Raw genomic sequence first — 57,671 nt, forward strand, 5'->3', positions numbered from 1 at the left:
CATAAACATGGAACCATTTGTCATTCATACCGGGATCGCTGCCCCGCTCGACCGGGTTAACGTAGACACCGATGCGATCATTCCCAAACAATTTCTCAAACGGATCGAACGGACAGGATTTGGCCAGTTCTTGTTTTACGAATGGCGCTTTACACCAGAGGGTGAGCCGATCGATTCTTTCGTGCTGAACCTTCCCCGCTACGCCGGGTCAACCGTTCTTTTGGCCCGCAACAACTTCGGCTGCGGCTCTTCCCGCGAACACGCCCCTTGGGCACTGTTGGACTACGGGTTCCGGGCGATCATCGCGCCTTCGTTTGCCGACATCTTTTACAACAACTGCTTCAAGAACGGCATCCTGCCAATCAAACTGTCGGAAGAGCAGGTGGAAGAGCTGTTCAAACGGGCCGGCCAGTACGACAACTACCAGCTGACGATCGACCTTGAGAAACAACTGGTTGTCGATCAATACGGCTTATCCTACCCGTTTGAGGTAGATTCCTATCGCCGCTACTGCCTGTTAAACGGCCTCGACGATATCGGCCTGACGCTGCAGCACGAGGACAAAATCACCGCCTACGAAGCCAAACGGCAGCTTGTCTAGCGTTTCCGGCAAAGCAATGGATAGAGGACAGAAAGCATCTGTTCCTCTATCCATTTTTTTGCGCATCTCAGTGACGCAGCTCCTCTGCCCTCCTAACCTGTTGGCTTATCGGAGAACATGATGTATCATGCATGGTAAACAGGAAGAATCGCCAAGGGGGAGAGTTGAGTGAATGTACAAGAGTACCTCAAGCGTATCGGCGCTGCCAGTGAAAGCCTGCAGGCCGACTATGAGTCACTTCGATGGATTCAAAGGCGTCATATGCTGTCTGTCCCGTTTGAAAACCTGGATATCGTAAACTCCCGGCCTATCAAGTTACGCCTTGAAGCTCTCTTTGAAAAAATCGCGGTGATGCATCGGGGAGGGTATTGTTATGAATTGAACGGGCTTTTTGGCTGGCTGCTTCAGAACCTCGTTTTTTCTGTCTCGCTCATCTCCGGACGGGTACTTCGCGATGACGGGACTTACGGACCCGAATTTGACCACATGGCGCTTTTGGTACACTTGGAAAAAGAGTACCTCGTCGATGTCGGTTTTGGCGATTCGGTCCGCAGCCCGCTTCCGCTGTCAGGTGACGTAGTTACGGATATCAGCGGTTCCTACCGGATTCGTGTCGGGTCAAATGAAGACACCTTTTATTTCCAAAAAATGACCAAGGGTGATTGGCTTACCGAATTTACTTTCACGAAAACACCTCGGAAACTAACGGAGTTTGATGAAATGAACCGGTATCAACAGACTTCCCCGGACTCTCATTTTACGAAGAAGCTGATCTGTTCGCTTGCCACAGCTGATGGTCGAATCACGGTTTCCGGCGACTCGCTGATTGAGACGATCGGCACGGCAAAGACAAAGCGGACCATTGTGTCTGTCAAAGAGAGAAATGATATTTTGCGGCAGCGATTTGGCATCGACGCCACGAGATAAGACCAGCTGTTCAGACTGTCGCGACCAGCCCGGCTTTGTCCCCGATGCGAATCGTTCCGGTTTTTACTGGGCATACACACCGAAACAGGCCTGGTGTTCCTTTGCAAGCGTCTTTAACAGGGAGGGGTCGATTGTGCCATCATCAGGATTGATGTTTACCATGCTGCATCGTTTGCACTTCTTGTAGACTTCCACTTCCGCGCCGCCGATGCGCATTCGCCGTCCGATCCAGTCCTCTTCTGCAAACGGAACGGCCTCACCCTGCGCAGCCTTTCATCGCCCCAAGCGTATACCCGCCCTTCCGGTGTCATTACTTGGATGTCTGGAAAAGTCGTCTCGTCACCGCTGCTCGTGCAGACAGGCTGATACTCGATCAGTTGGGGGACATGCTTTGCCGTCAGGTGCCTGACAGGGCTTTTCTCGTCGATGAAAGCGTGACTGCGGTCGCCGTAAAGCCCGAACCGGAACACCTGGGCTTCTTGCAGCTTTTCCCCGCGAAACGACTTGACCGGATAGCGATAGATGGCACTGATGCTGCCGAGCTGATTCTCCATTTTGCAAATCTCCTTTTTTGGTCTTTCCAAACATTATAGATCTACCGCCGGGCAAAAAAATACCCCGGATGGGCTCCAGGGCAGCCTGTTTTGCTTATGCGGTTTCGGTGTTGCTTGCCCGCTCCAATCCAAAGGCGGCGATGGCCTGTTCCCGCAATCTGTACTTCTGGATTTTGCCGGATGCGGTCATCGGGTAATCGGTGACGAACTGGATGTAGTGGGGGATTTTGTACCGGCCGATTTTCCCCTCGCAATACGCCTTGACCTCTTCTTCCGTCAGCACCTCGCCATCCTTTACCTTGATGCAGGCCAGCACTTGTTCGCCGAACTTTTCATCGGGGACGCCCACTACCTGGACATCGAGGATTTTGGGATGGGTGTAGAGAAACTCTTCTATCTCTCTCGGGTAAATGTTCTCTCCGCCGCGAATGATCATATCCTTCAATCGGCCGGTAATGCGGAAATACCCCTCTTCGTCGATGGTTGCCAAGTCACCGGTATGCAGCCAGCCGTCGGCGTCGATCGCCTGATCGGTCTCGTCAGGCATGTTGTAATAGCCCTTCATCACCAGGTAACCGCGTGTACAAAGTTCTCCCTGCTGTCCGCAAGGAAGCGTGGCTCCGGTCACCGGGTCGACCACTTTCACTTCCACACCGTCATGGGCCCGGCCGACGGTAGAGACACGCCGTTCAATGCTGTCGTCCGGCCGGGTCTGGGTGATCACGGGGGACGACTCGGTCTGTCCGTATGCGATCGTGATTTCGCGAATGCCCATCGTGTCTACGACCTTCTTCATCACCTCGATCGGACACGGCGAGCCCGCCATGATCCCCGTTCGCAGCGTAGAGAGGTCGAAGGAGGCAAAATCGGGATGGTTCAGTTCCGCGATGAACATCGTCGGAACGCCGTATAAAGCCGTGCACTTCTCGCTTTCCACGGCGGACAGCACGACGCCGGGATCGAAGCTGATAATCGGCACCATCGTAGCACCTGTCGCCACGCATCCCAACGTCCCCATCACGCACCCGAAGCAGTGGAAAAACGGGACGGGAATACAAAGGCGGTCATCAGGCCCCAAATTCTGGCAGCCGGCTACCAGAATGGCATTGTTGACGATGTTGTTGTGGGAGAGCATCACGCCCTTGGGAAAGCCGGTCGTACCCGATGTGTACTGCATGTTGATCACATCGTCCGGCTGCAGCGAGCGCTGTCTGTCGATCCGTTCCGCTTCGCTTACAGCCAGTCCGCTCTCCAAAAGGTCACTCCACAGGAACATGCCGGGCTGCCGTTCATCGCCGATGTAAATGACGTTTTTCAAGTGAGGAAGACGGGCCGAACGGAGTTGTCCCGGTTCACAATGATCGAGCTCCGGGCAAATTTCCCGAATCATTTCCAGGTAGCTGGCCCCGCGGAATCCTTCGATCAAGAGCAAGGTTGTCGATTCTGATTGGCGAAGCAAGTACTCCAGCTCGTGAACCCGGTAGCTGGTATTTACCGTGACCAATACCCCGCCCATTTTGGCCGTAGCAAATTGGGCCGTTACCCATTCCGGCACATTTGACGCCCAGATCGCGATGTTCTCCCCTGCCTGAATCCCCAGGGAAATGAATCCTTTGGCAACCTGGTTGCACAACTGCTGAAATTCGGAGTAGCTGTACCGCAGATTCCGTTCCACGTAGACAACGGCCTCTTTCTCCGGGTACCGCTCCGCCGTTTCATCGAGCAAGTCGCCGAACGTAATGGATCGCAATGTGTTCAAACCCGTTCAACCCCTTCACATCATTTTTCCAGATTACTCAGACTATTTTTCGCGAAAAATGAAGAAAATCCTGCTGCCGGGTGTGAAAGAAAACAGGCTCCGCCAAAAATACGGCGGAACCTGATGTTGCCGTTACATCGGCGTTGCGCCCTATTCGATATTGAGAATCTTTTCGGCGGAAACCCTGTAGGGCAAGTGGTTGCTGTAGGTGAGATCCACCCGCAGCACATGCTCCCCTTTTGGCAGCTTTTTCAACTTGAAATCAGGGGTATGCAGCATTTTTAACAATTGGCCGTCCAGGTATACATGCGCATGCCCTTGTCCGTGAACGGGATTGCCTTCGCCCTCGGTAAATTCAAAATGATTCGTAAGCATTTTGACTTCGGCTTCTGTCCCAGTTACATTTACGTCCAGTGTAATGGTCGGTTTGGGGCCGGTTTCTTCCGGTATCATATTGCCTGAGGCCGGTATGTTGTCGTCCTCTTTGCTGTACGAACTGGACACGTCCAAGGGATCGCGCAGAAGCAGTACGAGGGCCGCGATCAGCACGAACAAGAACACGGATACCCCAATAATCAAGCTGCGAAGTTTAATAATGAATACCTTCATTCATCGACTCTCCCTTTCTTGCCTATTTGTACATGCATACGCAGCAGGCAGGGGAGATAGAATAACTGTCCACAAAAAAACCCACCCGGCTACAGCTAGCACTACGCCAGGCGGGGCGCCATATCACGATCTGATTCACGATCATTTTATCCATCTGAGGATATGTGTCATTTAAATGGGAGCATATTCTGCTTACGAAAATGGAGTGGAAGGGTGTACCCTGCTCGCTTTCCTGGGATTTTTCATGGAACATCTGCAATAAAAGGGTGAATCGCTTCTCAATCCGCCTCCATGCGACACTCCTGTGAAACTGCTAGATTTCGGTCTTTTGAAGATGAGGAGCGATATCGGCAACGACCAATACATCCATGTGGCGCCCGTAACGCAGAATCGTTCCAATGACGGATTTCTTCCAGATTCTTTCCCAAAACTTCCGTTTCGATTGCCCGACAATGATCTGGGTGCTATGATGCTCATTGGCCTTATTCAATAGGATCTGCGGAACTTGCCTTTGACCGGTTGCAAACTGGAGTACAAATGTTCCCCCCAGCCGTTCAACCAGTTCTCGCAGGGAATCGATGCGCTTCTTCAGATCCTCGGAAATCATCGGACGGTTATGCACATACGTCACAATCCACGCAGCTTTTAAGCGATAAGCGATACGAAACCCTCTCCGGATCAATTTTTCCGCAGTGGAACTGGTCGTGACTCCGATGAAGATCATCTCGCGTCTGCGCCACGGTCCGCGAAGCGAACCGTTTCTTTCCCAGGCTTCCAGGCGCTCATCCACATCATCTGCAATTTCACGCAGCGCCAGTTCCCTTAAAGCAATCAGATTCACGGTCTTGAAAAAGTTTTCGAGGGCCTGATCCACTTTCTCCAAGGCGTAAATCTTTCCTTCTCTCATTCGCTTTTGCAGCGACTTCGGATCCACGTCGATCAATTCCACCTCGTCCGCCATGTGCAACACATGATCCGGAACCGTTTCGCGGACACGTACTCCGGTGATTTGCTCCACTGCATCGTTCAGGCTTTCCAAATGTTGCACGTTCATCGTGGATATGACGGAAATCCCCGCTTGCAAAATTTCAACGATATCTTCATATCTTTTTTTATTTTTGCTGCCAGGCACATTCGTATGGGCAAGTTCGTCCACGAGAGCCACTTCGGGGTTCCGGCGAAGAATCGCTTGGACATCCATTTCTTCCAAATGCGTACCGCGGTATTCGATGATCGCTCGGGGAATCGTTTGCAGTGAACCGATCTGCTCCACGGTCTCCTGTCGCCCGTGCGTTTCCACAAGTGCGATGACCACATCGATCCCCCGATGTAATAAATCGTTTCCCTCGCGTAACATCGCATACGTTTTTCCGACTCCGGGCGCCGCGCCAATATAGACCTTAAAGCGGCCCCGTCGGATTTCTCCGATTTTGTGTTCTATTTCTGGCCCACTTAACCTGCGGTATGAGTCCGCCGCTTGTATTGACCGCGGCATTTGGGCCGGAAGTATGCGTTCCCCTTCCTTCTCCGACCGATCCGCCACAAAATAGACATCTACATGCTTGGCTTTTTTAAGAATACCGTTGACAACAGAGCCTTTCAAAAACTCCTGCCACCATGTTTGTTTGGAATGGCCGAGTACGATTCTTGTCACATTATGTTCTATCGCATAGCGAACCAACAAATGGGGAAGCCGTCTTCTGCTGGTTAGCGGGAGTTCTTCAAATTTCGCCCCAATTTTCTCAACCAGCTTCGCTATCGTCCGCTTAAACATGGCGGCTTCTTTGGATAGGGCTTTTTTGGGGCGGACAAACGTGACAACCAGCAAGTCGCCGCCCAGCCGTTTGGCCATTTGCTGGCCGCGGCGGATATAAATCGATCCATTCCAGTGATATTGCGTCGAAACAAGGATGCGTTCCGCCGTACCGGATGGGCCGACAAGTCCCATCTCTTTCCGGTGCTTGACCAGCGAATCGTTGACATCATCCGCCATAAGCCGCAAGGCGAGTTCGCGCAGCTTCTCCAAATTTCCCCGTTTAAAGATCGAAGATTTCAGTTCGTGATTCACATGTCCCTCTTCCAAGCGCTTCAACATGGTTTCCGGGGTGACATCAATCAGCTTGATCTCATCCGCCATCTCCAGCGTATTGGCTGGTACCGTCTCTTCCACCTCTATACCAGTCCATTTTTGAACGAGATCGGTCGCCCCCTCCAGTTCGTAAACATTAATCGTTGTCATAACGCTGATCCCGCGGCTAAGCAAGTATTGGATGTCATCGAGGCGAGTCGGAAACCTGGCCTCCTTGCGATTGCGATGAGCGAGTCCGTCCACCAATACCACTTCCGGATTGCGCTTGATCAATGTATCGAGATTCAAATCCTGGCGTTCGATGCCATCCTTGAACCAACGAATACACGGCACTTGTTCGAGGTCGCCGATTTGTTCTACCGTTCCGGGAGGGAGATTTGCAGCGATCACACCAATGACCACATCGATTCCCTGCTCCTTCAGTTGCCGGCCTTCCCGGAGCATGTGATATGTTTTCCCGGAACCGCTCACCGCGCCGATATAAATATTCAATCGTCCGCGATGCAGCCTGGAAATCGACAACAAAATTTCTTCCGGCGTTTTCCGTTTGAAATTGACCATGATCCGCCTCCTTCACCCCTCCGTCAAAATAACGCGGCAACCCCGCCTATGGGAACATAGGCAGGGCTTTTGGGAACGACTACTTTTTCAAGAGTTCATCCAGCGCGATATTTAATTTCAGCACGTTGACTCTCGGTTCCCCGAAAATCCCCAGACCGCGTCCTTCCACATGGTCGTCGACCAACTGCTCCAACCGATCGGCGGACAAGCCGGTTACCTTGCTGATTCTTGGGATTTGAACTTTCGCCGATTCCGGTGTAATGTGGGGATCCAACCCGGAACCGGAGTTTGTTAGCAGCGCGATCGGCACTCGGCTAATCGGAACATCCGGGTTGTTTTTCTTCCATTCCGCGATGGACTCCTGCATTCTCTTTAACAAGTCCGGGTTGGAAGGCGCAAAGTTCTCCGAACCTGAACCGGCTCCGTCATAGCCAATACTGGAAACCCGGCCATGAAAATGCTTCAGCTCGGAAAATGATTGCCCGATCTGTTCGGAACCGATAATTTGTCCACTGCTGTCTTTGATTAAACTTCCATTGGCATTTTCCGGGAATAATAGCTGCGCCAGTACCGTACAGGCTAACGGATAGGCAATCCCGCACAGTACGATAAAAAGGACGCTGAGCCGGACGATAGTAAACAGAAAAGAGGTTCTTGATTCCTTTGAATGATCCTCTGTATGATCCATGTTTTCGTTCCTTTCTTTCTTGAATTCTTGTATAAGCGCTATATCCACAGATGAACGAACAAGTCAATGAGCTTGATTCCAACGAACGGCACGATCACGCCGCCCAGTCCGTAAATGAACAGATTCCGCCTCAGCAATTGACTCGAGCTCATCGGCTTGTAGGCGACGCCTTTTATGGCCAATGGTATCAGCAGCGGTATGATGATAGCATTGAAAATGAGTGCGGACAGGATGGCCGACATCGGGGAACCGAGTCCCATGATATTTAGCACGCTCATTTCCGGAATCGCCAGCATGAACATCGCCGGAATGATCGCAAAGTATTTGGCGATGTCGTTGGCGATACTGAAAGTAGTCAACGCGCCGCGCGTCATCAGCAGTTGCTTGCCGATGGCAACCACTTCGATGATTTTGGACGGATCGGAGTCCAGGTCGACCATGTTGGCGGCCTCTTTCGCCGCAATTGTGCCGCTGTTCATCGCCAATCCCACGTCCGCTTGTGCCAGTGCGGGAGCGTCGTTGGTTCCATCTCCGGTCATGGCAACGAGCTTCCCTTCCGCTTGCTCCCTTCGGATGACGGCAATTTTGTCTTCCGGCTTGCTTTCGGCGATGAATTCGTCCACGCCGGCTTCGCGGGCGATGGTGGCGGCGGTCATTGGATTGTCTCCCGTGCACATGATTGTCTTAATGCCCATTTTTCGAAGCTGTTCAAACCGTTCCCGCATGCCCGGTTTCACTGTATCTTTCAGATAGATCAATCCAACAATCCGGTTATCGACAGCCACAGCCAACGGAGTCCCGCCTTCGGATGCAATCGCGTTTCCCTTTTCGTCCACATCGGGAGGGATCGTTCCTCCCTGCGCCGCGACCCACTTTTTTACCGAATCGACAGCGCCCTTGCGCACTTTGCGTCCATCTTTCAAGTCGACTCCGCTCATTCGCGTTTCCGCCTTGAATTCGACAAACTCGCTGTGTTCCGCGATGGACGGGTCATAGGACAACCCTTGCTTCTTGATTAATTCCAATATGGAACGTCCCTCGGGCGTATCATCTTTAACGGAACTGATGGCCGCCCATTCCGCAACCGTACCCGCTTGTTCGGAACCGACCGGGATAAACTCGCTGGCCATGCGGTTCCCGAACGTAATCGTACCGGTTTTATCGAGGATCATCGTATTGATATCGCCCGATGCCTCGACAGCCTTTCCCGACATCGCCAGCACGTTAAACTTGGTGACCCGATCCATGCCGGCGATCCCGATGGCAGACAATAAACCGCCGATTGTCGTTGGAATGAGGCAGACCAATAAAGCGACCAGAACCGGTATGTCCAGTTGAATTCCCGCGTAATTCGCGAGAGGCGCCAAGGTCACGACAACGATCAGGAAAATGAGCGTTAAACTGGTTAACAAGGTATTGAGTGCCATTTCATTCGGTGTTTTTTGCCGCTTGGCTCCTTCCACTAACGAAATCATGCGGTCGATAAACGATTCACCCGGTTCGCTTGTAATGCGTACGGTAATCTGATCACTAACGACTCGTGTTCCTCCGGTAACCGAACTGAAATCGCCTCCCGCTTCCTTGATGACTGGCGCGGATTCGCCGGTAATCGCAGACTCGTCGACGGAGGCCAACCCTTCGATCACTTCCCCGTCCCCCGGGATCATTTCCCCTTGTGAGACGATGACGATATCTCCCTTGCGTAGTTCCGTGGATGGAACAACCATGATGTTGTTTCCGACGACTTTGTTTGCGGTAATCTCTTTTTTGGTCTTTTTCAACGAGTTTGCTTGCGCTTTTCCGCGTCCTTCCGCCAGCGCTTCGGCAAAATTGGCGAACAGGACGGTAAACAGCAAGATGAGAAACACGGTCAAATTTAGACCTGTGCGTCCTTGTGTACCGAAATATCCCGGCAGCAGGGTCATCAGTAAAACGACGAATGTTCCCACTTCCACAACAAACATCACCGGATTTTTCATCATTGTGACCGGATTCAGTTTGATAAAGCTATCTTTAACCGCCTGTATCACCATATCCCTGGATAACAATTTTTTTCGTTGCGGTTTCATCTCTCTTCACCTCTCCTATGATCAAAGCGTCAAATGTTCCGCAATGGGCCCTAATACAAGAGCCGGCAAGAAGGTCAATGCCCCGATCATGAGGACAGTTCCTACCAAAATCCCTGCGAACATTTTGTTGTCCGTGCGGAATGTCCCGATCGTTTCCGGCACCCACTGCTTCCGCACAAAAGAGCCGGCGACACCGAGCAGCGCGATGATGGAAATGTACCGCCCGAACAACATGACGAGACCTGTAGTGATATTCCAGAAGGACGTATTATCTCTCAGCCCTTCAAAACCTGAACCGTTGTTGGCCGCGGAAGACGTATATTCATACAGCACCTGTGAAATGCCGTGGAATCCGGGATTGCTGATCGCACCTTTGCCCAGATCCGTCATGAAAGCGATCGCCGTAGGAACGAGAATGATCAGCGGATGGGCCAAAATGGCAATGGCCACCAGCTTCATTTCGCGGACTTCGATTTTTCGTCCCAAAAACTCCGGCGTACGGCCTACCATCAGTCCCGATAAAAATACAGCCAAAATGGCATACATTAACATGTTTACCAGACCGACTCCGTTGCCACCAAACACGCAGTTCAGCATCATTTGGGCAAGCGGCACCAAACCGCCGAGCGGAGTTAAGGTATCATGCATGTTGTTGACGCTTCCCGTCGTCGCCGCCGTGGTTACGGTAGTGAAGAGCGCCGATTGGGCCACCCCGAACCGGACTTCTTTTCCCTCCATGCTGCCCTGCGATGCATCGATCCCTAAAGCGTTTATTGCCGGATTGCCTCTCATTTCGGAGCTGTAAATCAGCGACAAAGATGCGACAAACAGAATGAGCATCGCGCTGAAAATGATCCAGCCCTGTTTCTGATTTTTGGCAAATCGTCCAAAGGTATAGGTCAGGGCCGCCGGGATGCACCACATCGACAACATCTCGATCACGTTGGTTAACGGGTTCGGGTTCTCGAACGGATGCGACGAGTTGGCTCCGAAAAATCCGCCGCCATTTGTTCCCAAGTGCTTGATTGAGACGAGCGAAGCGACCGGGCCCATCGCAATCTGCTGGGATTCGCCTTCCAATGTCGTGGCTTGAATCGTCGGGTGCAACGTTTGCGGCACTTGCAAAGCCACCAATGCCAGTGCAACGATGAACGACATCGGAATGAGCAAGCGGGTATGCGCCTTGACAAAGTCGACGAAAAAATTGCCGAGTGTGTTGCCTTTGCTCGTTAACCCGCGAATAAAGGCGATGGCTACGACAATCCCCGTTGCTGCCGAGGTGAACATCATCATGATGATCACCGCCATTTGCGAAAAGTAGGACAGCCCCGATTCGCCGCTGTAATGCTGCAAGTTCGTATTGGTCATAAAACTGATCACGGTGTTGAAGGAAAGCGACGGTTCCATATTGTCCGTCCCGTTCGGGTTGAACGGCAATACGTTTTGCATACGTAGGATGATATAACTGACCATAACCAATACAACATTCGTTAAAATCAAACTCAGCGCGTATGTTTTCCAGGTCATTTCCGTGCGGTTTTTCAGGCCGGCCAGCCCATAGATGGCTTTCTCGACCGGTCCAAACAGCTTATTCGTACGGTTGTCCTGGTTGGAAAAAATATGATAGATATACGTTCCCAAGGGCTTGACGGTCAAGATCAACAGCAGGATGACCGCCGCCATTTGCACAATGCCCATTGTTTTGCCTCCTCAAACGTTTTGATCTGCAGGCACCACTTCAAAATTTCTCCGGATTGACTAATACATAAACCAAATACAAGAAAACAAAAACGATACAAGCGTATAGGAGTATCATGGACTCTCTCTCCCTATTCGTTGAATTTGTTGACCGTATGCCCGCACCAGGCTAAAAAAGCGCAAAATAACCCGTATGTTCCGGCAAGCAGCAAAATCATCCCTACATCTGTCATCGCTGTTCCTCCTATATAACGAAATCTAGCCTGAGCAAAAACTCTTCGCTTCGCATGTATATACGTGTATCACCCAACTTCACCAATCGTTATCGTTCCTCTTCTTGTCTATTATTGGTTAACGTTACATAGGCAATCCTTTTTCTTTTGAACCGTTTCAAAAAATGTTCTCCAGCTTTGTTCGGTGCGGACACGACCATACATTCCTGTATGAACTCATGTTGTTTCATTTTCATCTTCTCCTTGAAAACGATTTTCAAGAGAAGGCAACAAAAAAGAAGCCATGCGAAGAGGAACTCTTCTCGTGGCTTCCTGGGCACAGGTAAAAAACGTGTCCAAACACGATCATCGTTGCCTCTCTCGGTACGCTTACGAGGTTAGCTGACGGATTCGGGCGTGAGAGTCGCCCTACCTGCAAGGAAGTGCTTTACTTCCCCAAAGGATTCACCCCATGTGCCGCATAGACGGCACGATTTGGTTCCCCCGCTTCCGTTTTTCACGGGACTCAGCGATAAAGACGGTATTACTACTCTGAACAACCGCAGCAGCATTCACCCTGCAGTTGAATGCAACATTACTAGTCTCATCATCCTCTCCCCCGTAAACAATCGCCATAAGGATTGTTTACTTCAACACTTCCGAGGTTAGCTGACGGATTCGGGCGGTGAGAGTCGCCCTACCTCAAGACAAGAACCCATGGTATTCAAGTCTTACGGATTCACCCCTGACCATCCGAATTCGACTCTCACATCGAACATGGATCATCGTTTGGTTCCCCCGGTTCCTTAAATAGGAATTCAGCGATTCAATTTGGAAAAATTGAATCTTGAATTGTATCTTACGCCTGCGAATCAGGAATGTAAAGCATTGCAAAATGGAAATATAGATGAATTACTTGTGCTTTTGAAATATAATGTCACTTATTTTCATGATTTCCTTTGACTATCTCACTATTTCTCGCTTTTTCATCTATCAAAAATAAGAAAACCCGAGCGAAGCCCGGGCCTTTTGATGTGCGAACATTGTGGTTGGGAAGAGAAACTAGCGATAATTGATAAATTGTACCTCGATTGGCAAATCCGCTTGATTAATTGCCGCAATCACTTTTTGTAAATCGTCTCTGCTTTTACCCGTAACGCGAATTTGGTCATCCTGTATTTGGCTTTTCACTTTCAATCCTGTCTCTTTGATGATTGTGTTGATTTTCTTGGCGTTCTCCTTGTCGATTCCTTGTACCAGCTTCGCCCGCTGTCTGACAGTGCCGCCGGCAGCCGGTTCCAACTTGGAGTATTCCAAATTTTTTACAGAGACACCCCGCTTGATCAGCTTGCCGAGCAGAACATCTTTTACTTGACCGAGCTTAAACTCATCATCGGATACGAGGACGATTTCTTCTTTCTCTAGTGAAATGCTGCTTTTACTCCCTTTAAAGTCAAAGCGGTTCTCTATCTCTTTCAAAGCGATGTGAATGGCGTTGGTCACCTCTGACAGGTCCACCTGTGAAACAATGTCAAATGAACTTTCTTTACTCATCCCGCGTCTCCCTTTCATTTGATGCTGCTGTATGATACTACCATTTTACCACAGTTGAATCGAGAGCGTGCATGGTAACCCTCAAACAACGAGTTGAGAACTGGAACCAGGAAAAGGGGGACCAGTGCGCCACAGCCATCGTTTGATCTCGTCTCCGACCTTAGACAAAAAAAGACAACTTCCGTGCGTTACTCCAGTGACCAGTGCGGCTTCGGCTCCTTCATGCTGACGATCAGTCCCAGTGCCAGCATGTTCGTGACCAGTGAACTGCCGCCGTAGCTGACAAACGGCAGCGGCAATCCTGTGATCGGGGAAAGACCGATGTTCATGCCGATGTTGACAAAGATCTGAAAGGCCCACATCGTCACCATGCCGCTGATAAAAAAGGCGGCAAACGGATCGGGGGTAGTCATTGCCCACTGTACCAACCAATAAAAGAGCAGCAGGTATAACAGCAGCAAAACACTGGCACCGATAAATCCCCATTGTTGAGCAATGACCGCAAAAATAAAATCGGTATGCTGTTCGGGCAAGCGTCCCCCTGCCATCGGCAGCAGCCGGAAGAGATTGGTCCCGCTCAATTGACCGCTGCCCACTACTTTTCTCGCTTTGATATACTGATACCCGCTGCCTAGCGGATCGGCTTCCGGGTGCAAAAAGGAGGTGAGCCGCTCGAATTGATGGGGCCGGACCACCTCGTAAAAGATTTGGGGTGAAATGCTGTGCAGCGAGTACAGTCCGATCGCCAGCAACATGCCGCACAACAGCGCCCCGGCATGGATCCAGCGGGACAGCTTGGTCAGCACAAAAAAACACCCCAGCATTGACAAGTAGACAAGCGCCATCCCCAAATCGGGTTGAAGCATCAGGGCGGCCATCGGAATCAGCAAAACCAACAAGACCTGAAGCAGCGGCCATGAACGGTCAAACACCCCTTGCTGCTGTTCATACAACCGGGCCAGCAGGAAGAGCGTCGTGATGCGGGCCAGTTCAGAAGGCTGTACGCTGACAAAGCCGAGGTCGATCCAACTGAGTGCCCCATTCACTTTTTTCCCCAGAAAAAAGACGCTGAGCAAGAAAGCGATGCCCAGCACGTAAAGCCAGAGGGAATACTGCGACAACCGGTGGTAATCGCAGCTGCGCAAAAACAGCAGCAGCCCGCCCCCCATCAACGCCCAAATCAGCTGTTTGACGACGTACTTCTGGCTTGTGTAGTCCCGGGTCGCTGTGTAAATGGCGACCAGGCTAACGGTCAAAAGGCACAGCAAGGTAATATAGATGAGCGCTTCCCGCTGTTTGGTGTCCGGCAAGGCAAACTCCTCCTGGCTTCCCGTATTCCCAGGTAGTTTGCCCCAATCCTGCCTGTTTTTTCACGTATCGCGAGAAGGTTTTTACTTTGCGCTGAACTGCACATCGCCCATTTTAGTCTGCAAGGCAACGACTGGTCCCCCGGTTCCGATCGTACCGGTCACCTCGTTGTCCGATACCTTTGTAAGAGCATACCGGCAGCATCTGCTGCAGCATCTCCAGCAAACGTTTTGAGGTGAACCTGTGCCGATGACGGGGCAGTCAAGCTCGACAGCACAATATCCCCGGCAGATGACTCGACTTGGATGTCTTTCTCGATCCCGTTCATCACGATCGCGACATCACCCGCGCTATTTTTGACGGACAATCCCGCGGCAATCTTTTGGGCAGACAGATCGCCTGCCTTCTGCACGACATCCAGCGCATCGCCGGAAAATCCGTTGATGTCAATGTCGCCGGCGAGACTGGATACCGCTGCCTGTCTTGCCTTGACTCCCTTAAGGGAAATGTCACCCGCTTTCGAGTCGATTTTGAGCTCTTCAAACGTTTTTTCCGGCAGCGCAACCTCGATTTTTGCCCCTGGCGAGAATCCGATCTGCAGAGAATTCTGCAGCATCTTTGCCGTAACCCGGACCACTCCGTTGGATGTTTCGGCAGCCAACTCGTATTGCTCTTTGCGCTTCTCGTCTCCGAACAATTTCACTTCAATCTGATCGGTGGCACCCGGTAAGATCTCGATATCGGCAGCGTCCGAAACCACTTCCAGCCGTTGAATCCCGGCAGCGTCCTGATTTGCTTCGGCCAACAACTGCCGCTCAAGCGGATGAATCGCCGGAAAGCCCTCAATCGAAATCACAACGACGCTTCCCAACACCCCGATTGCCAAACCGATAAGCGCCACGATAGTCACTTTTTTCAACAGTTGATCCATTTTATCTCCCCCTGATGATGCGAACGTTCACCTGCAGGTATTTGAGAAACAAGCGGTAGATCCACTTCGTTAGGTAGATCATCCCGACACCCAGCAAAAGGCCGAGACTGCAGGTCGTCATCACCAAAAAAATCGGCCCGATCCCGGTAAGCGAACCGTTCAGCATGTATTCACCGACGAGCGCAAACGGTGAGATGATCAGCGCCAGTGCCGCCGCGTAGAGCGCGACCAGAATTCCAACAACAGCCACCAGTGGCCCGGCTACGACCAGCAGATTGAAAAAATCCCATCCCGACCGTGGCAAGGACCGCGCGGGTGACATTCCCCATCGAGACATGCTCCTTCGCCTTGCCGATGTAGTAGTTCGCGATCAATTCCTTTGCGATCGCTTTGGGCTGGCCCAGCGCCTTGCATACTTCCTCCTCGCTTTTTCCCGCTTCCATGGCAATCGCAAAATGCTCCTCGTAGTCATATAAAATATCGCGCCGCTCGGCTTCGGGAAGTACTTTGAGCAAAGCTTCCAGCGTCCCGATGTATTCAGCCCTCTTCACTGCCAATACCCTCCTCGATTAATTGGTCTACTCCCCGGGAAAATGTCTTCCACTCCGCCACCAGCGCGGACACATACGCTCTTCCCCGCTCCGTAAGCTGGTAGTACTTGCGCGGCGGCCCTTCGGTCGACTCCACCAGGTAGGTAGAAAAGTACCCCTCCTGGGTTAAGCGGCGTAGCAGCGGATAGACACTCCCCTCAGCGATCTCGAACTTCTCCGAGATGCTGTTGACCAACTCGTAGCCATACCTGTCTTTTCGTACCGTCAGGGCGAGCACACACAGTTCCAGCACCCCTTTCTTGAACTGGACATTCAAGCACCCATCACCTCTATGTTAAGTGTTGTTATTAAGTACTGTTCATTACGAGGTACTGTGCAATGACATATTCTTGAAGCAAGAAAATCATACCATCCGGTACTGTATATTGCAAGGTACCAAACAAAGCTTTTTTCAAGTGGTTTCGTAAAATTGGTTGGAAGCCGCTCACTACTGAATCATTCGTTGCAATAAAACGGCGTTGGGCGCTGATCCACCCAACGCCGCACTGTCGGCAATTTTAGTCCCTTTTCGGAAGTATCAAGCTCCAGCCAACTCCTCCATCTGCTCCAGCAGTTCTTTAAACACGGCCAATGCCTCGCTGATCGGTTCGGAGGAGGTCATGTCTACTCCCGCCCGTTTCAGCAGCTCGAGCGGGTAGTCAGAACCGCCGCTCTTGAGAAAACCGAGGTAGCGCTCAACCGCGGGCTGCCCCTCCTCGAGGATTTGCCTGGACAGCGAAGTTGCGGCAGAGAAGCCCGTAGCGTACTTGTATACGTAAAAGTTGTTGTAAAAATGGGGAATCCTTGCCCATTCCAAATCAATCTGCTCATCGACAACCATGTCCGGGCCGTAGTACTCCACATTGAGCTGACGGTACAGCTGATTCAGCGAGTCGGCTGTCAACGCCTCGCCTGCTTCCACTTTGGCGTGAATCGCCTTTTCAAACTCGGCAAACATCGTCTGGCGGTAAAGCGTGCCGCGGAATTGCTCCATGTAGTAGTTGATCAGGTACATGCGCGTCGCTTTATCGCTGGTCGTCGCCAGCAGGTGATGCATCAACAGCGCTTCATTGCATGTCGAAGCCACTTCGGCGACAAAAATGCGGTAGTCGGCATACGTGTATGGCTGGTTGGTATTGGAAAAGTAGCTGTGCAGGGCGTGGCCCATTTCGTGTGCCAGGGTAAACATGTTGTTGAGGTTGTCCTGGTAATTCATCAAGACGTACGGATGCGCCGTATACGTGCCCCAGGAATACGCACCGCTGGTTTTTCCTTGATTTTCATAGACGTCGATCCAGCCGGAATGGAAGCCTTTTTTCAGCACCTGCAGGTACTCGTCGCCAAGCGGATGGAGTGCCTCGGTAACGGTATCCACTGCCTGTTGGTAGGGGATCTCCATCTCCACCTCGTGGACGATCGGAACGTATAAATCGTACATATGTAATTCATCGACACCGAGCAATTTTTTGCGCAGGGCAACATAGCGATGCATCAGCGGGAGGTGTTCCCGTACGGTCGCAATCAGGTTGTCGTATACGGAGATATCGATGTTGTCGGAAAACAGCGCGGCCTGCAGGGCGGAGTCAAACTTGTGCGACCGGGCGTAGAAGACGTCCCGCTTCACTGCAGCCGTCAAGGTGGCGGCAATCGTGTTGCGATGCTGTCCGTATGTCGCGTACAGCGCGTTAAACGCATCCTGGCGAACGCGCCGATCCCTGCTTTCCATAAATTGGATAAACCTTCCTTTTGTCAGTTCCACCTCTTCCCCGTGTTCATCCTTGATCATCGGGAATTTGATATCGGCGTTGTTCAACATGTTGAAGATCGTGGAAGGCGCATTCGCCAGTTCACTCGCTTCCGCCAACAACGCCTCTTCGGCGGCAGACAGCGTATGGGGTTTGTAGCGCGTGATCTCTTCCAAAAGAAAACGGTAGTGCTCGAGGCCGGGCTCACTCTCGATCATCTGGGAGAGCCGGTCCTCGGGGATGGCCAGAATCTCCGGCTGTATGAATGCCAATGCTCCGTATACCTGGGTGCTCAGCCCGGTCGCGCGGTCTGTCAGCGCCTGATAGGTCGCATTGGCATTATCTTCGTCGCGCCGCATGCGGGCGTACACGTAAACCTGGTCCATCGTTTTGGTCAACTCGTCCTGCAGGGTGAGTGCTTCCAATAGATGCTTGCCCGACTCAGACAAGGTTCCCTCTTTTTGCTTGATCTGTCCAATCAGTTCTTTCACTTTTGCTGTATCCTTTTCCCAATCCGCGTCAGACGCATACATGTCTTCCAGCTTCCACTTGTATTCGGCAGGAATTTCGCTCCGTTTCGGGAGCGCCTTGCTCTTGTTCATGTCGTTCACTCCTTCGGTTTACGATGAGATCTCAGCAACAAACAGCCATACACCCATTATCGGATAGGAGCCGCCCGTTCTATTCGAGCTTTGCCGCGCAGGCTCTTTTTAAACGTAAACCATTATCTTCCTGCCGTCAATGCCTGCCGGGTCCGATTCCAGCATGATTCCGCCATCTTGGCAGCGGGACCGCCCGTCCTGCGGTTTGCCTGCCGGGACAGTGCGAGCCCGCCGCCGATCCAAGCCTTCCGAAAAACACCTGTCGCTCAGTCATTTTGCTTCATGTCGATATGCTTCCCATTCTTTTTTCAAGGACAGGACAGCGTGGTACAGTTGGGTCCGCTCCCTGGCAGCCTCCTCCTCAAATCGCTTCTGGCGCTGCTCCCACTTGCTGATTTCCCTCTGCAGCTGGTCGAGCTCATCTTCCAGCTGTTCGACCCTCTCCTGCAGTTCTTTGTTTATCACAGAGGTGTCATGCCCCGTCGCTTTCGCGGCAAAGCTCTCCTGGCCGACTCCTTTTTCCAGGGGAAACATTCCGTGGAAAGGGACCGAATCATACGGCTGCCTGCTTCGCTTTTGTCTGTTCATAGACGCTTCCTCCTCTCCTCTTATCGTATGAAAAAAACTGGGCGGGGGTACTCGCGGCAAAAAGAAACAGCCGCCTGAGCGTTCAATGCGGCTGTTTATGGTCCCGTTTTTGCGGCTGGCGGCGAAAGCGCAAACTGTAATTGCGGGCCTCTTCCGCGCTTTTAATCTGCTGTCGCTGCCATTCCAGCAAAATGCGGTCTATGTATCGGATGTAAAGCTTGCCGACGGATATCGCTTCCCGCATGGCGGCCAGAATCAATTCTTCGGAGTACTTGTCTTCCTCTACCCAGATATGGAGGGTTTCTATCTCGATCGGCGAGAGCGGCCGTCCAAAGGCTTGCTCAAACTGCGAATAAAGCCCCGTTCCGTATTCCTTCGCCGGCACCAGGTTCAAACCCGTGCCGAGGCCCAGCACCGACTCGCTAAGCACCTTCTGCTCTTCCTGGAGGCAGTGGTACAAACGGCGGTACAGCGGCTCCAGGTTGTAGCTTTCGTAGCGCATGCCGCTCTGCGGATCGACATCCTCGTCGATGGTGATATACTCCTCTTTCAACAGCTTCTGCAGGAGTTGAATCAGCCGCAAACCGGACATTGAGACGCGCTCCTCTAACTGCTGCAAAGTAGGAAAGCGGTTCCCTTCCTGCTGAAATGACAGGAGGTGGATGATCAGCATCATCTCCTCATCTGAAAGAGACATTCGCTTGTATTTCTTCATCAATAAGTTAGAAACGGAGGTAGAACCTTCCTGCAGCAATTGAAGAATATGTCGATCCATGTCGTAACCTTCACCCCAATTTCTATTATAGCAAGTCCCGGCTGGAAAGCACAGTGAAAAAGCGACACCCCGTTGCCGATAACAACAGGGTGCCAAGGAATTCGTTATGGGTACAGCCGGTAGAGCATGCGCGGGAACGGAATCGTTTCCCGAACGTGGTCCAGGCCGCAGATCCACGCAACCGTCCGCTCCAGCCCGAGACCGAAGCCCGAGTGCGGCACGGTGCCGTACGTCCGCAGATCCATGTACCACTTGTACGCTTCTTCCGACAGCTGGTGTTCCTGAAAACGCTGCTCAAGCAGTTTGGGATCGTCAATCCGCTGACTGCCGCCGATAATTTCTCCGTATCCTTCCGGTGCGATCAGATCGGCGCACAGGACAACTTCCGGCCGCTCGGGATCAGGCTTCATATAAAACGCCTTGATCTCGGTGGGATACTTCGTAATGAACACCGGCTTGTCGTAATGCTCTGCGATCGCTGTTTCGTCCGGAGCCCCGAAGTCGTCTCCCCACTTGATCTCATGCCCCTTCTCCTGCAGCAGGCGTATCGCGTCATCGTAGGTGATCCTTGGAAAGGGCGTGCACACCTGCTCCAGCTTGCTCGTATCCCGTCCGAGTACCTTCAGCTCCGATTGACAGTTTTTCAGCACGGACTGAACGATGTGGGTGACAAAGTTTTCCTGGATGCGCAAGTTTTCTTCGTGATCGACAAACGCCATCTCCGGTTCGATCATCCAGAACTCGATCAAGTGGCGGCGGGTTTTTGACTTTTCCGCCCGGAACGTCGGACCGAAGGAGTAGACCCGCCCCAAGGCCATCGCTGCTGCCTCCATGTAAAGCTGGCCGCTTTGCGACAGATAGGCATCCTCGTCAAAGTACTTGGTATGGAACAGGTTGGTCGTACCTTCAGCTGAGGTAGGCGTCAGGATCGGCGGGTCTACCTTGTAAAATCCGTTCTCCTGGAAAAATTCGTTAACGGCGCGAATGATCTCGGAGCGGATCGCCATAACAGCGCGTTGACGGGGCGAACGAAGCCACAGATGGCGATGGTCCATCAAGAAATCTACCCCGTGCTCTTTCAATGAAATGGGATAATCGTGTGTAATCTGGATAATTTCAATGCCCGTTACGGTCAATTCGTAGCCGCTTGGCGAACGTTCATCAGCCCGAACGACTCCGGTTATATACAGAGAGCTCTCCTGTGTCAATTGGCTGGCCTGCTCCCACGTCTTCTCGCTTACTTCCGCTTTCACAACGACACCTTGGATGAAACCGGAACCGTCACGCAGTTGGAGGAACTGTATTTTTCCGCTGCTGCGTTTGTTGTAAACCCAGCAGCCGAGTTTGACTTCTTCCCCTACATGCTGCCCGATACAGGCGATGGTAGTTAGCATCTGCGTTTTCCCTCCATTTTTCCGAAACAATAGCCCCATCAATTATACTATTGGAGTCGGGCGAATTCAACGCGGGAAATAACGTCAAGCCACTGTGAGGGAACCCGTTCAAGGAGCCCTGTTCCGAGTGGAATGGCTCCCTTGGCTGACAACGCTCGCTTATGCGATCCCGTTTGTTTTTAGCTCGTCGTCCCCGCGGTCATAAGCCTGGGAAGATTCTTGTTTGAGATGAGACGCCTTGTCATCGGAAGATTTTTTCCGCCTGTTTTTCGACAGTTTCTTGGCTGACGGCTCACCGTCGGTCGCAGGTTTTTGGGGAGCTTCCAGCGATGGAGCAGCCATCTTTCCGCTGGCCGGTCCCAGAATCAGATCCTCCGGCAGAGAATGTCCCGGACTGGCTAAGGAGTTACCGGGAACTTCCGCTTGAGCTGCCTTTTTGCCGATCGCGATCCAAGTGAGGAAGCCGCTCAATTCGCCCCCTGACTCCATTCTCGTCACTGCGATGGTGGCAGCAACAGGCGTGCGTGCATACAAGCTGGCAAAGCACTTGGGATGATTGGACATCGCCACAATGACATAATCCTCATCCGCAAATGGCTCTTGCAGGCGGACTTCAGTGAAAAGCGTCTCCTGGTCATGTTCGAATGAAAAGGAGATGATGCCAAACAACTGCAAGGTCCCTGTTTCCCCGCTGGCTGTCTGCACCGGACTAAAGGCCAGATGCTCCTCATGTACCGCCGCTTTCTTGATGTTTCTGGAATCAACGGCATCTTCTGCCAAAATTTTTTCTGTAACGGCACCGCTTTTCAGGTGATCGGTCTGAACAGATTGCATTGCCAGTTTATTGCTGCTGACCGAGCCGTTTTGCAGGTGGTCGGCGGCAACAGATTGTATCGCCAGCTTTTCCGAGGAGACGGCTCCATTGACGAGCTGCTCGGTGCCAACAGAACCTACGGCCAGCTTGTCGCGGGTCACGGCTTCCCTGCAGAGATGTTCGGTTGAGACGGAATGTTTGGCCAGCTTCCTCCCGTCAATGCTTCGGTCGCTCATCTTCTCTCCCGTGACACTTTTATTTTCCAGTTTTTCGGTTGTCACCGCCCGGTCTTTTACGTGTTCGGTACGAATGACTTGCAATCCGAGGTGCTGCTCCAACACCGACTGATCGGCAAGCTTTTCTTTGCTGACGATTCCGTTCGCCAGGTGCTCATTTTGAACGCATTCCGCCGCCAATTTTGCCGAGGTAATGGAAGCGTCTGCCAGCTTCGCGCTGGTAACCGATTTATCGCACAGTTTGTCGCTGGACACGCTCTCCATAGCGAGTTTGGGGTTGGTGACCACACGGTTTGCCAGGGAATTCGTCGTCACCGCGCCGTCGGTGAGATGCTGCTGTTCGATAGAGCGCTCTCGTATATGAAACGAGGAAATGACCTGTTTTGCCAGTTTGTCGGAAGAGACGGCCTCGTTTCTGATGTGGCGAGTATCAACGGCATTTTCGATCAAATGTTCCGAAGTGATGCTTTTTGGAAGCAGATGTTCCCCGCATACGGCACCGGGATTCAGGTGCCGGGACTGGACAGCGTTTGCCTGAAGGTGGTCGGTGCCAACACTCTCGGGTTCCAGCTTTTCCGCCGTCACAGCATGATTTCTCAACTTTTCCGTCGTGATGGCGCCATCCGCCAATTTTGCCGAGTTGACTGCGTAATTGGCCAAATGGGCGGTTCCAACGGCTCCGTTCCTGAGTTTTTCGCCAGTGACCGCCTGATCCTGAATCTGTTCGGTCATAACGGACTGCGGGTGAAGGTGTTTTGAGTGAATCGAGCCATCGGCTATTTTCATCGAGTCGATCGTCTTGTCCGCAAGCTTATCGGAGGTGATGCTGCTGTTCATCAGTTTGGCTCCGGAAATTGTACGGTCCCTGACTTTCTCACCGGTGACAGATTCATTGGCAAGGTGGCTTTCCTCAATGGACAGCGGCGCAATTTTGGTTGCAGTCACACTGCAGGGCGCAAGCTTGCTGCCGTCAACGGAGAAGTCGGCCAGCTCGTATGTGCCGATGCAGCCCGGCTTGATTTTGGAAGCGTCAATCGAATGGTTTGCAATTTTTTCCGTGGTCACTGCCTGATCGGTTAAATCGTCGGTGTAAATAATCGAACGGCTGTGATCCTTTCGCTCCGTTATGATCTTGATGTAGTCCTTTTGATTAGAAGAAACGCTTCCCTTCGACGTCGTCTGCAGGGGAGCATTGACAACCGCCTTCTCTGTGAGGGGAACCGGCTTCGTAAACTCCCCCAGCCAGTCTAATTCATCGAGCAGCGGATCAGTTGATCGGGCGGATTGTTTCGGTTTGCCTGTTCGCCTTCGGCTGTGTCTTGCCATGTTCATCCTCCCTCCACATGTATATCGTCAAGCTACCCATATGGTATTCCTGCAGCGTAGACAAAGGCACGGGTAAGGGGCAAAAATCAGCAAACGCCCTGAGCAGTTGTGAATACGAGCCAAAATCCGGCAGAAGAAAAGCTTCGATTGAAAGCGATCGGAGGATGTTTCCCTACCTTATCCCGTAAAGATGGGTGAGTCTGCAGGATTTCTACATGCTCACCCATTCGCGACTATGAAGTGGGGCTTTTGACATCTTGCTCTGCCTCGGAAATCGCTTCCGACGACGGTGTCAACGCGATTACATCTGTCTCCTGCGGTTCAACTTCCTGGGTTTCGACAGCATCCTTTTCCGGTACCGTCATTTCACCACCCGCACCTTCGGACGCTTGGGCGCTTACCGTCTCGGCTCCCCCCTGGCCGGCTTCCGCAGGCAGTTCTTTCGTCTCGCCTGCCTCGCTTGCCTCCAGGGTGTCGACTCTCTCCCCGCGCCGGCCAACCGAGATCCAGGAGATAAAACCGCTGATCGCCCCGTTCGTCTCTCTTCTGGTGACTGTTATGACAGCCCTGCTCTCCGTCACGGTTTTCAGGCTGGCGTAACAGCCTGGATGATTGGTCATCGCTACGATGACGTAATGGGGATCGGCGTACGGTTCTTCAAGCTGGATCGACACCTCCACCTGTTTGGTGCGCTGCGGAACTTCAAAGGGAATGACGCCAAACTGCTGCAGTGTTTCCCCTTTTCCCCGATTCGTCTGCAGCGGATTAAACGACAGCTTTTCAACCGTCAGCGACTCATCGGCCACATGCTCCGTTTGCACGGCGGATTCCGCCAATTTTTCCCCGGTCACCGCCCCGGCTGCAAGGTGACCGGTCCCTACTGCCCCCGCTGCCAGTTTGGTGCCTGTCACGGCAGCGTCCGCTACATGTGCCGTCCTGACTGCCCCGCGGGCCAGTTTCGCCCCGGTGATCACCTCGTCTGCCAGGTGTTTGGTCGAAACTGACCCGCTTTCCAGCTTCGTTCCGGTAACCGACCGCTCGGCAAGGTGTTCAGCTGCTACTGCCCCTTTGCCCAGTTTCTTAGCGGTAATCGCACCGTTCAGGATATGTTCCGCCGAGATAGTGCCCTTGGCCAGCTTTTCGCCGGTGATAGCATCGGCCGCCATGTGTTCGGCTGTGACGGCCCCCGCTGCCAATTTGCCTGAGGTTACGGCACCTGCGGCCAGCTTTTCCCCGGTGACCGCTTCATCGACGAGGTGGACCGTTCCAACTGCTCCATTGGCCAATTTTTCGCTTACGACGGCCGCGTCCGCCAAATGGGCTGTTTTTACGCCTCCGCTCGCCAATTTCTCACTTGTTACTGTTTCATCTGCAAGATGAAGCGTGTTGACCGCTCCGCCGGCCAGCTTCTCGCCGGTGACCGCTCCATCCGCGAGATGGGACGTCGTGACTGACTCGGGAGCCAGCTTCTCACCCGTTACCGTTCCATCGGCCAGGTGCCTCGACAAGACTGTCCCGCCTGCCAGCTTCTCGCCGTTAACCGCTTCGTCCGCAAGATGTTCGGCGCTGACAGCACCGCTCTCCAGCTTTCGTCCATTGATCGCCCGGTCCACGATCTTCTCCCTGACTACCGCTCCGTCTTCCAAATGGACCGTCCCGATCGTCTCTCGAATCAGATGATTGCCATGGATCGATGCCGCTTTGATATGCTCTGTCTCGACGCTCTCAGGAGCGATCTTACTGCTCGTGATCGATCCCGGGGCAATTTTGTCTGCTGTAACGGAAAGATCCTGCAGCTTTTCCGCGGAGATGGCTTTATCCTCTATGTGTTCCGATTGAACGGCATTTACCACAAGGTGTTTGGCATGTACCGACCTGTCAGCAATCTTTTCGGCAGTAACCGAGCCTTCAGCAAGATGATGGTTGCGGACAACATCCGGAGCCAATTTTTGTGACGTGACAGCGAAGTCTGACAGCTTCGCTTCTGTGACCGACAGATCGATCAGCTTATCTGTCGAGACACTTTCTGTGGCCAGCTTTGACGTTGTGATGAGGTGATCGGCCAGATTGTTGGTGACGACAGCTCCGTCCGCCAGATGTTTTCGTTCCACCGATCGCTCGCGCAGTTGATGGGATGTAACGGAGTTCTTGGCTAACTTCTCGGCGGTGATCGAATCATCCTGGATGTGCTGCGACTGCACGGCTTGCGGGGCGATGTGTTTGCTCTCAATGCTCTGTTTTTCGATTTTTGTATTCGTCACGGCTCCGTCCGCCAGTTTTTTGCTGGTGACTTGCTTATCCGCTATCTGCTTTGCGGTAATCAGCGAATCTTGCAGGTGGTGGGTCTTGATCGAGGACGGCTGCAGGTGAAAATCGGCCACGGCCTGCTTCCCCAACTTGTCGGACGTTACGGCGTGATCGGCGAGGTGCTGCGTCGATACGGTTTGTTTCGCCAGTTTTTCTCCGTTCACGGAGTGGTTTTTGATGTGCTTGGCATGTACGCTTCCTTCCCCGAGATGAACGTCACTGATGGCGTGTTTCGCCAGTTTGTCCCCGTTGATCGATTGGTCGGCGATATGGTGGGTTTGCACCGCTTGAGGCGCAAGATGTTCGCTCCCAATCCCTTTTTTGCTGATCTTGTCTTTCGTGATCGCTCCATCGGCGATTTTCTTCGTCGTCACCTGCTGATCGCCGAGATGTTTTTCTGTAATGATTTTTTCTGCCAAGTGATGGGTTTGGATCGAGGCTGGTTGAAGGTGAGCATCTGTGACCGCCTGGAGAGCCAGTTTCTCAGCGGTGATGAGCTGGTCGGCCAAATGCTCTGGTCCGACGCTTTTCTTTGCCAACTTTTCCGCTGTTACCGAATGATTCTTCAAGTGGCGCGAGTGGATGATCTCCTCGCAGATGTGTGCTTCCGTAATGCTTTTTTGCGCGATATTTTCGCTGTGCACGGCTCCGATCGACAGGTGCCGCTGCAGGACGGAATGCGGTTGGAGCTGCGAAGGGCCGATACAGCCCTCGGCCAATTTTTCCGACGTAACGGACCCGTCCCGCAGTTTTTCCGCGCTGACTGCTCCGTCGGCCAGCTTGACAGCATTGATTGCGTAGTTGGCAATTTGGTTTGCCTGAATGGTTCCGTTGCGAATCTTGTCGGCCGTGACCGCCTGGTCTTGAATCAATTCCGTCGTGATGATGAGCTGCTTTAAGTGTTTGGACTGAATCGAACCTTCGGCAATCTTGATCGAATCGATCGTTTTGTCTGCCAATTTATCTGAGGTAATGCTGCCGTCCATCAGCTTATCTCCGGAAATCGTCCGATCCTGTATTTTCTCCCCGGAGATGGCTCCTCTGATGATGTGTTCCTCGCCGACCGAAAACGGGGCCAATTTGCTCGAGGTAACGCTGTTATTGGCCAGTTTTGTGCTGTCTACTGCGTAATCGCTCAATGCTTCTGGTCCGACGCTTCCGTCTTTCAGTTTGGCGGCGTCAATGGCGCGATTGGCAATCTTTTCCGTCGTAACGGCCTGGTCCGTGATATCGTCTGTGTAGATAAACGCACCCGCATGCTGTTCTTTCCGCTCTTTGACGATTTTCGTGAAATGTTTCTGGTTGGGCAAGTCCTCCTCTTGCGGTACTGTTTGCAGCACCGGGGTCGGCGACGCTTTCGCATGCGTTCGGTAGCTTTTTTTATTTTCTTCAGATTCAATGATGTCTTCAAGATTAATCATTTCCTCTAATTCGAGTTCATCTAATAAAAAATCCGGAACCGGTGATGATTTTTTCGGTTTGCTCAAGCGCCTGGGTCTTTGTTTGGCCATATCTGGTCCTCCTTTTCCACATCTACAAACCTTGCTACAAATATGGTATTCCGCCTGCTAGACGAAGGCACAGAGATCAGGAAAAATAGGCTGGCGCCCAAAAAAACAGCGCACCTCGGCCAGTACCTGGCAAAGATGCGCTGTTTCCAGTAAAAGCGGCTTGAATTACACATGCTGTTTTTTCGTTGGCCCGGGTGTGGTCAGCTCCCGATAAGCAGTTTGAAGCAGTCCGGCCATCTCGTCGGCGAAGTAAGCGAGCATCTTCTCCCCTTTTTCCCGAGTCGCCAAAGTAGCGTCGCCATAGACGCCGCTCTTGCTCATTTGGCCGAGCGACATGGTCGATTTGCCGTAGAGCGGCGGCTTGTCCGGATATTCGCGAACCGCTTTGTGCATCTGCACCAGCTCCGGGCGAAGGGCCAGCATCAGTGACGTTTCAAACTCACAGGCGTGAATCATGCCATGCCACGTCGGCGATTCGCAAACCTCCGCAAACATGCGGTCCATTCCCGGATAAAACAAGTAGATCACGGGCATGTCCAATTCGTCCTGCAATTCGCGGGCGGCGTATTTCATCGACGAGTTGTTGGCATCATGCCCGTTGACCAGAACGAGCAGCTTGACGCCGTATCGGGAAACGCTGTGAGCCACGTCTTTGATCACCGCTTCCACGTGATCCTGTTGAAGCGATACGGTACCGGGAATATCGCGCCATACCCAGGAATATCCAAAAGGCATCGTCGGCAGCAGCAGCGCTCCGGTCTTCTCACAAATCTTTCGAGAGAGTCCCTCCGCTAAAAAGATATCGGCGCCCAAAGGGAGATGATGACCGTGCTGTTCCGTCGCACCGAGCGGCAGGACGGCGACAGGAAACTCCTGTACGGCCGCTGCAGCTTCATCCCGCGTCATGTATTTGAGTTCTTTCACTCCCATCAAGAGTCACCTCACTTTTTCAGCGTTTGTACCAGTTTGACATATTCAGCCGCGCTCTTGCGGATCGCATCCAAGTGTTCACGGGTTGCGCCGCGGGGGACCAGGTCACTGCCAATCCCAAACGAACTGCATCCGGCGGCGTAAAATTCCGCCAGGTTTTTCCGGCTGATCCCGCCGACTCCCATCAAGTGGAGCCTTGGAAACGGTCCAAACAGGTTTTTCACATAATCGCTGCCGAGCGAGCCTGCTGGGAACAACTTCACCACTTCAACGCCGTCAGCCAGCGCTTGCATCACCTCGCCGGGAGAAAACACTCCGGGGAAAATTTGCACGCCTTTGCCCAGGACGTAGCGGGTCAATTCCCGATCCCAGCCAGGCGTGATGATGTACTGTGCCCCGGCTTCTATCGCCTTATCCGCCTGCTCGGCGGTGGTGACGGTTCCGGCGCCAAGCTGCAGACGGCCTTGAAACTCGGCGGCAAGGGTCCTGATGCAGGCCAGACCCATCTCCTCTTCACTCAGCGAAACCTCCATCCACGAAATGCCCTCATCAAGCAAAGTGCGGGCCACGGCCGAGACATGCTCTGCCGCAACGCCGCGGATAATCGCTACAATTTCACCTTTTTGCAAGTTCATAGGCTCCCCCTTAAAATGCCAGCCAGCGGGCTGGATTTTTGATGAAAATCGTGTCGATCTGCTCTTGTGTGATGCCTTCATCGAGCAGCCGGGGGATAAATTTGGTGATGATGTATTTGAATCCGGGACCTCCGCCGTAAGCGTGCAGGTAGGATTGCCGGCCCATATCTCCCGAGATCAGCAATTGTTCCAGGAACCCGTTGTCAATCATGTTTTTGATCAAGGCGACACGGGTGCTGTCGGGGTAGTACTTCACTTTGCCGGGCCCGTCGAATTGAACGTAAGCGCCTCTCTTGGCCAGCTGCAAATGGTAGTACGGATCAGCGTTGCGGTCGCTGTGGCCGACCGCCACTACCGACAAGTCAACGCCTTCTTCTTCCAAAATATCCAGCATTTCCATACCCATGGTACCCGCTTCGGTGTGCAGCCAGATCGGCGCGTTTGTCTCCAGCTGGGCTCGGGCTACAGCGCGCGTCACTTTTTCCTCCAGCGGATGGATCAGCTGCAGCCAGGATCCTGCCTTGAGGAAACCCGCTTTCGCGTCGCTGCCGTCCATTCCCACCGTCACATCGTGAACCAGGCGATCTTTGATCTGGTCGATGCTCTCTTTTTCCACCCAGTCCGGGAAGTAGATATGCTTGTTAAAGCCAGTCGTACCAATGACATGGACACCGGCTGCTTCCGACATGCTTTTCAATTTATTGCCGTCACGTCCGTAATCGAGAGTGGAGGCGTCAACCAACGCCTGACCGCCGACCGATTTGAAGTTGAGCAGTTCCTCCAAGGAGGCATCGTAGTTGGTCAGCTCCAGGTCGCGGTCTTTTTGCGACGGCGGCGGGCAGCACCACAAATGCTCGTGCGAATAGGTAAAGCCCAGTTCTTCAGGTGAAATGTCACCCAGTACAGTACGGATTTTTTTCATCTCTTACCACTCCTTGTCTTTATGCTGTAGGTGAAGATGATGCGGCCCCAACCGCCGTGGTGCTGACCGGGCCGGCAGGGGCCGGGAAGCCAACAGATGCCGCTCCTGTTCAGACGCCGAACAACATGCCGACCAATCGCATGAGAATGACGACGATGACGGCATCAGGCGACGCGAACCACAATCCCTGCACGCCGTATTTGCCCACGTCGATTAGCGGGTACGCCAGTGCGATCAAGAGCGAGAAGGTAAAGCCGAGGAAAAAACCGCCGACAACCGCTCCTCTTCTGCCCCCAACCGCGTTGCCGAAGACCCCTGCGGCGCCGCCCATGAAAAACAGACCGATAACGGACGGGAGTACAACCACCGGCAGCCACTTGGAGATAAACGTAACCAATAGTCCGCCGACCATCGCCGCCAGGAAGCCGATCGTCACCGCGACCGGTGCGAAGGAGTAGAAAATCGGCACGTCCAGCGCCGGTTTGGCACCGGGAACGATTTTTTCGCCCACCCCTTTAAAGGCAGGAATGATTTCCCCCAGGAACATCCTGACCCCTTGCAGCAGGACCAGCACGCCGGCGACAAACGTCAAGGCATGGATGATGGCAAACAGGATGGTGTTTTGTCCCTGGGTGATGTCAGCCATTTTCGCCGGGTCGACGAACAGGGCCGTAACCACGTAGACCAGCACCATCACTATCCCCATCAAAACGGACATATCTTTCAAGAAATCAAGTGATTTTGGCACTTTCATATCTTCCGAACTCTTCGTCTTGTCACCGACCAGTCCGCCAACCCATCCGGAGAGGCTGATCCAGGAACTGCCCCAGAAACCGAAGGCGACGCTGTCGTTGCCGGTAACCGCTTTGAAATAGCCGGGAACAAAACCATCGAAATCCCTTGAACCACAGAACCGATCACGACTGCTTTTACCCCTGTGATCCCCATCTGGTCGAGCGTAATGGCCATCGTTCCGGCGAAGGAAAACATCATGTGTCCGGTAAGGAAGATGTACTTCCACGGCGTGAATCTCGCCAGCACCAGGTTGATCAGAAAGGAAAAGACCATGATCAGCGCTGTATCCTTGCCAAGAACAACCTGAACGGCCGCGACCAGCGAGTTGTCCTCTGCCACCATCCCGTTCAACCCAAACGCGCTGGTGAACATCGTGCTGAACAGAATCAGCGCGTTGACGATAATCCCCGATCCCGCTTGCAGGATTAAAAAGCCGAACAGGGTTTTCAGCGTTCCTTTCATGATGTCTGATGTCGATTTGCGAAGCGCGATCAGCCCGACGGCAGCGATAATCCCCAGAATGAATGCGGGATTGCTCAAAATGGCAGTAAGAAAATTCAGCATGTTGGCTATGCCCCCTTGGTGTCGGCAATCCGCCTGATCACAGGCATCACTTTCGCTTCGATCTCTTGTTTGTCGAGCAGGTTGTCAATCGCGACTACTTCCACGGACTCTCCCGACAGCTCGGCGGCAATCTCTCCGGATGCGACCATAAAGTCACAAGTCTTTCCTTTGGCCGAACCCAAATCGACCGCTTCACCATCCACTGAAAAACCGTGTTTCTGTGCAATCGCCTGCACTTCCATCAACAGCATCAGGCTTGTACCGAAACCCATCCCGCATACCGTTACCACTCTCATCTCTGATCTCCATCCTCTCGTTTTCAGGTTTTTTCTTTACTGGATTGCCCGCTGCAGTTCTGAAAAAGTCGCTGCCTCCATGATCCCTTGCAGCTTGTTTGCATCCCCCAGAACGCTGGCCAATGCCTGCAGCATGCCGATGTGGCCCGTATTGTCCACTCCGCCGATGGCACACACCAGGCGAACCGGATCATTGGCAGGATGTCCAAAAACCACCGGCTCCTTCAGCCTGACCAGCGACAGGCACTGCTCCTTCACCCCGTGCTCGGGCCGGGCGTGCGGGATTGCGATTCCCGGCGCCAACACGATATAGGGGCCAATTTCCCGAAAGCCATTGACCATCGCATCGACATAACCGGCCTCTGCCTTGCCTGCTTCAACCAGCAGGCTGCCGGCCAGCCGGATTGCCTCCTCGGCCGTTTTTGCTTCAGCATCCAAACGTACAACTTCTTGGCTTAATGGCAGCATTCGCATCTGTCCTCTCTAGTCGAAGTCAATCACTTTCTGTTTGGTCCGGCCGGACAAGGAGATCCGGTATTGATACCGGTCGGCCCGGCAGATCATTTCCACCCTCTCCACCGGAGTGCCGTCGGACAGCATGGAGTCACGGGTGATGTGCAGAACAGCCGAATCCGGCGGTATCTCCAGTTCGAAAGCCTCCAGTTCGGACGCTTCGCGGGCCCTGATCAATTCATCGGCACGTTCGATTCTCAGGCCGTAGGTGGTCTCCAGTTCGCTGTACAGGGATTCGTTCGGCAGCCCTCGCTCGAGAAACCCCGGCAAAAACTTGGCTCGCAGGTAATTCATCATGATGGCGATCGGTTCTCCGTCGGCACAGCGAATCCGTTTGACGCAGATCATGCTTTCGTCGGGATCGAGTCCCATCTCGGCAATCATTTTTTTCGAAGGCTGCACTTCTACGATCTTCAAGCCCTTGGTTCCCGGAGTCTTCCCTTTTTGCCTCATCTCTTCCGTCCAACTGGTAATACTCTCCATATCCTGGGTGATTTTCGGCTTTTGCACAAAGGTTCCCCGGCCTTGCTGTTTGACCACCAGCCCTTCTGCAACCAGCGAATCGATCGCCTTTCTGACCGTCATCCGGCTCACCTGGTAGGTTTTTTCGATTTCCGGTTCGGTCGGGATCATGTCCCCGGGTTTTAAATGCTCTTCGATATACTCGCGCAAGCTCTTTTGAAGCTGCACGTACAGCGGTTCATGAGAATCCTTGCTCAACACGGAATATCAACCCCAAAATTCATCATAATGTTTAATCATCTGAATTCGCTTTCATATCTAAACATTACAACGTTATAATGAATTTGGCAAGGTTTTTTCTTCAATTTTTTACTTTCAAATAGTAACATCAGCAGTTAAACCGCATGAAAACGGGATTAATCCTGCGTTTTCACCCTTTTCAAGTCCAGCTCAATCAAAAGTTAAGATTTATAAATTCATTATGATGTATGTATATCGTTCGTAAAAAAAGCCAGCGGCCTTTTACACCGCTAGCTCTTCAACCGGCTGTATTTTTTTCAGCATATCCCGGAAGGAATCTCCGCTCAATACTTCTTGATCCCACAAGATTCGCAAACTGCCCGCAAACACTTCATCATGTGCTTGAAGCAGCTTTCTCGTCCGCTCGACCAAATCTTCCAGAATGCGGTTTACTTCCTCATGCACCTGTGTTTTGTCGATGTACTGCAGATGGACAATCCCCAGCTCCGACATGCCGCTTTGGACGATCTCCTGCGCCATACTCAGCGCTTGTTCAAAGTCGTTCTTGGAACCGGTGCTGCGTCCGCCGAAATAGATCTCTTCCGCAACCGCTCCCCCGAGACAGACCATGATCTGCTTTTCCAGGGCCTCTTTGGTGTAGAGGTAGCGGTCTTCCATCGGATTCTGCCGGACGTAGCCCAACGCCTGCCCGCGCGGACTCAGTGTCACTTGGGAAACAGAGCCGGGCCGGACGCGCTCGCTGACGATTGCGTGCCCCAGTTCGTGCAGGGCGACCCGCCGTTTTTCTTCGTCGGAGGCTTCCCGGTCGCTCTTTTCGCCCATCATGACCTTGTCGACAGCCAATTCAAAATGCTGGCCGGTAATCTTCTCCGCACCTTCCCTCATCGCATAGATCGCCGCTTCGTTGGCGACGCTTTCCAACTGCGCTCCGGAAAATCCAAACGTCTCTTGGGCAATCCGCTCCACGTTCACGTCGCTGGCCAGCGGCTTGTTCGCCGTGTGGATCTTGAGGATTTGTATCCGCGCCTTCTTGTCCGGCAGATCCACGGAGATATGCCGGTCGAACCGGCCGGGCCGCAGCAAAGCGGAATCGAGCATATCCTTGCGGTTCGTCGCCGCGATCAACAGGATGCGCGGATTGTCGCTGGTTGTGATCCCATCCATCTCGGTCAGCAGCTGGTTCAGTGTCTGATCGTACTCCCGCTGCTGCTGCCCATCCCGCTTTCCGCCGATGACGTCAATCTCATCGATGAAGATGATGCCGCTGTCTTGGCCGTTCCTCTCCGCCAGCTGCTTCACTTCACGGAACAGGTCCCGCACGCGCTGGGCGCCTACACCGACGTACATCTCCACAAATTGCGAGCCGGACGCCGCGACAAATGCTGAGTTGGTATAGTTGGCGGCCGCTTTTGCCATCAGCGTCTTCCCCGTACCGGGAGGACCTGTCAGCAGCACGCCTTTTATCGGTCTGATCCCGTACTTTTCCAGGCTATCCTTGTGGATCAAAAAGTCCAACGCTTCTTTTAGTTCGCGTTTGGCCCGCTCCTGCCCGCCGATATCGGAAAACTGGACGTCCGTTTTCACGACGGCATGTTTTCCCGCCTTGCTTCGCGTTTTAAATCCGCCCATGCCGGTCTGGCGCGAAAAAAAGAAAAGAATCCCCGCCAGGACAGCGCCGAACAGCAGGAAGGGGCCGATGTTAATCCCCAGAAACATCATGAAGATCAAAACCGCCGGAACCGCACCGAAGAGAATCTCCTTAGCCACGGATCGTCACCTCATTTCCTTGCTGGGATAGGCGCGGCAATATGGCATAATACTGTTTGGAACCGCGCTGCAGGTAGATGTACACATTAGTGTCGTCCATGCTGGAAGCAGCCAGATCCAAGTGATTCGCGTCTTTCCACTTGTTCAGGATCGCAGGTATTCTGCTGTACTGATGCAAATCCATTGCCTCCGTGATGTCAAATATTCCGTTCGACCAGATCTGCTTCAATTCCGGGTCCTGGTTCGTCAAGTGAATTTCTACTTGTTTGCCTGCCGAAATTGGCTTGATCGCGGCCAACAGCTGTGCGTATTCGCCGGCAAACTGGTCCGGTTTTGTTATCGTCAGGTTCATTTCGATGCGCTCTTTATCTACGAGTAAATCAGCCAATTTGGCCGAGGTCATCTGATTCACTTCTGTGCGAATTGGCTCTTCAATCGCCGTTTTCTGATAGATAAACCATCCGCCAAACAGGAGAGCAAGCGTAGCGAGCAGCGAAAGCACAACCGGTACTTTACGTACGGACACACAAACTCCCCCTTCTCTCACATGTTGCATCTCGTCTATCAGGTTTAACGCCTATCAGTATATCACATTTATACAGCACAGTTCGCATGTAGATGTTGGGATCAAGCGACAGGCGCTTGTCTCTTGGGCTGCCCGGCGGCGATAATAGAGGGAAGTGGCAAACTGGAGCTGCCAAAAAAGGGGGTGTACGATTGAAAGCGACTTGCATCAGATATCATCAATTCGGCGACCCGCAGGATGTATTGCAGGTAGAGCAAACAGACGTTCAGGGTGCCGGTGCCGGGGAGGTCCTGGTGCGGATGATCGTTCGGCCGATCAACCCGTCCGATCTGATACCCGTGCGGGGCGCGTATGCCCACCGCATCTCTCTGCCGGCCGTCCCGGGATACGAAGGGGTCGGCATTGTGGAAGAAGTCGGCCCCGGCGTTCCGAAATGGCTGCTGGGCAAGCGCATTCTCCCCCTGCGAGGGGAAGGCACCTGGCAAGCGTATGTCAAAACGGCTGCGCAGCTGGCTGTTCCCGTCCCGGACGGGATCGACGATCTGACGGCTGCACAGCTGTACATCAATCCGTTGACCGCTTGGCTGACCTGTACAGAAGTGCTGCAGTTGGGCGCAGAGGACGTCTTACTGATCAACGCCGGGGGCTCTTCTCTCGGCCGCATTTTCGCCCAACTCTCAAACATCCTCGGATTTCGCTTGATTGCCGTGACCAGAAGCAATGCCTGCACGGAGGAGCTGATCAGACTGGGCGCTTCAGCCGTCATCAATGCCGCCCCTCTTCGCGATACCGTTATGGAGCTAACGAACGGCCGTGGAGCAAGTGCTGCCGTCGATTCTGTCGGAGGGATAGCCGGTGCAGAGTTGGCCTGCTGCCTCCGTCCGCAGGGGATTGTGCTCAGCATCGGACTTTTGTCGGGGATACCTGTCGATTGGGCAACCATCGCGCGGCGTGCAAACGTACGGGTCAAATTGTTTCATTTGCGGCACTGGAACCAACAAGCGTCGGTGCAAACCTGGCACCAGACATTTCATCGGGTGATGGAACTGGTTTCCAGCCAAAAAGTGAGGTTGGGGACGTCCGGCGCAAGGTTCCCTCTGGAGGAGGTGAAGGCCGCTGTCCGCTTGGCCGATTCGCCGGGGGCGCACGGTAAAATTCTCATGGAAGGCGCTGGAACAGCCGCCCGTTAAGAAAGGCTTCAACTGAAGCTTTTCATGCAGGTTAAGGAAGCCGTCTCAGGAAGCTATATTTTCTTATCCTGTCACGGCAAATAAGCCGGCACCGGTCAAGTGCCGGTGCCAGCTTAGGTAAGAAGCAGATCTTGTATGGGTTTAACTGATAGCGGATGGATTCAGCCGATAGGACTTGATCAACTTTCCTGTATGCAGATCGTAGTAGGCGTAGTTGTATAACCCGTCCTTATCGATAACTAAAATTTCCCAAAAACGCAAATATCCGTCAATTCCCGGAACGGCGTGGACGATTTCGCCATTGGGAAAGGCAGCCAAGGCTGTCTGCTTCACGTCCTCTTCCGAGACAATTCCATCGGTCGGATCCACGACCGTCTCATCCGGTGTCATCCAGGCAATCAGCCCTTTTCCGTCCGCGTCTTTGCCCATAACCACAGTGTAAGCTTGTTTTCCGCGGTATTCCGCAATCTGGTCAATTTGGGCAATGCGCGTTCGCTCGCCGGCCCACTGCCGGGCTTGTTCTTCAAACGTGTACTTTTGGTTTACAACACTGGAGACAAAAAAGTAAACCGCCGCGGCAATCACGATGAAAAATCCAAATATAGAAATGAGGATGCGGGCTACCACCAAAAAATCTCCTTTTCCTTCCTACATGAGAAAAATTAATTGATCCTGCTTGCCGCCATTTGGTCCGGAAATTTCCAGGTTAACGACTAATTGGCGCAGGTGACTCGTTTTCTCATCATACCACATTTGGTAGGTCACCGCTACTTGCTGCAAGAACTGCTGAAACACTTGCTCAGTGGGAAACTGCGGCCCCAGCCAAGTGGACAGCATCGCCTTTACCTCTCCTGGCGGCAGGGAAAACTGGTACCCGAGCAGGCCTTCCTTTTGGGCATCATTCAGCGGAAGCGGCTTTACCTGTTCCAGATGGCTTTTGATGACAGACATATGTTCATAAGGCGTGTACAGGGAAAACGGCAGGGTCATCGTGCCCTCCTGCTCATCCCCGTCGATCGCGACCATGACCTGATCCTCGGCACGCTTTATCTTCAACTGATGACCGTGGATGTCTCCACCCAGCTCGAAAGCTGCCCCTCGAAACCGCCCGGCAAGCGACTGATCTTTTACCCTGACTTGAAAAGGGGTCTCCTCGCCAGAATTCACCTGATCCAGGAGGGCGGCAACTGCAGCCCGATTCGCTCTTTCTGCGCTCTTGCTGTCCATTTCCACACTTGCCTCTTTCACCTGGGGCTTGTCTGTCACTTTGCCAAGCGCCATCCCAAGCAAAAACAAAGCGGCAAACAAAGGCAAAAACCACCATAACCGGCGTGGTCGGATGTACATGGACCTTCCTCCCCGTCCTCTTTGTCCTCCCTTTACATGCTTTCCGAAAGCATATGTCATACGGGAAGGTTTTAGAACGGGACGGAAAAGTTTCTAAACATAGCAGACAAGCCGTCGGTCATACTACAGATACACCCCAAGGAGGTGAGCGCGTGAAACTGCCTTCCATGACGACATCTCCTGAAACGAAACCCGTGCCCTTACACTTCTTTCGCGTCTCATGGGCAGATTTGTCATCACCGCTTAGAGCCTTGCCCCACCAAACACCATTGACATGGCGGCACACGCCATTAGAGGAAGTCTGGCGAGCCGAAAAATCGAACGTCTAACGCGCAACAAAAAAATCCCCTGCCTACACCTACCATTTCACTTCTCTCCTGTCCCGCCAAGACAGGAGACCTTTTAACGTTTCAGCAATTGAAACATGCGGTTTGCCTCAGAGACGGCCTTCTCTTCGTCGATGGTCAAAAGCTCGCGATTCCGCATGAGGAAGGTTCCAGCCACGATACTGTCGGTCACGTCGTGGCCATTTGCGGCGTAGACCACATGGGAAACAGGGTTGTGCGCCGGGTGGTAGTGGGCTTGACTGGCATCGAGCATAATCATGTCGGCCTGTTTGCCAACCTCCAGCGATCCCAGGGCCTCCGGCTGAAACACGCAGGCGGCTCCGTAGCGGGTGGCCATCCGCAGCGCTTCCTCGGCCGGTACCGCAACCGGATTGTACGTCACTCCCTTGTGCAAAATCGCCGCCAGCTTCAGTTCCTCGAACAGATTGAGATTGTTGTTGCTCGCGCTGCTGTCGGTCCCAAGGGAAACGTCGATGCCTTTCGCCAGCATCTCGGGTACCCGGGCTACACCGCTGGCCAATTTCAAATTGCTGACGACATTGTGTGATACTTTTACATCGTATTTTGCCAAAGTCTCAATCTCTTCATCCGTCAAATGTACAGCGTGAGCCACCAAGGTTGGGCGGCGAAACACACCGAGATTTTCCAGGTGGGCAACCGGACGAACGCCGTAATCCTTGACGTTCTGCTCCACTTCAAAGCGGGTTTCCGACATGTGGATATGGATGGGGAGGTTTAATACTTCCGCCCTCTCCACAATTTGCATAATGTAATCCGGCGGACAGGTATACGGTGCATGCGGTGCCATCATGGTGGTGATGCGGCCGTCAGCCTGCTGGTTCCATTCGCGGGCAAAGGTTGTCGCCTCTTCCAGCTTTCTTCGTCTCTCTTCCTCCGATGTGAGGCCGATTACCCCCCGGCAGAGACGGGCGCGCATGCCGGAGCTGGCCACGGCTTCGGCCACGGCTCCCATGTGATCGTACATGTCGACAAAGGTAGTCGTGCCGCTGCGGATCATCTCGATCAGCGACAAATGGGTTCCCCACTTGACTTGTTCGCGGGTAAACTGCGCTTCCAACGGCCACATTTTCTCTTCAAGCCACTCCTGCAGCGGCAGATCGTCGGCATACCCGCGCAAGAGCGACATCCCGGCGTGGCCGTGTGTGTTAATCAGCCCGGGCAGCACGTATTTGTGCCTGCCGTCAATCACTTGATCATATCCCGACAAGTCCCCGGGAGTGGGGCCGACATAGGTGATCCGGTTTCCTTCAAAAGCTACCGCTCCATCCGCAATGACCTCGTTTTGGTCATTTACCGTAATGACGTTAGCATGTGTAATAATTGTCTTCATTTTGCTCTCCTTATTCATGTATATAGTAAGCCAGGCTCTGCAGGCTGGAAGTGACATCCGCGTTGTCAATCCGCACGTCTTTTTCCGTATGGATGTTGATGGGGGCAAAGTTAAGAATCCCCTTGATTCCCGCATCGATCAGCTGCTCGGCCACCGTCTGCGCCGCAGAGGCGGGAACGGTAATGATCGCCAGGCGGATCTCCTTCTCCTGTATGGTCTGTTTCAAGGCATCCATTGGCTGAATGGGAAGGCCGACGATTTTTTTGCCGTGTTTGCGCCGATCCACGTCAAAGATGGCTACGATGCGCATGTTGTCATGCATGTAGGCGTTGTAATTGCTGATGGCATGTCCGAGGTTTCCGGCACCGACGAGGACAACGGGGATTTCCCGATCCAGCTTGAGAATTTGTCTGATCTTGTTGATCAGGTAATCGACATCGTAGCCTATTCCCTTTTTGCCGAAATCTCCGAAAGCGGCAAGGTCTTTGCGGATTTGTGCCGGATTGACATCCAGGGTTTCGCCCATCTGCTGCGAGGAGACAGTCTTCACCTTCATCTGCTGCAGATGTGTCAAATAACGCAGATAAACAGGCAAACGGCGAACAACGGCTTCAGAGATCTTGAAGGCTTTCATCGCTCAGCCCCCCTTCGGTTTTTTCTCTACTTCAATCACTTTGTATTCTCTGCCGTTGGATAAAACCGTTATGGTCCCTCTTTGACTGGTCACGTACGTCTCTGCCCACGACTCGCCCAAACGCTCCATGATCTCCGCCTGCCCCGGCTTAAGCTGATCAAATGCTTTGCCTGTCTGAATAACCGCCACCTGCGCGTCTACTTTGGTTAAAAATGGCTGGCTGGAGGCTTGGTTGCTTCCTTGATCAGCCACTTTCAACACTTCCGCAGGCAAAAACTGCGGGTACCGATCCAGCAACCGCTCTTCCGCCTTTTCTCCGACCCCGCTGGTAAAGAGGTAATGCAGTTTATCCTGCTTCAGTGAAAAGACGATCGAGTTGTCCTGGGGCGACAGAAACAGCGGCTCACTCGGGTTTAATACGGTGAGGACGACGCTCTCATCCAGCGTGTACTGATCGCCGGCCGACAGCAGCACCAGTTTTTTGTCCGGCTGGATCGGCACTGCCTGCAGGACAGTCGCATAGGTGAGCTTGGGCAGCAGCACAGAATCGATCTGCATCGTCTTTGCCAGTTCGGCATATCCGCCCGCCTGTGCCGACTGGTCGTTGGTCAGCATCACAAAATCGATTTTGGTCACCCGGCGTTCCTCCAGCAGGGAGCGCAGCACCTCGGCATCTTCGGAGCTTCCCGTGTCAACCAGCAGCTTCTTGCCGCCTGGCAAGCGGATCAGCGTGCTCTCTCCATCCGGCAGCGAAAAAAAGGTGACGACCATCCCGGAGAAGTTTCGTTCATTTTCGGCGGAGAAGGGATCGTCCACTTTTACCGCCTTTTTCAAATGGCTGCCGATCGAGCAGCTCGACAGGACAAGGACGACAAACAGCATGAGAACGAGCGGGTTCGGCATACTTTTCCGCATAATATTGTACCACCTTATTCCTCATCAGACTATTGATTCATTTTATGAATCCGCATGAGGATGCATGCTGTACAGAAACGGACGAACCAGTTCACGAAGCTGTGTCCATTTCCCCGTCTCGATGCGAAAGGGCGGCAAGGATTGCAGGAAAGCACGGCCGTATCTGGATTCGACGATGCGGGCGTCAAACACCGCGATGACACCCCTGTCCGACTGCTGGCGGATCAGGCGGCCGATCCCTTGTTTAAAGCGAATCACGGCATGGGGCAGTGAAAGCGTCATAAACGGATTTTTCTGCTCGGCCTTGACCTTTTCATACCGCCCTTCCAAGAGCGGCAGATTCGGCGGCTGAAACGGCAGGCGAACGATGACCAGACAGCTGAGCGCTTCACCGGGAATATCTACACCTTCCCAAAAGCTGCTGGTTCCGAGCAGGACAGCTTTTGGCTCGCGCTGAAACATTCTGACCAGTTTGCTGCGGTTTCCGCTGTCGATGCCGTGGCCGAGCAGCCGGTAATTCTCATCAGCCAACTGCTCCTTTAGCCCGTCGTAGACCTGCCTGAGCATGGCGTAGGAAGTAAACAGGATCAGGGTGCGCCCGTTGGCCGCTCGAACCAGGTCGGCGCAGCCTTGAGTCACCGCTTCCAGATACACCCCCTCGGTCTCCTTGCCGAGGCTCGGAAAGTCGCTCGGGATGAGGATCAAGCCCTGCTGTTCATAGTCAAACGGCGAGGGAAGGCTCAACGTGCGAACCCGCTCACCCGGGAGGCGGCTGAGTCCGTACCGCTCGATGATATGCGCAAAGCTGTCCTTGACAGTCAGTGTCGCAGAGGTAAGCGTAATGCTCCGCCTGTCGGCAAACAACTGCTCGGCCAAGGACCCGGAAACATCCAGCGGAGCGGCAAACAGGTAGAGCTGTTTGCGGGTGGTGCGGATTTCCACTTCCGCCCAACAGACGTAATCCGGCTGCTCCGATAAAAACAGAAAATGCAAAATATCCATCCGCTGCTGCAAATCGTCGAGGATCCCTTCGAGGTTGGTCGCCAGGCTGCGGACCGCAAACGGCGGCTGCTCCGACTGCTCCTTCACCAACCCCAGCAGCTGCTCTGCAGCCCCGGCCAGCAGGCCCAGCTGCTCGATCGTTTCCTTTGCTTTGCCGACGATACGCTGCTGGCGTCCGGCAAAGTCACTGGCGCGAAACCGCACCGTTGCCCTGCCCGTCTCAGTCGCATCCTTGGCGTGTTTCACTGCCCAGTCGGTAAAGGAGCGGATCCATTGGTGAAACCCCTCCCGGGCAGCGAGCTGTCGTTCTGCCAAGTCAGCCAATCCGGCCGCTGCCTGCTCCCGCAGCTCTGGCTGCCAACTGCCCAGTTCGTCCGCCAATCGCTGCGGCACTCCCTGCTCCTGATCGACTGCCAAGCGGTCCAACAAGTTTGACAGTCCGGCGGAGGAAAACTGAACGCCAAATTGTTGGCTGGCAACGTCCTCCAATTGGTGGGCCTCGTCGATCACTGCCACCTCGTAACGAGGCAGGATGCGGCTGTCTGCCTGCAGGTCGGAGAGCAGCAGGGCATGATTGACGATCAGCACATCGGCGTCCTTGGCCCTCTCTTTCGCCTGGAAGTAATAACAGCGGGTAAACCACGGACAGTTCCGGTGCAGACAGGAGTTGGCATCGCTCTTCACCTGCTGCCACAACACTTCTCCTGCAGGCGGCAAGCTTACCTCCTCCACGTCGCCTGTCTCGGTCTGGGTCAACCAGGTGACCATTTGCGCCTTGGTCAAGCGGAGTTCGTGGCTTGCTCCCTCTCCCGTCTCTTCCAGGCTTTGCTCAAACTTGCGCAGGCACAGATAGTTGCTGCGCCCCTTTAACCTAGCCGCCGTAAACGAAAAGGGCAAAGCAGCCTGCAGCATCGGGATGTCCTTGTGAAAAAGCTGATCCTGCAGGTGAATCGTGTGGGTGCTGACAACTGCCTGCTGCTGGTGCCACTTGGACCACAAGAGGGTCGGAAGCAGATATCCGAGCGATTTTCCCGTCCCCGTTCCGGCCTCGACAAGCAGATGGGCGCCGTCGTTCATCGCCGCATACACCGCCCGGATCATCGCTTCCTGGGCTTCGCGATACTGATACCGTTCATTCACCTGCGCCAGGGTGCCCCTTTCTCTGAGGACGCCTTCCAAAAAGACGTCTAATTCGGCAGGGTATACCGGCTCACGGGCGGCTTGTGCACGGACTTCCGGTTGGCGAATGCGAAGCGCCAGTCCGCGATACACGTCCCAGTTTTCCTCGTCTGGCGACGCCGCTCCCTGTTCTGCCGCAAAGGATACCTGCATCAGCTTCTCCATTTCCATGTGGCTTAAAAGGACGCTGATGTCGGAGCGAAAAGACGCAACCAAGAGCTGCAGCCGCTGCAGAGTGATCAACGGCAGTCCGCCTAAAATCTTCAGCAGTTTGAGCAGCAGATTGGCAGTCGCCATCGCATCGCTGTCCGCTTGGTGGGGATTCTCATGTTCGATCTCCAAATCGTCAGCCAGCTCTGCCAAGCGGTAGCTGCCCTGCATCGGCAGCAAAAAACGGGACAGCTCTACCGTATCCAGGACGTATCCATCGAATGTATAATAGCCCTGGCTGTGCAGGGCTTCTTGAAGAAAGAGCAAATCAAACGAGGCGTTATGTGCGACAAAAGTCCGGCCATCAAGCATCCGCAAGAGGTCGGGAAGCACTTCCTCTATCGTCGGGGCATCCGCGACCATCTCGTCCGAAATCCCTGTTAAAGACGTGATAAATGAGGGGATCGGTTGGCCGGGATTGACCAAGGTCGAGTAGCACTCCGTGATCTCCCCGTCATCAACGGTGACAGCGCCAATCTGGATGATGCTGTCCCCTTGGCGGGGGTGGCTTCCCGTGGTTTCAAAATCAACGACAATAAATCGGTTCAAACTGACTTCACCTCAAAATGACGACTGTCCCTAGACTTCGGCAAAAACCGCTGAAATCCTGCCGGCTTTGCGTCAGATGGGCAGCGATTCCTCCGTCAGCTGCCTGCTGTCCAGCCCCAATTTCTCTGCGCACAATTTCAGGAACAGCGGTACCTCGCGGATGAAACCATGGTTGCCGTCGACGTGCCGGAAATACTCTCTGGCGAGCAGCCAATCTTCTTGCAGCATGGCCAATCTGCCCAGGTGATAGTATCCGAGCGAGCGCAAATATGCGTCGTCCTCCAGCAGAAAAGACTCTGCTACCCGCTTTGCTTCCACGTAATCGCCCTGGGCGCTGCAGACCGTAATCAGTCCCGACTGGGCCAACCGATGATCCCGCTGGCGCGAAAGGATAAAACGAAAGGTTTTCAGCGCGTCTTCCTGCTGGCCGGAAAACAGCTGCATCCAGCCGTACGAAAAGTGAAAGTCCAGGTTGTCGGGAGCTAAGCTGATCGCTTTTTTCACCAGGGAAAAGGCTTTCTCTGTCCCGTTGATCTGCCAGAGCGTCCAGGCCAATCCGTGCCACGTCCAGCCTTCGCCAGGCAGTTGTTCCGTCAGGTAACGATAGCAGACCTGTGCCCGGTGAACCTGTCCGCGCGCCTCGTATACGGCCGCCAGTTCACGCAGCGTATTCGGCTTCAGGTGGCGGTTTGGCATCCGCATCGGAACAGGCGGCACCCGCTCTTTCATCCCGTCCATTGCGGCCAGCGCTTCGGCTGCCCGCAGCCAGACTATTTGCGCCTCCCAGTCATCCTCCGACCTTTGCAGATATTGCTCAATGCTGTCCAGCGCCTCTTCTGCCGCCCCGTCGTGAAGCTGGCAAAGGGCCAGGTTGAACAAAGCCTCCAGGTAATGCGGATATGCCTCAAGCGCCGCCGTAAACGCTTGGTTTGCCTCCAAAAACCGGGCTTCCTCAGCAAAGATGCACCCCAGTGCATTGAAGCTGATCGCCGTGATTTTCGGAGAACTGGCTGTCCGGCTCAGCAGCCGAAACTCTTTCGTTGCCGCTTCCCTTTCTTCACTGAAAAAGAGACTGTAGGCGTAATACAATCTTCCGTACTCCCAGTCAGGGGAATGCTGCACAAGTTCGGAAAAGCAGCGCTTGGCATCGTGAAACAGGCGCAGGTGGTAAAATCCTTCCCCTTTGCGAAACAGCAAGCCTTGCTCTGTCCGCGCGTCATCTTCTAATGCCGCTGTTTTTTCCTGGTTCCCGGCTGGCTGACCGGATCCTTGCCCGGAATCAGAGTCACCGAGCACTGCCTGTTTGACCGCCTGAAACGCCTTGTCATCCGTCTGTACGGGCTGTCCTTGCTGTTCTTTTATCTCTTTGATCACCCGTGACAGCTGCTCTTCAAAATGCAGCCACAACTCAACAAATTGATCGCTTGCCTCCCGAAGCTCAAACAGCTGCTTGGCTAAAGCCATCCTTTTCGGCTCGTCTGCTGCCGGCCATTCGCGCTCCACTGTCTGCAGGCGGGCGTTGAGTGAATCAAACCATTGGCTAATCGACAAAAAAAGCCACCTCCTCGTGAGGTAGTTGCTAGTTTCATTGTCTCACAAGTGGAGTGGCTCTATTCAGTCTGTTTCGCTTGCGCAATGCCATCAGCGGCGTTTAGATGGCAGTGATGACGTTGTCGATCAATCTGGTCCGCCCGAACCGGACGGCTACAGCGATGCAGATCTGCTGGCCGGGCCGAAATTCTTCGACGGGCGACATGCTTGGGTAGTTGACCACTTCTACGTAGTCTATTTCGGCGAGCGGCTGATCATTGATCATCTCGATGACCAGATCGCGCACAGCGGCCACCGACGTCTCGCCCCCGCGAAGCATTTGCTGCGCCGCCTGCAGACTGCGGTACAACACTGTCGCCTGGGAGCGTTCTGCCTCGTTTAGATAGACATTTCGCGAGCTTAGCGCCAAACCGTCAGCCTCTCTGACGATTGGGCAGCCGACTACCGTGATCGGCATCGACAGGTCGAACACCATCTGTTCAATGACGGCCAACTGCTGGGCATCCTTCTGCCCGAAAAACGCCTTGTCAGGCCAGACGATATGGAACAGTTTGCTTACGACGGTAGCCACTCCGTCAAAATGTCCCGGCCGATTTCGTCCGCATAGCGGTTCCGAGACTTGTCCGACGGAGACCTTGGTCAGGATCGGCTGCGGGTACATCTCCTCTACCGAAGGGGTGAACAAGAAATCGACACCGGCTGATTCTGCCAGCTTGCTGTCACGCGCCAAATCCCGCGGGTAACGCTCGAAATCCTCGTTTGGGCCAAACTGCAGCGGATTGACAAAGATGCTCATGACGACCGCGTCGCACGCCTCCCGCGCCGCCTCGACCAAACTGAGATGCCCGGCATGCAAATACCCCATTGTGGGCACCAGCCCAATGCTCTTCCCCTCCTGCCGGATCAATTGCAGCTCCCTGCGAAGCTCAGATATCGTCGTGATCTGTTTCATGCTTTGGCTCCCTCTCCATACAATTTCGCAACGGTCTCTTCAGAGGCGGTAAAGACGTGATTGGCAGACGGGAACTCCCTGCTCTTTACTTCGCGTACATAGCGCTCCACCCCGTCTTTGATCAGGCGGCCGACATCCGCGTATTTCTTGGCGAATTTTGGTTGTATCGCCGAGGCGTAGGAGACGACATCGTGAAATACCAGCACCTGTCCGTCGCAGCCCGCTCCGGCCCCGATGCCGATCGTGGGGATTCCGATGCTCTCCGAGATCTTTGCCGCCACCTCCTCCGGCACGCACTCAAGCACGATCGCAAAAGCGCCCGCCGCTTCCAGAGCTTTGGCGTCCTCGAGCAGCTTCGTTGCGGCCGTGATGTCTTTTCCCTGCACCTTGTAGCCGCCCAACTGATGGACCGACTGCGGCGTCAGTCCGATGTGTCCCATGACCGGAATCCCCGCCTGGACGCAGCGCGTTACCAGCGGCGCAAGCTCGCTTCCGCCTTCGATTTTGACCGCCTTGGCGAGCCCCTCCTGCATCAGTCTGCCGGCATTCTTTACGCCTTCCTCGACCGTGCCATGGTAGCTCATAAACGGCATGTCAGCGACGACAAAGGTCCGGTTTACGGCCCGGGTAACCGCTTTGGTATGATGGATCATGTCAGCCATCGTGACCGGAATCGTCGAATCGTACCCAAGTACGACCATACCCAGCGAATCTCCCACGAGGATGACATCTGCTCCGGCTTCTTCAACCAGCTTGGCCGTTGGATAATCGTATGCGGTTATCATCGCGATCGGTTGCTTTTCCTGCTTTTGTTTGCGCAGCCAGGCGGTCGTCACCGGCGCTTTTCTTTCTGTCATCTCATTATCCCCCGTTTCCTATCCGTTCCATGAGCCACTGCCAAAACAAAAAGAAAAACCTTCTCGCCAGAGCAAGAAGGCTGTCCATGCCAAATACCATGTACCAGGTACAAATGTCCTTCTGTCTCGGTCCTTGCGGCTCTGAGCAGATAAAATGTTGAAATATGTGGTCGTGCGATAAACCTGAGCGCCAAGTGCCGTTTGATTGTCTCAATACGACCTCAGCTTCTCCTAGTATACCAAAAATGCCTGAACATTTGTACGGCTATTCTACATCGGCCGAATAAACTTTGTGCTGCTGCCCCTCTGCATCCTCGACGATCAGCACTCCATCCGGGTCCAATCCAATCGCCTTCCCCTGGAGTGTATAGTGGGGGGTGCGAACCGTCACAACGCGGCCGAGCGACAGCGAATACGCTTCCCACTCCGCTTTGACCTGGGCGAAGCCTTCAGCCAGATACTGATCGTAGATCCGCTCAAAGTGCTGGCAAAAGACCTGGATCAACTCAGCCCGCCTGAAGCTGATTCCCGTCTCGATGCGAAGCGAGGTGGCGATCTCGGCCAACTCCGGCGGAATGTCCTGCGGCTGGGTGTTGACGTTCAGCCCAACTCCGATCACCAGGTAGTTGATCCGATCCGCCTCTGCATTCATCTCGGTTAAAATCCCGCAGACTTTTTTTCCGCCCACAAAAATATCATTGGGCCACTTGATCTGCGGCTTGACACCCGCCTCCTGCTCGATCGCCTTCGCCATCGCAACCGCGGTCAACAACGTCATCTGCGGTGCGTGCGGCAGGGGAATATCGGGGCGGATGATCAGGCTCATCCAGATGCCCGCCCCCTTCGGCGAATGCCAAGGCCGCCCCAGCCGTCCCCTTCCGCCTTCCTGCCGGTCAGCGACGACCAGGGTTCCCTCCGCCGCGCCGCTGTTTGCCGTCTCATGGGCGATGATCTGGGTAGAGCGGACGGTATCAAAGGTGATGACAGTCTGTCCGATCCGCTCTGTCTTCATCCCTGTGAGAATCTCCTCCATCGAGACGCTGTCAGGGGAGGAGACCAGGCGGTAGCCGGATTTGCGCACGGCATCGAACTGGTACCCTTCCTGTCGAAGCTCTTCGATATGCTTCCAGACCGCCGTCCGCGTGCAATGGCAAATCTGGCTGAGGTGTTCTCCGGAAATAAACTGTCCAGGCTGGTCTCTAAACGCCTTTAATATCTCCTGCTTGATCTTCATCTGCCTCTACCTCTTTCTTTGCCGCTTCAATCAACGCCTGGTACGTATTGGGCAAACCGTGCAGCGCTGTCTGTTCGTACAGCGACTGCAGCACTCGTCCAATCCAACTGCCAGGCTCACGTCTGAGCGCCCGCTGCAGTTCGCTTCCGGTTACGGCCAATTCGCCAAGCGACTTGACGGGCATGCGTTCGTACGTCTCGATCAGTGTCCGTGTCGACTCCCGGTTATTTTGGCGGCACCAAATCGCTTGCAAAAGCATATCCACCTGCACGCAGAAGTCCCAGCCATAGCGGAGCAAAAGCTTCCCCCAGTCAATCGGACGGGGCCGATCCCAAGCAGGGGACAGCTCATGCAAAATGGACACAAATGCCGTAATCGTCTCCCGCTCCCGTTTGGACATGCGCAGGGCTGCTGCCGCCTGCCGTGCGGATTCATCCGTTTGACCGGCCGCGTAGTACAACAGGCTCCATTTTTGCAAAAAAGAACCCAACCGGGGCAAGCGCCAGGCTTGCGCTTTCCCTTGGTGAAAGACTTCGGCGATTCGGGGCAAACTACCTAGCAGGTTGGTCTCGTCAAGCAGGCGGCATCCCTCGTCCGGAAAGCTGCTGTCGACGAGCTTCGTCAGCTCATCACGGATGCGCTCGACGGCGATGTTCTTCAGCAGCGGAGCGTGTATGCCCAACGCTTGATACGTCCTGGCTTCAATCTGAAAACCCAACCCGGCCGCAAAGCGGACAGCCCGCACCAACCGCAGGGCGTCCTCCTGAAAGCGCGTATCGGCATCCCCTACCGCCCGAATCACTCGATCGCGCAAATCCCGGCGTCCGTCAAACGGGTCGACGATCCGGCCCTTCAGGTCCATCGCCATCGCATTGATGGTGAAATCGCGGCGAGCCAAATCCTGGCGTATATCGGTTACGAAAGCAACTTCGCTCGGCCGGCGGTAATCGTCATACTTTCCTTCCGTTCGGTACGTCGTCACCTCAAAAATTTCGGAACCTTCCCTGACGGATATGGTTCCGTGCTGCAGACCCGTCGGATAATGCCGGGGAAAAAGCTGCATGATGTCGCTCGGATGGGCATTCGTACATATATCTATGTCATGTACGGTTCTGCCCAAAAGCCAATCGCGGACACAGCCGCCGACGAAGAAAGCCTCGAAACCCGCTTCCTCCAACCGGCGCAGCACCTGCAGAGCTTGTTCTTTAATCATGACACTCATCCCCTTTCCACTGTCTGCTTATACAGAAACAAACATCAGGAGGCATCTCGACATGGATAAAATTGTCATCGGCTTGTTGATCTTTATCTCCAAAATGGTGCAGGCGATCAAAGCGAGATCTTAGCGGCCCAGTTCCTTTCGCGACAGCAGCCGCTGGTACAGCGCTTCGTATTGACTGGCGATTTTATCGTGGCAAAACGTCTCGTTGGAACGCTCAATGCTCGCCCGGGAAAAAGCCTCGTAGAGCTCATGATCCTGCAGCAATTGCAGCGTCCGCTCGGCCATTGCAGCCACGTCGCCGATGTCGGTCAAAAAGCCGCAGACTCCGTCTGTCACTACTTCCGGAATGCCCCCGGTCCTCGTCGCGACAACCGGAACGCCGCAGGCCATCGCCTCCAGCGCGACCAGGCCGAAGCTCTCTTTTTCCGACGGCAGCAGCATCACGTCCGCCAGGGAGATTACTTCTGCTACGTCTTCCTGTTTTCCCAAAAAACAGACCTGCTGCTTTAGTCCGCGTTCATCCACCATTTGCCGGATCGCCGCCTGTTCGGGGCCTTCGCCGATGAGCAGCAGCCGGGCCGGAACCTGCTTGCTGACCCGATCAAACACCTCAATGACGTCGGACACCCGTTTTACCGGACGAAAATTGGAAATGTGCATCAGAAGCTTTTCCCCGTTTGGAGCAAACCGCTGCTTGTGCATCGTGACGTCCTTGGGAAAGTAGCGCCGCTTGTCTACAAAGTTGTAGACAAGCTCTATCTGCTTCTCTACCTGCAGCAGTTCCTTCGTCTCCGCGATCAAATCCGCAGACACCGCCGTCACCAGATCGCTCTGTTCAATCCCAAACCGGATCATTTCCCGCAGGCTGGAGTCGTAACCCAGCACGGTAATATCGGTGCCGTGCAGAGTCGTGACGATCTTCAGCCATTCTCCCACCATCTGTTTTGCCAAATAGGCGCATAACGCGTGGGGGACGGCGTAGTGGACGTGCAGGATATCCAACTGTTCGTTTACGGCCACCTGGGCCATGCGGTTGGCCAGCGTCAAATCGTACGGCGGATATTTAAACACGTCGTACTGATTGACTTCCACTTCATGGTAAAAAATGTTGGGCTGGTAATTGCCCAGGCGGAACGGCAGGCCGGACGTGATGAAATGAACGGTATGCCCCCTGTCCGCGAGCAGCTTTCCCAGCTCGGTAGCGACGACCCCGGATCCGCCCAGCGACGGGTAACAGGTGATCCCGATGTTCATATGTAAATAGCACCTCCCCTTTCTCCTATTTGCTTCTGTCTGTTTGTCGCATTATACCAGGGACGCCAGTACGGGCGGGTTCGGGCTGACAAACCCCTCGGCGAACAGAGTTCCCGCCTGAAAGCCGAACTGGCGCTCACGAGCTTCTACTTGCTCCAGATAACCGTTGGTGAGCGGCGTCTCCACGCCATCCTTGCCCCGTTCAAACTGGCTTCGATAACAGCGCAGCACAGCCAGCTTCTCCTGGTAGACATCACTTACGTCAACGACAAAACTGGGCCCGCTCACATTGTTGATAAAATAGTAATAGAAATGGGCAGGCCGGTGCGCTGCCAGCTGTTCGCTGCCGGTATACTTGCGAACTCCCGCGGAGAAGACCGCCTCTTTGACGATGCGGCTGACGCTTTCATGATCCGGGTGACGATCCTGCCAGTACGGCGCCAGCACCGTCTTGGGGCGCGTCTGGCGGATTAAGTCGACGACTCGCCGGATCGCTTCTTCGCGAACCGCCTCCAACCCGCGGTCGGGCAGCCCAAAATTAAAGCGGCTGTGCAGTCCCATCAGCCGGGAGGCTGCAGCTGCTTCTTCCTGCCGGGTCTCGACCGTACCGTTGGAGGACAGCTCGGCATACGTCAAATCCAGGATGCCAACGCGCTTGCCCTGTCTGGCCGCTTTCGTCAAAGTGGCGGCAGCTCCGATCTCCACATCGTCAGGATGAGCGCCTACTGCCAAAATATCCAATTCCATGCTCACCGCTCCTCATGAACGAGATTGCGCCAGGCCAGCCCTCCGCGCTGCAGCTCTTTGAGCAGGACCTCCGCTGTCCCCAGGTTGGTGGCCAGAGGGATTTGGTGCACATCGCACAAGCGCAAGAGAGCGATGATGTCGGGCTCATGGGGCTGTGCCGTCAGGGGATCACGCAGAAAGATCACCAGGTCCATTTCGTTTTGAGCGATCATGGCACCGATCTGCTGATCGCCGCCGAGCGGACCAGAAAGAAAGCGCGTGACCTTGAGTTTTGTATTTTCCATTATTTTACTCCCGGTCGTGCCGGTCGCGTACAGCTCGTGAGCTGCCAGAATCGGCTCGTACGCCATGGCCAGCTGGATCATCTCTTCTTTTTTGCGGTCATGTGCAATTAAAGCAATCTTCATGGACTCCCCACCCCGTGTTTAATCTAACAGATGTTCCAAACCGTACACCAGCCGATCCAGGTTCATCACTGCCTTGATCGCCATGTTGACACCGGGCATGAAGGACTCCCGACTGATCGAGTCATGGCGGATCGACAGGGTCTGGCCCGTGGCACCAAATAGCACCTCTTGATGGGCGACCATACCCGGCAGGCGCACGCTGTGAATGCGGAAACCGTGATACTCCGCCCCGCGCGCTCCCGGAATCGACTCGTGTTCACTCGGATGACCCTGGCGCAGTTCTCTGCGCGCCTCGGCGATCAGCTCTGCCGTCTTGATGGCCGTACCGCTCGGGGCATCCAGCTTTTGGTCGTGGTGAAGCTCGATGATCTCTACATGCGGCATGTATTTCGCTGCCACCTGGGCAAACTTCATGCAGAGAATCGCGCCTATGGCAAAATTGGGCGCGATAATCGCACCGATTCCCCGTTCACGGCAGGTGTTCGACATGAGTTCAATCTGCTCAGGGGAAAGTCCCGTGGTGCCGACGACCGGTCTGACCCCGTGCTGCAAGGCAATCTCCATGTTTTCCCAAACCGTTTGAGGTGTGGTAAAATCGACTAAGACGTCAGGTTTATATGTAGTCAAAGCAGATTCCAATGAACGGACGAACGGCACGCCAAGCGGTTTGCCGCCGATGATTTCCCCTACGTCCACACCGTCCAGTTTGGAGTCAATCGCTGCGACGAACGACAGCTCGCTGTCGCCTCCCAGCATTTTTACCACTTCTTGACCCATTCTGCCTTTGGCCCCGGCGACAGCAACCTTAATCGTTTGTTTTGTATCCATGTTCATCTACTCCTCTATCCTTGTCCAGCGGTCTTTATCTCTTGTGTAGAATTTGTGCATAATGCGATGAAAGGCCTCTTCCAGGCTGATTCCTAAAGAATTGGCGAAGCACAGCACGATGAAGAAGACATCACCCAGTTCCTCTTCGATCGTCTTTTCGCCTTCCTCTTGTTTTTTCGGTTTTTCACCGTAGTAGTGGTTGATTTCTCTCGCCAGTTCCCCGACCTCCTCGGTCATCCGGGCCATCATCGCAAGCGGCGAAAAGTAGCCCTCTTTAAATTGCGAGATGTAATCATCCACTTCCTGTTGAATCTGCTGCAGCGTTTTTCTCTGTTCCATCTTGGCTCCGACACACCCTTCTTACCAGTATCGTAACGGAATGAAGCTCATTTTGCCAAATTCTTTACCGCATTTAGTGTATCATATATTGGACAAGGCAAAAAAGCTTCATTATAATGGCATAATGGCGAGGTAGTCATTTGCAAGGAGAGACGCGATCATGAATGTCAAGGTGAAAAGTGTCATTGCCATCGTTGTGGGTACGGCTATTATGGGATTCGGCATCAACGCCTTCAACATACCGAACCATCTGGCTGAAGGCGGCATCACCGGGATCAGCATCATCATCAAACTGCTGATCCCCCAGCTTGATCAGGGGATCGTTTACTTCGCACTGAATATCCCGCTCTTTTTCATCGGCTGGAAGGTGCTGGGGCGAACCGCTTTTCTTTACACCATGATCGGAACTGTCTCATTGTCTCTCTTCCTCTCGCTGTTTGCTGCCGTGCTCCACTATCACGCCCTGTCCGATACACTCCTTGGGGCACTCTATGCCGGGGTGACGGTGGGAGCCGGTCTGGGGATCATTTTCCGGTACGGCGGGACAACCGGCGGGGTTGACATCATCGCCCGGATGCTCAACCGATACTACGGAATCAGCATCGGCCGCACCTTGTTTTTGGGTGACATGCTGGTCATCGGCGCCTCCCTGATCTACCTCAGCGTCGAGAGCGCGATGTATACGCTCGTAGCCGTGTTCATCGCGGCGCGGGTCGTCGACTTCTTCCAGGACGGTCTGACCTCCGGCAAAGCTCTGACGATCATCTCGGAATACCCGCGAACGATCGCCCAACAGATCCTTTCACTCGGCCGCGGCGTAACGATCCTTACCGGAAAAGGAGCGTATTCCGGTACGGAAAAAGAAGTCGTCTACTGCGTAGTCGGCCGAAATGAAGTCGTGCAAATCAAAAACATCATCAAAGAAGCCGACCCCCACGCATTCGTCATCGTCAGCGACGTCCACGAAGTGTTGGGAGAAGGATTCACGCTTGACGAGAACAAACAGCCCCTGCGTGATTAGAGCCATACATACACGGCAAGACCCTGCCTGAATCATAGGCAGGGTCTTTTGTCATGAAACGAACCGCTCTTGCTCTGCGAGATACTTTCTCCAGGCGACATAACCTAGTGTTATGGTAAGTACTCCCGCGACCGCAAGGATCAGGAGCAGCGGGGAGTTTGGCGACGAAAAACGTGCCAGCGCGCTTCTATCCTCGCCAAAAAACGCCTCCTGCATCGAGCTGTTCAGCTCGCGCAGCGCATCCCGGGCGATTTGCCAGTCGGGCTTTGTGTTGCGAATTTCCCGGTTAAGCAGTTCGTAGGAGGAATCTATTTTTTCCATCAGCGACTCTTTTAACTGCACGCTCATCGCCGGCCGGATCACCAAAAAGAGGCGATAATTCTCTTCAAACTGCTGGCGAAAGGAGTCGGCATCCCGTTCGACGGACGCGTGCATCAGCTGCTGCATCTGGCCGGCATAGGAATCAAAGTAATTTCGCCACATCGGTTGACTGGCATGACCGAGAGCATCGATGGCGACTCGCACCCGGGTGGCGTGCCAGATCAACACCTCCTCACTTTGCTTTGGCGAAGCGAACTCCTTTTTTGCAGCCAATATCGATTGCGTCACCGCGTTTAAACTTTCAATCCGGATCGCAAGCGGCATGGCCTTGCTGGGAAACATCTCTGCCAGACGGATCACCCGCAAGCGAGCGTTTTCCAGATCCCCTTTCATGGTGAGCGAAAGGAATTCCTGTGCCGTGCGGTCCAGTTGGGTGAGGTTGGCTTCTTCTGTCGGTTTCTCCAGCTTTGCGAAAAAGTAACTGATCGGCCAGGCAAGTAAAAATCCTGCCAGGCACAGCAAAAACAGGATTTTCGTACTCTTCTTTCGCAAAAAAAAACCTCCTTTCCCATAGTACAGACTATGGAGAGGAGGACAAGATTAGACCTCGATTCTGGGCTGTCTCACATTCAGATACCAGATCAACGTAATCGAGATAAGACTAAGCACTACGGTGAACAGACCAATTATTCCCGTGTACGGCACAAGTACGTCAGGGAGCCATGGATGGGTGTTCATCAGATAATCAATAAAGTCATTATTTAATGTCCACAATGCGGCGAATCCGACCGGCAGCCAGCTCAATTTGTAAAACCGGGCATACAGCGCCGATTCCACAGCCATTCCGGTATGGGACACGAGCAGCATGATGTCCTGCCAGTGGACCTGATTTCCCATGAACCAACCGGCAATGATGATGCTGACTGCCCATACGCCATACTTGAAATTCGTAATCCCCGCCAACGCTTCCAGGATCGGAATGTGCCGACCCAGCAAAAACGTCAGCAGAACCAGCGTAAAGAGACCGCTTCCCGTCGGACTGTCCGGAACAAATATTCGCAAAAAGGGCTTCGTATCCGCCAACTGGTCACCATACCAGATAAAACCGTATATCGTTCCCAACAGGTTGATCACAAACAGCATCCAGAGAAACCATCTCTTTGCCAATATCCCCAAAAACCACTCCCACATCCACTTCACCTCAATTGTCTCTCGACTTGATCCATTATGCTGTCTACTTGTCAAGACCTTTGCCGTCATCGGGTACACGTATGAAAGGGAAAAGCTGACCGAGGTGTCAGCCAGCTTTTTCATTGTACGAGCCTATTTTAAACTTGCCAGATACTCAGCAAGCTTTGTCAGTTCTTCATCACTGCCTTGGAACATGCCAGGAGGCATTTTTCCGTCTTTGCCGTTCTTGATGATGTCAGCAATCTGATCGGCATTCAGCTCAGCGCCAACCTTTTGCAGATTGGGTGCAGCTGCGCTGCCTTCCATGTTGACGCCGTGGCAGTTTTGGCAGTTTTGCTGTGCAGCCCACAACTCCCCAGCCTTGAAGTTGGGGTCTGCAGCCGCCGCCGGAGCACCCGCTCCGCCTCCGCCTCCGCCATTGCTCGCAAGGCTCTTCTCATGCTCTTCGTTTGCAGCCCAGGTCAGATAAAACACCCCGACGAGGGTAACCAGCATGATCCAGGTAGCGACCGGACGACGGAACGCACGGCGCTCTTTCCCTCTGTCAAGCCAAGGAGCAAGAATCAAGGCGCCAAAAGCAAGTCCCGGGATAATCACAGTTCCGAGGACGACCCAATCGCCCGCTGCCCAAGGGTATTTCAGCATTTGATAAAGAAACAGGAAGTACCAGTCGGGCACCGGAATAAAGGAAGTGTTGTTCGGGTTTGCTTTCCCTGTCAATTCGGGTGCTGCCGATACAGTAAGTACGAGAAATCCTAGCAAACAGACGGCTGCCACCATCCACTCCTTGAGCAGGAAGTTCGGCCAAAACGGCTCCGACTTTCCCGGGTACTCAGAGTAAGATGGAGCAATATTAGGGATGCGCTTCGCCCGGATCCGCGAATCTCCGACGAAGGTAGCATCTTTTTCATGTTTTGCCATGCTATTTCCTCCTTATTGTCGAAGACATCATAGTGGACCGGAGATACCCTGCGCACGGATCATGATAAAGTGTCCGCCCAGCAAGGCCAACAGCGCAGCCGGCAGGAAGAAGACGTGGATCGCAAAGAAACGTGCAAGCGTTTGCGCCCCTACGATCGATCCGCCTTGCAGCAGCGTCTTGGCGTAAGGCCCAATGATCGGAACCGTGTCCGCGATCTGCATCCCTACCTTGGTAGCGAAGTACGCCTTGTTATCCCAAGGGAGCAGGTAACCGGTGAAGCCCAGACCAAGCATGACGAAGAAAATCAGCATGCCGACAACCCAGTTCATTTCCCGCGGCTTCTTGTAAGAACCGGTGAAAAATACGCGAAGCGTGTGCAAAAACATCATCACGATGACGAGGCTGGCACCCCAGTGGTGCATCCCGCGCACAATGGTCCCGAACGCTACCTGATTTTGCAGGTAGTTGACAGATTCATACGCGTTGATGATGTCCGGAACGTAGTACATCGTCAAGAACATTCCAGACAAAATTTGAATAACAGTAATAAAAAACGTAAGTCCACCAAAACAATAGACAAACGCAGAAAAATGGTGAGCCGGGTTTACGTGCTCAGGCACCTCGTGATCGGCCAGATCCCGCCACATCGGAGTGATATTGAGCCGTTCATCTACCCAGTCATACATTTTTTGTATCATCTTAGCCGCTCACCCCCGGTCGAGGATTTGGTTTGATTTGACCTAAGTACAGTTTTCCGTCTTTAACCTCTGTCTCATACTCGTCAAGCGATGCCATCGGCGGTGTCCCGAGGATATGCTCCCCCTTGGCGGAGTAGCGCCCGAAGTGGCAAGGGCAGAAGTACTCATTGGGAAAGTCCGGGCTCCCATTCCAGTTGACGGTACAGCCCAGGTGCTTGCATATCGGCGACAGGGCCAAAATCTCTCCATTTGCGTCCTTTGTGATCCACGCAGTCAGAGTAGAT

The 57,671-nt window shown here is 53.7% G+C and carries 54 protein-coding genes, 1 pseudogene and 2 riboswitches (1 of these 57 running past the window's edge); of the genes and pseudogenes, 4 read left to right on the top strand and 51 right to left on the bottom strand.

Annotated features, from left to right (window positions below):
• Nucleotides 1-7 precede the first annotated feature (7 nt).
• Both leuD and HGBM_RS17475 read left to right on the top strand, forming a co-directional pair.
• Nucleotides 8-601, top strand: coding sequence for a 3-isopropylmalate dehydratase small subunit (gene leuD / locus HGBM_RS17470; protein ID WP_019122378.1), 594 nt, complete (start codon nt 8-10; stop codon nt 599-601).
• A 168-nt stretch (nt 602-769) separates the two neighbouring features.
• On the top strand, nt 770-1,528 hold the full coding sequence (locus HGBM_RS17475; protein WP_019122379.1) for an arylamine N-acetyltransferase family protein: 759 nt from the start codon (nt 770-772) through the stop codon (nt 1,526-1,528).
• 63 nt (nt 1,529-1,591) lie between these two features.
• Here HGBM_RS17475 and HGBM_RS32570 read toward each other — a convergent pair whose 3' ends face one another.
• The 30 genes and pseudogenes from HGBM_RS32570 to HGBM_RS17635 form a co-directional block, all read right to left on the bottom strand.
• Nucleotides 1,592-1,744 carry an MOSC domain-containing protein gene (locus tag HGBM_RS32570; protein ID WP_081590226.1) on the bottom strand — a complete coding sequence of 51 codons (153 nt, stop codon included), beginning with the start codon at nt 1,742-1,744 and terminating at the stop codon, nt 1,592-1,594.
• Nucleotides 1,684-2,082 (bottom strand): MOSC N-terminal beta barrel domain-containing protein, encoded by a 399-nt coding sequence (locus HGBM_RS17480; RefSeq protein WP_026074501.1) that lies wholly within the window; start codon nt 2,080-2,082, stop codon nt 1,684-1,686. The genes HGBM_RS32570 and HGBM_RS17480 overlap by 61 nt, the downstream gene beginning before the upstream one ends.
• Before the next feature lie 94 nt (nt 2,083-2,176).
• Complete coding sequence (locus HGBM_RS17485; RefSeq protein ID WP_035287434.1) at nt 2,177-3,832, bottom strand: AMP-binding protein; 1,656 nt, start codon at nt 3,830-3,832, stop codon at nt 2,177-2,179.
• A 159-nt stretch (nt 3,833-3,991) separates the two neighbouring features.
• Nucleotides 3,992-4,450: a hypothetical protein gene (locus HGBM_RS17490; protein WP_019122381.1), complete on the bottom strand. Its 459-nt coding sequence runs from the start codon at nt 4,448-4,450 to the stop codon at nt 3,992-3,994.
• A 313-nt stretch (nt 4,451-4,763) separates the two neighbouring features.
• Nucleotides 4,764-7,100, bottom strand: coding sequence for a histidine kinase (locus HGBM_RS17495; RefSeq protein WP_019122382.1), 2,337 nt, complete (start codon nt 7,098-7,100; stop codon nt 4,764-4,766).
• A 79-nt stretch (nt 7,101-7,179) separates the two neighbouring features.
• Entirely contained in the window at nt 7,180-7,788 is a 609-nt protein-coding gene (gene kdpC / locus HGBM_RS17500) for a potassium-transporting ATPase subunit KdpC (RefSeq protein ID WP_019122383.1), read from the bottom strand.
• 38 nt (nt 7,789-7,826) lie between these two features.
• Complete coding sequence (gene kdpB, locus HGBM_RS17505) at nt 7,827-9,857, bottom strand: potassium-transporting ATPase subunit KdpB (RefSeq protein WP_019122384.1); 2,031 nt, start codon at nt 9,855-9,857, stop codon at nt 7,827-7,829.
• A 21-nt stretch (nt 9,858-9,878) separates the two neighbouring features.
• Complete coding sequence (gene kdpA, locus HGBM_RS17510; RefSeq protein WP_019122385.1) at nt 9,879-11,555, bottom strand: potassium-transporting ATPase subunit KdpA; 1,677 nt, start codon at nt 11,553-11,555, stop codon at nt 9,879-9,881.
• Nucleotides 11,556-11,595: 40 nt separating this feature from the next.
• On the bottom strand, nt 11,596-11,673 hold the full coding sequence (locus HGBM_RS32575) for a potassium-transporting ATPase subunit F (protein WP_081590231.1): 78 nt from the start codon (nt 11,671-11,673) through the stop codon (nt 11,596-11,598).
• 465 nt (nt 11,674-12,138) lie between these two features.
• Nucleotides 12,139-12,309: riboswitch (cyclic di-AMP (ydaO/yuaA leader) on the bottom strand.
• Between the two features lie 97 nt (nt 12,310-12,406).
• Nucleotides 12,407-12,601: riboswitch (cyclic di-AMP (ydaO/yuaA leader) on the bottom strand.
• Nucleotides 12,602-12,829: 228 nt separating this feature from the next.
• The gene (locus tag HGBM_RS17525) at nt 12,830-13,321 is read right to left on the bottom strand and encodes a YajQ family cyclic di-GMP-binding protein (RefSeq protein ID WP_019122388.1); all 492 of its coding nucleotides are present in this window, start codon (nt 13,319-13,321) and stop codon (nt 12,830-12,832) included.
• A gap of 188 nt (nt 13,322-13,509) precedes the next feature.
• On the bottom strand, nt 13,510-14,631 hold the full coding sequence (locus tag HGBM_RS17530) for an FtsW/RodA/SpoVE family cell cycle protein (RefSeq protein WP_019122389.1): 1,122 nt from the start codon (nt 14,629-14,631) through the stop codon (nt 13,510-13,512).
• Nucleotides 14,632-14,789: 158 nt separating this feature from the next.
• A complete protein-coding gene (locus tag HGBM_RS17535) occupies nt 14,790-15,560 on the bottom strand; it encodes a DUF4097 family beta strand repeat-containing protein (protein ID WP_019122390.1) in 771 nt (256 codons plus the stop codon).
• 1 nt (nt 15,561) lies between these two features.
• The gene (locus HGBM_RS31830) at nt 15,562-15,810 is read right to left on the bottom strand and encodes a DUF1700 domain-containing protein (protein WP_245553013.1); all 249 of its coding nucleotides are present in this window, start codon (nt 15,808-15,810) and stop codon (nt 15,562-15,564) included.
• On the bottom strand, nt 15,731-16,111 hold the full coding sequence (locus tag HGBM_RS27835; protein ID WP_051029714.1) for a DUF1700 domain-containing protein: 381 nt from the start codon (nt 16,109-16,111) through the stop codon (nt 15,731-15,733). Before HGBM_RS27835 ends, HGBM_RS31830 begins: the two co-directional genes overlap by 80 nt.
• Nucleotides 16,098-16,427, bottom strand: coding sequence for a PadR family transcriptional regulator (locus HGBM_RS17545; protein WP_019122392.1), 330 nt, complete (start codon nt 16,425-16,427; stop codon nt 16,098-16,100). Before HGBM_RS17545 ends, HGBM_RS27835 begins: the two co-directional genes overlap by 14 nt.
• Nucleotides 16,428-16,688: 261 nt before the next feature.
• The gene (gene pepF, locus HGBM_RS17550; protein ID WP_019122393.1) at nt 16,689-18,497 is read right to left on the bottom strand and encodes an oligoendopeptidase F; all 1,809 of its coding nucleotides are present in this window, start codon (nt 18,495-18,497) and stop codon (nt 16,689-16,691) included.
• A gap of 270 nt (nt 18,498-18,767) precedes the next feature.
• A complete protein-coding gene (locus tag HGBM_RS27840) occupies nt 18,768-19,085 on the bottom strand; it encodes a hypothetical protein (protein WP_019122395.1) in 318 nt (105 codons plus the stop codon).
• 82 nt (nt 19,086-19,167) lie between these two features.
• A complete protein-coding gene (locus HGBM_RS17565; protein WP_019122396.1) occupies nt 19,168-19,860 on the bottom strand; it encodes a DnaD domain-containing protein in 693 nt (230 codons plus the stop codon).
• Nucleotides 19,861-19,964: 104 nt separating this feature from the next.
• Complete coding sequence (asnS, locus tag HGBM_RS17570) at nt 19,965-21,254, bottom strand: asparagine--tRNA ligase (RefSeq protein WP_019122397.1); 1,290 nt, start codon at nt 21,252-21,254, stop codon at nt 19,965-19,967.
• A gap of 159 nt (nt 21,255-21,413) precedes the next feature.
• Nucleotides 21,414-23,630 (bottom strand): WIAG-tail domain, encoded by a 2,217-nt coding sequence (locus HGBM_RS17575; protein WP_026074502.1) that lies wholly within the window; start codon nt 23,628-23,630, stop codon nt 21,414-21,416.
• Nucleotides 23,631-23,863: 233 nt separating this feature from the next.
• Nucleotides 23,864-27,448 (bottom strand): WIAG-tail domain, encoded by a 3,585-nt coding sequence (locus tag HGBM_RS29020; RefSeq protein WP_051029716.1) that lies wholly within the window; start codon nt 27,446-27,448, stop codon nt 23,864-23,866.
• A 165-nt stretch (nt 27,449-27,613) separates the two neighbouring features.
• Nucleotides 27,614-28,378 carry a creatininase family protein gene (locus tag HGBM_RS17595; protein WP_019122398.1) on the bottom strand — a complete coding sequence of 255 codons (765 nt, stop codon included), beginning with the start codon at nt 28,376-28,378 and terminating at the stop codon, nt 27,614-27,616.
• An 11-nt stretch (nt 28,379-28,389) separates the two neighbouring features.
• The gene (locus HGBM_RS17600; protein WP_019122399.1) at nt 28,390-29,013 is read right to left on the bottom strand and encodes a bifunctional 4-hydroxy-2-oxoglutarate aldolase/2-dehydro-3-deoxy-phosphogluconate aldolase; all 624 of its coding nucleotides are present in this window, start codon (nt 29,011-29,013) and stop codon (nt 28,390-28,392) included.
• Nucleotides 29,014-29,023: 10 nt separating this feature from the next.
• Nucleotides 29,024-29,935 (bottom strand): phosphotriesterase family protein, encoded by a 912-nt coding sequence (locus tag HGBM_RS17605; RefSeq protein WP_019122400.1) that lies wholly within the window; start codon nt 29,933-29,935, stop codon nt 29,024-29,026.
• Between the two features lie 109 nt (nt 29,936-30,044).
• Nucleotides 30,045-31,294, bottom strand: a pseudogene (locus tag HGBM_RS27855) (PTS ascorbate transporter subunit IIC).
• 5 nt (nt 31,295-31,299) lie between these two features.
• Entirely contained in the window at nt 31,300-31,590 is a 291-nt protein-coding gene (locus tag HGBM_RS17615) for a PTS sugar transporter subunit IIB (protein WP_019122401.1), read from the bottom strand.
• A 36-nt stretch (nt 31,591-31,626) separates the two neighbouring features.
• Nucleotides 31,627-32,058, bottom strand: a complete 432-nt coding sequence (locus tag HGBM_RS17620; protein ID WP_019122402.1) for a PTS sugar transporter subunit IIA — start codon at nt 32,056-32,058, stop codon at nt 31,627-31,629.
• Between the two features lie 15 nt (nt 32,059-32,073).
• Entirely contained in the window at nt 32,074-32,826 is a 753-nt protein-coding gene (locus HGBM_RS17625; protein ID WP_019122403.1) for a GntR family transcriptional regulator, read from the bottom strand.
• A 261-nt stretch (nt 32,827-33,087) separates the two neighbouring features.
• Complete coding sequence (locus HGBM_RS17630; protein WP_019122404.1) at nt 33,088-34,593, bottom strand: AAA family ATPase; 1,506 nt, start codon at nt 34,591-34,593, stop codon at nt 33,088-33,090.
• Nucleotides 34,586-35,119, bottom strand: a complete 534-nt coding sequence (locus HGBM_RS17635; RefSeq protein WP_019122405.1) for a hypothetical protein — start codon at nt 35,117-35,119, stop codon at nt 34,586-34,588. Before HGBM_RS17635 ends, HGBM_RS17630 begins: the two co-directional genes overlap by 8 nt.
• Nucleotides 35,120-35,310: 191 nt before the next feature.
• Here HGBM_RS17635 and HGBM_RS17640 point away from each other — a divergent pair, with 191 nt between their 5' ends.
• On the top strand, nt 35,311-36,309 hold the full coding sequence (locus HGBM_RS17640; RefSeq protein ID WP_019122406.1) for a zinc-dependent alcohol dehydrogenase family protein: 999 nt from the start codon (nt 35,311-35,313) through the stop codon (nt 36,307-36,309).
• 141 nt (nt 36,310-36,450) lie between these two features.
• Here the strand turns inward: HGBM_RS17640 and HGBM_RS17645 are convergent, their stop codons facing one another.
• The 16 genes from HGBM_RS17645 to HGBM_RS17725 all read right to left on the bottom strand — a co-directional run bounded on the left by HGBM_RS17645 (nt 36,451) and on the right by HGBM_RS17725 (nt 53,234).
• Nucleotides 36,451-36,936: a cell wall elongation regulator TseB-like domain-containing protein gene (locus HGBM_RS17645; RefSeq protein ID WP_019122407.1), complete on the bottom strand. Its 486-nt coding sequence runs from the start codon at nt 36,934-36,936 to the stop codon at nt 36,451-36,453.
• Nucleotides 36,937-36,957: 21 nt separating this feature from the next.
• On the bottom strand, nt 36,958-37,656 hold the full coding sequence (locus tag HGBM_RS17650) for a hypothetical protein (protein WP_019122408.1): 699 nt from the start codon (nt 37,654-37,656) through the stop codon (nt 36,958-36,960).
• A 402-nt stretch (nt 37,657-38,058) separates the two neighbouring features.
• The gene (locus tag HGBM_RS17655) at nt 38,059-39,354 is read right to left on the bottom strand and encodes an amidohydrolase (protein ID WP_019122409.1); all 1,296 of its coding nucleotides are present in this window, start codon (nt 39,352-39,354) and stop codon (nt 38,059-38,061) included.
• 10 nt (nt 39,355-39,364) lie between these two features.
• Nucleotides 39,365-39,988, bottom strand: a complete 624-nt coding sequence (locus HGBM_RS17660; protein ID WP_019122410.1) for a redox-sensing transcriptional repressor Rex — start codon at nt 39,986-39,988, stop codon at nt 39,365-39,367.
• 3 nt (nt 39,989-39,991) lie between these two features.
• On the bottom strand, nt 39,992-40,903 hold the full coding sequence (locus tag HGBM_RS17665; protein ID WP_019122411.1) for a ComEC/Rec2 family competence protein: 912 nt from the start codon (nt 40,901-40,903) through the stop codon (nt 39,992-39,994).
• A gap of 42 nt (nt 40,904-40,945) precedes the next feature.
• Nucleotides 40,946-43,843 carry an ATP-dependent DNA helicase DinG gene (gene dinG, locus HGBM_RS17670; protein ID WP_019122412.1) on the bottom strand — a complete coding sequence of 966 codons (2,898 nt, stop codon included), beginning with the start codon at nt 43,841-43,843 and terminating at the stop codon, nt 40,946-40,948.
• 72 nt (nt 43,844-43,915) lie between these two features.
• On the bottom strand, nt 43,916-45,394 hold the full coding sequence (locus HGBM_RS17675) for a tetratricopeptide repeat protein (protein WP_019122413.1): 1,479 nt from the start codon (nt 45,392-45,394) through the stop codon (nt 43,916-43,918).
• A gap of 100 nt (nt 45,395-45,494) precedes the next feature.
• Complete coding sequence (gene panC / locus HGBM_RS17680) at nt 45,495-46,346, bottom strand: pantoate--beta-alanine ligase (protein ID WP_019122414.1); 852 nt, start codon at nt 46,344-46,346, stop codon at nt 45,495-45,497.
• Nucleotides 46,343-47,203 carry a 3-methyl-2-oxobutanoate hydroxymethyltransferase gene (gene panB, locus HGBM_RS17685; protein ID WP_019122415.1) on the bottom strand — a complete coding sequence of 287 codons (861 nt, stop codon included), beginning with the start codon at nt 47,201-47,203 and terminating at the stop codon, nt 46,343-46,345. Before panB ends, panC begins: the two co-directional genes overlap by 4 nt.
• 265 nt (nt 47,204-47,468) lie before the next feature.
• Nucleotides 47,469-48,437 (bottom strand): biotin--[acetyl-CoA-carboxylase] ligase, encoded by a 969-nt coding sequence (locus tag HGBM_RS17690; RefSeq protein ID WP_019122416.1) that lies wholly within the window; start codon nt 48,435-48,437, stop codon nt 47,469-47,471.
• A complete protein-coding gene (locus HGBM_RS17695; RefSeq protein ID WP_019122417.1) occupies nt 48,403-49,650 on the bottom strand; it encodes a CCA tRNA nucleotidyltransferase in 1,248 nt (415 codons plus the stop codon). Before HGBM_RS17695 ends, HGBM_RS17690 begins: the two co-directional genes overlap by 35 nt.
• Before the next feature lie 129 nt (nt 49,651-49,779).
• Complete coding sequence (gene bshA, locus HGBM_RS17705) at nt 49,780-50,913, bottom strand: N-acetyl-alpha-D-glucosaminyl L-malate synthase BshA (protein ID WP_019122419.1); 1,134 nt, start codon at nt 50,911-50,913, stop codon at nt 49,780-49,782.
• Nucleotides 50,914-50,964: 51 nt separating this feature from the next.
• Nucleotides 50,965-51,660 (bottom strand): bacillithiol biosynthesis deacetylase BshB1, encoded by a 696-nt coding sequence (gene bshB1, locus HGBM_RS17710; protein WP_019122420.1) that lies wholly within the window; start codon nt 51,658-51,660, stop codon nt 50,965-50,967.
• Nucleotides 51,661-51,662: 2 nt separating this feature from the next.
• Nucleotides 51,663-52,067 carry a methylglyoxal synthase gene (locus HGBM_RS17715; RefSeq protein WP_019122421.1) on the bottom strand — a complete coding sequence of 135 codons (405 nt, stop codon included), beginning with the start codon at nt 52,065-52,067 and terminating at the stop codon, nt 51,663-51,665.
• 18 nt (nt 52,068-52,085) lie between these two features.
• Nucleotides 52,086-52,895 carry a 4-hydroxy-tetrahydrodipicolinate reductase gene (dapB, locus tag HGBM_RS17720; protein WP_019122422.1) on the bottom strand — a complete coding sequence of 270 codons (810 nt, stop codon included), beginning with the start codon at nt 52,893-52,895 and terminating at the stop codon, nt 52,086-52,088.
• Between the two features lie 6 nt (nt 52,896-52,901).
• Nucleotides 52,902-53,234, bottom strand: a complete 333-nt coding sequence (locus HGBM_RS17725; RefSeq protein WP_019122423.1) for a nucleotide pyrophosphohydrolase — start codon at nt 53,232-53,234, stop codon at nt 52,902-52,904.
• A 160-nt stretch (nt 53,235-53,394) separates the two neighbouring features.
• On the opposite strand from HGBM_RS17725, the gene HGBM_RS17730 reads away from it, so the two are divergent.
• Nucleotides 53,395-54,255 carry a YitT family protein gene (locus tag HGBM_RS17730; RefSeq protein WP_019122424.1) on the top strand — a complete coding sequence of 287 codons (861 nt, stop codon included), beginning with the start codon at nt 53,395-53,397 and terminating at the stop codon, nt 54,253-54,255.
• A gap of 51 nt (nt 54,256-54,306) precedes the next feature.
• On the opposite strand, the gene HGBM_RS17735 is transcribed toward HGBM_RS17730, so the two are convergent.
• The 5 genes from HGBM_RS17735 to HGBM_RS17755 all read right to left on the bottom strand — a co-directional run.
• Entirely contained in the window at nt 54,307-55,128 is an 822-nt protein-coding gene (locus HGBM_RS17735) for a sporulation protein YpjB (protein ID WP_019122425.1), read from the bottom strand.
• Between the two features lie 48 nt (nt 55,129-55,176).
• The gene (locus HGBM_RS17740; protein ID WP_026074505.1) at nt 55,177-55,776 is read right to left on the bottom strand and encodes a DUF1405 domain-containing protein; all 600 of its coding nucleotides are present in this window, start codon (nt 55,774-55,776) and stop codon (nt 55,177-55,179) included.
• 123 nt (nt 55,777-55,899) lie between these two features.
• Nucleotides 55,900-56,688 (bottom strand): menaquinol-cytochrome c reductase cytochrome b/c subunit, encoded by a 789-nt coding sequence (locus HGBM_RS17745; protein WP_019122427.1) that lies wholly within the window; start codon nt 56,686-56,688, stop codon nt 55,900-55,902.
• A 27-nt stretch (nt 56,689-56,715) separates the two neighbouring features.
• On the bottom strand, nt 56,716-57,387 hold the full coding sequence (gene qcrB, locus HGBM_RS17750; protein ID WP_019122428.1) for a menaquinol-cytochrome c reductase cytochrome b subunit: 672 nt from the start codon (nt 57,385-57,387) through the stop codon (nt 56,716-56,718).
• A 1-nt stretch (nt 57,388) separates the two neighbouring features.
• On the bottom strand, nt 57,389-57,671 hold the 3' portion of the coding sequence (locus tag HGBM_RS17755; protein WP_019122429.1) for a Rieske (2Fe-2S) protein. It continues 236 nt past the right edge of the window; 283 of the gene's 519 nt are visible here — the last part of the coding sequence; the start codon falls outside the window, past its right edge; it ends in the stop codon at nt 57,389-57,391.

This window comes from Brevibacillus massiliensis, from assembly GCF_000311785.1.
GTDB classification, from domain to species: Bacteria; Bacillota; Bacilli; order Brevibacillales; family Brevibacillaceae; genus Brevibacillus_C; species Brevibacillus_C massiliensis.

Excerpts from the sequence above, each read along its gene's own strand:
- leuD (WP_019122378.1), top strand. The coding sequence starts at position 8 with ATGGAACCATTTGTCATTCATACCGGGATCGCTGCCCCGCTCGACCGG.
- HGBM_RS32570 (WP_081590226.1), bottom strand. The coding sequence starts at position 1,744 with ATGCGCATCGGCGGCGCGGAAGTGGAAGTCTACAAGAAGTGCAAACGA.
- HGBM_RS17480 (WP_026074501.1), bottom strand. The coding sequence starts at position 2,082 with ATGGAGAATCAGCTCGGCAGCATCAGTGCCATCTATCGCTATCCGGTC.
- HGBM_RS17490 (WP_019122381.1), bottom strand. The coding sequence starts at position 4,450 with ATGAAGGTATTCATTATTAAACTTCGCAGCTTGATTATTGGGGTATCC.
- HGBM_RS17495 (WP_019122382.1), bottom strand. The coding sequence starts at position 7,100 with ATGGTCAATTTCAAACGGAAAACGCCGGAAGAAATTTTGTTGTCGATT.
- kdpC (WP_019122383.1), bottom strand. The coding sequence starts at position 7,788 with ATGGATCATACAGAGGATCATTCAAAGGAATCAAGAACCTCTTTTCTG.
- kdpB (WP_019122384.1), bottom strand. The coding sequence starts at position 9,857 with ATGAAACCGCAACGAAAAAAATTGTTATCCAGGGATATGGTGATACAG.
- kdpA (WP_019122385.1), bottom strand. The coding sequence starts at position 11,555 with ATGGGCATTGTGCAAATGGCGGCGGTCATCCTGCTGTTGATCTTGACC.
- HGBM_RS32575 (WP_081590231.1), bottom strand. The coding sequence starts at position 11,673 with ATGATACTCCTATACGCTTGTATCGTTTTTGTTTTCTTGTATTTGGTT.
- HGBM_RS17525 (WP_019122388.1), bottom strand. The coding sequence starts at position 13,321 with ATGAGTAAAGAAAGTTCATTTGACATTGTTTCACAGGTGGACCTGTCA.
- HGBM_RS17535 (WP_019122390.1), bottom strand. The coding sequence starts at position 15,560 with ATGGATCAACTGTTGAAAAAAGTGACTATCGTGGCGCTTATCGGTTTG.
- pepF (WP_019122393.1), bottom strand. The coding sequence starts at position 18,497 with ATGAACAAGAGCAAGGCGCTCCCGAAACGGAGCGAAATTCCTGCCGAA.
- HGBM_RS27840 (WP_019122395.1), bottom strand. The coding sequence starts at position 19,085 with ATGAACAGACAAAAGCGAAGCAGGCAGCCGTATGATTCGGTCCCTTTC.
- HGBM_RS17565 (WP_019122396.1), bottom strand. The coding sequence starts at position 19,860 with ATGGATCGACATATTCTTCAATTGCTGCAGGAAGGTTCTACCTCCGTT.
- asnS (WP_019122397.1), bottom strand. The coding sequence starts at position 21,254 with ATGCTAACTACCATCGCCTGTATCGGGCAGCATGTAGGGGAAGAAGTC.
- HGBM_RS17575 (WP_026074502.1), bottom strand. The coding sequence starts at position 23,630 with ATGGCAAGACACAGCCGAAGGCGAACAGGCAAACCGAAACAATCCGCC.
- HGBM_RS29020 (WP_051029716.1), bottom strand. The coding sequence starts at position 27,448 with ATGGCCAAACAAAGACCCAGGCGCTTGAGCAAACCGAAAAAATCATCA.
- HGBM_RS17595 (WP_019122398.1), bottom strand. The coding sequence starts at position 28,378 with ATGGGAGTGAAAGAACTCAAATACATGACGCGGGATGAAGCTGCAGCG.
- HGBM_RS17600 (WP_019122399.1), bottom strand. The coding sequence starts at position 29,013 with ATGAACTTGCAAAAAGGTGAAATTGTAGCGATTATCCGCGGCGTTGCG.
- HGBM_RS17605 (WP_019122400.1), bottom strand. The coding sequence starts at position 29,935 with ATGAAAAAAATCCGTACTGTACTGGGTGACATTTCACCTGAAGAACTG.
- HGBM_RS17615 (WP_019122401.1), bottom strand. The coding sequence starts at position 31,590 with ATGAGAGTGGTAACGGTATGCGGGATGGGTTTCGGTACAAGCCTGATG.
- HGBM_RS17620 (WP_019122402.1), bottom strand. The coding sequence starts at position 32,058 with ATGCTGCCATTAAGCCAAGAAGTTGTACGTTTGGATGCTGAAGCAAAA.
- HGBM_RS17650 (WP_019122408.1), bottom strand. The coding sequence starts at position 37,656 with ATGTACATCCGACCACGCCGGTTATGGTGGTTTTTGCCTTTGTTTGCC.
- HGBM_RS17655 (WP_019122409.1), bottom strand. The coding sequence starts at position 39,354 with ATGAAGACAATTATTACACATGCTAACGTCATTACGGTAAATGACCAA.
- HGBM_RS17660 (WP_019122410.1), bottom strand. The coding sequence starts at position 39,988 with ATGAAAGCCTTCAAGATCTCTGAAGCCGTTGTTCGCCGTTTGCCTGTT.
- HGBM_RS17665 (WP_019122411.1), bottom strand. The coding sequence starts at position 40,903 with ATGCGGAAAAGTATGCCGAACCCGCTCGTTCTCATGCTGTTTGTCGTC.
- panC (WP_019122414.1), bottom strand. The coding sequence starts at position 46,346 with ATGAAACAGATCACGACGATATCTGAGCTTCGCAGGGAGCTGCAATTG.
- panB (WP_019122415.1), bottom strand. The coding sequence starts at position 47,203 with ATGACAGAAAGAAAAGCGCCGGTGACGACCGCCTGGCTGCGCAAACAA.
- HGBM_RS17690 (WP_019122416.1), bottom strand. The coding sequence starts at position 48,437 with ATGAAGATCAAGCAGGAGATATTAAAGGCGTTTAGAGACCAGCCTGGA.
- HGBM_RS17695 (WP_019122417.1), bottom strand. The coding sequence starts at position 49,650 with ATGATTAAAGAACAAGCTCTGCAGGTGCTGCGCCGGTTGGAGGAAGCG.
- bshA (WP_019122419.1), bottom strand. The coding sequence starts at position 50,913 with ATGAACATCGGGATCACCTGTTACCCGTCGCTGGGCGGATCCGGGGTC.
- bshB1 (WP_019122420.1), bottom strand. The coding sequence starts at position 51,660 with ATGGAATTGGATATTTTGGCAGTAGGCGCTCATCCTGACGATGTGGAG.
- HGBM_RS17715 (WP_019122421.1), bottom strand. The coding sequence starts at position 52,067 with ATGAAGATTGCTTTAATTGCACATGACCGCAAAAAAGAAGAGATGATC.
- dapB (WP_019122422.1), bottom strand. The coding sequence starts at position 52,895 with ATGGATACAAAACAAACGATTAAGGTTGCTGTCGCCGGGGCCAAAGGC.
- HGBM_RS17725 (WP_019122423.1), bottom strand. The coding sequence starts at position 53,234 with ATGGAACAGAGAAAAACGCTGCAGCAGATTCAACAGGAAGTGGATGAT.
- HGBM_RS17730 (WP_019122424.1), top strand. The coding sequence starts at position 53,395 with ATGAATGTCAAGGTGAAAAGTGTCATTGCCATCGTTGTGGGTACGGCT.
- HGBM_RS17745 (WP_019122427.1), bottom strand. The coding sequence starts at position 56,688 with ATGGCAAAACATGAAAAAGATGCTACCTTCGTCGGAGATTCGCGGATC.
- qcrB (WP_019122428.1), bottom strand. The coding sequence starts at position 57,387 with ATGATACAAAAAATGTATGACTGGGTAGATGAACGGCTCAATATCACT.